This window comes from Burkholderia sp. BCC1985, from assembly GCF_905339915.1.
GTDB lineage: Bacteria > Pseudomonadota > Gammaproteobacteria > Burkholderiales > Burkholderiaceae > Burkholderia.
Genome location: NZ_CAJPGY010000004.1, coordinates 111,468 through 165,362 on the forward strand (window position 1 = coordinate 111,468; position 53,895 = coordinate 165,362).

The 53,895-nt window shown below is 67.9% G+C and carries 59 protein-coding genes, 1 tRNA gene and 1 pseudogene (2 of these 61 running past the window's edge); 31 read left to right on the forward strand and 30 right to left on the reverse strand.

The genetic code is table 11. From position 1 onward, the window contains the following. Window positions 1-840: the beginning of a thiamine pyrophosphate-requiring protein gene (locus tag U4Z31_RS05310; RefSeq protein ID WP_321809657.1), read on the reverse strand. The gene continues 987 nt to the left of window position 1, outside the view; only the first 840 of its 1,827 coding nucleotides appear in the window; the start codon lies at window positions 838-840; its stop codon lies beyond the left edge, outside the window. A gap of 188 nt (window positions 841-1,028) precedes the next feature. On the opposite strand from U4Z31_RS05310, the gene U4Z31_RS05315 reads away from it, so the two are divergent. From U4Z31_RS05315 to U4Z31_RS05325, 3 genes are all read left to right on the forward strand, one after another. Continuing rightward, complete coding sequence (locus U4Z31_RS05315) at window positions 1,029-1,424, forward strand: DUF305 domain-containing protein (RefSeq protein WP_044843440.1); 396 nt, start codon at window positions 1,029-1,031, stop codon at window positions 1,422-1,424. A 512-nt stretch (window positions 1,425-1,936) separates the two neighbouring features. After that, complete coding sequence (locus U4Z31_RS05320) at window positions 1,937-2,419, forward strand: BON domain-containing protein (RefSeq protein WP_044843441.1); 483 nt, start codon at window positions 1,937-1,939, stop codon at window positions 2,417-2,419. Between the two features lie 113 nt (window positions 2,420-2,532). Next, window positions 2,533-3,018: a DUF1641 domain-containing protein gene (locus tag U4Z31_RS05325; RefSeq protein WP_321809658.1), complete on the forward strand. Its 486-nt coding sequence runs from the start codon at window positions 2,533-2,535 to the stop codon at window positions 3,016-3,018. 93 nt (window positions 3,019-3,111) lie between these two features. On the opposite strand, the gene U4Z31_RS05330 is transcribed toward U4Z31_RS05325, so the two are convergent. From U4Z31_RS05330 to U4Z31_RS05340, 3 genes are all read right to left on the reverse strand, one after another. After that, entirely contained in the window at window positions 3,112-3,666 is a 555-nt protein-coding gene (locus tag U4Z31_RS05330) for a GNAT family N-acetyltransferase (RefSeq protein WP_321809659.1), read from the reverse strand. 211 nt (window positions 3,667-3,877) lie between these two features. After that, a complete protein-coding gene (locus U4Z31_RS05335) occupies window positions 3,878-4,099 on the reverse strand; it encodes a hypothetical protein (protein WP_321809660.1) in 222 nt (73 codons plus the stop codon). A 75-nt stretch (window positions 4,100-4,174) separates the two neighbouring features. Continuing rightward, on the reverse strand, window positions 4,175-4,567 hold the full coding sequence (locus tag U4Z31_RS05340) for an HPr family phosphocarrier protein (RefSeq protein WP_260434335.1): 393 nt from the start codon (window positions 4,565-4,567) through the stop codon (window positions 4,175-4,177). 237 nt (window positions 4,568-4,804) lie between these two features. On the opposite strand from U4Z31_RS05340, the gene U4Z31_RS05345 reads away from it, so the two are divergent. Beyond that, a complete protein-coding gene (locus tag U4Z31_RS05345; protein WP_044843445.1) occupies window positions 4,805-5,149 on the forward strand; it encodes a zinc ribbon domain-containing protein YjdM in 345 nt (114 codons plus the stop codon). A 46-nt stretch (window positions 5,150-5,195) separates the two neighbouring features. After that, complete coding sequence (locus U4Z31_RS05350; RefSeq protein ID WP_124528647.1) at window positions 5,196-6,032, forward strand: spermidine synthase; 837 nt, start codon at window positions 5,196-5,198, stop codon at window positions 6,030-6,032. Window positions 6,033-6,053: 21 nt separating this feature from the next. Here the strand turns inward: U4Z31_RS05350 and U4Z31_RS05355 are convergent, their stop codons facing one another. Next, on the reverse strand, window positions 6,054-6,239 hold the full coding sequence (locus tag U4Z31_RS05355) for a ribbon-helix-helix protein, CopG family (protein WP_044843447.1): 186 nt from the start codon (window positions 6,237-6,239) through the stop codon (window positions 6,054-6,056). A gap of 373 nt (window positions 6,240-6,612) precedes the next feature. Between U4Z31_RS05355 and U4Z31_RS05360 the strand changes: the two genes are divergently transcribed. Both U4Z31_RS05360 and U4Z31_RS05365 read left to right on the forward strand, forming a co-directional pair. After that, on the forward strand, window positions 6,613-6,963 hold the full coding sequence (locus U4Z31_RS05360; protein WP_044843448.1) for a hypothetical protein: 351 nt from the start codon (window positions 6,613-6,615) through the stop codon (window positions 6,961-6,963). Continuing rightward, window positions 6,960-7,172, forward strand: coding sequence for a DUF2909 domain-containing protein (locus tag U4Z31_RS05365; RefSeq protein WP_044843449.1), 213 nt, complete (start codon window positions 6,960-6,962; stop codon window positions 7,170-7,172). The genes U4Z31_RS05360 and U4Z31_RS05365 overlap by 4 nt, the downstream gene beginning before the upstream one ends. 210 nt (window positions 7,173-7,382) lie before the next feature. Here the strand turns inward: U4Z31_RS05365 and U4Z31_RS05370 are convergent, their stop codons facing one another. From U4Z31_RS05370 to hyfB, 7 genes are all read right to left on the reverse strand, one after another. Beyond that, window positions 7,383-7,580, reverse strand: coding sequence for a DUF2970 domain-containing protein (locus U4Z31_RS05370; RefSeq protein WP_044843450.1), 198 nt, complete (start codon window positions 7,578-7,580; stop codon window positions 7,383-7,385). Between the two features lie 201 nt (window positions 7,581-7,781). Continuing rightward, complete coding sequence (locus U4Z31_RS05375) at window positions 7,782-8,297, reverse strand: NADH-quinone oxidoreductase subunit B family protein (RefSeq protein WP_044843451.1); 516 nt, start codon at window positions 8,295-8,297, stop codon at window positions 7,782-7,784. Further along, the gene (locus U4Z31_RS05380; RefSeq protein ID WP_321809661.1) at window positions 8,297-9,859 is read right to left on the reverse strand and encodes an NADH-quinone oxidoreductase subunit C; all 1,563 of its coding nucleotides are present in this window, start codon (window positions 9,857-9,859) and stop codon (window positions 8,297-8,299) included. The genes U4Z31_RS05375 and U4Z31_RS05380 overlap by 1 nt, the downstream gene beginning before the upstream one ends. Before the next feature lie 3 nt (window positions 9,860-9,862). Then, complete coding sequence (locus U4Z31_RS05385; protein WP_044843453.1) at window positions 9,863-11,326, reverse strand: hydrogenase 4 subunit F; 1,464 nt, start codon at window positions 11,324-11,326, stop codon at window positions 9,863-9,865. Then, window positions 11,319-11,978 (reverse strand): formate hydrogenlyase, encoded by a 660-nt coding sequence (locus U4Z31_RS05390; RefSeq protein ID WP_044843454.1) that lies wholly within the window; start codon window positions 11,976-11,978, stop codon window positions 11,319-11,321. Before U4Z31_RS05390 ends, U4Z31_RS05385 begins: the two co-directional genes overlap by 8 nt. Continuing rightward, entirely contained in the window at window positions 11,979-12,929 is a 951-nt protein-coding gene (locus tag U4Z31_RS05395; protein ID WP_044843455.1) for a respiratory chain complex I subunit 1 family protein, read from the reverse strand. After that, window positions 12,923-14,929: a hydrogenase 4 subunit B gene (hyfB, locus tag U4Z31_RS05400; protein WP_321809662.1), complete on the reverse strand. Its 2,007-nt coding sequence runs from the start codon at window positions 14,927-14,929 to the stop codon at window positions 12,923-12,925. The genes U4Z31_RS05395 and hyfB overlap by 7 nt, the downstream gene beginning before the upstream one ends. A 245-nt stretch (window positions 14,930-15,174) precedes the next feature. Between hyfB and U4Z31_RS05405 the strand changes: the two genes are divergently transcribed. Together U4Z31_RS05405 and U4Z31_RS05410 are read left to right on the forward strand one after the other, a co-directional pair. Beyond that, complete coding sequence (locus tag U4Z31_RS05405; RefSeq protein ID WP_321809663.1) at window positions 15,175-15,942, forward strand: YoaK family protein; 768 nt, start codon at window positions 15,175-15,177, stop codon at window positions 15,940-15,942. Window positions 15,943-16,110: 168 nt separating this feature from the next. Further along, on the forward strand, window positions 16,111-16,308 hold the full coding sequence (locus tag U4Z31_RS05410; protein ID WP_044843458.1) for a ribbon-helix-helix protein, CopG family: 198 nt from the start codon (window positions 16,111-16,113) through the stop codon (window positions 16,306-16,308). A gap of 83 nt (window positions 16,309-16,391) precedes the next feature. Here the strand turns inward: U4Z31_RS05410 and U4Z31_RS05415 are convergent, their stop codons facing one another. Both U4Z31_RS05415 and U4Z31_RS05420 read right to left on the reverse strand, forming a co-directional pair. Beyond that, window positions 16,392-16,535, reverse strand: a complete 144-nt coding sequence (locus U4Z31_RS05415) for a hypothetical protein (protein ID WP_415750266.1) — start codon at window positions 16,533-16,535, stop codon at window positions 16,392-16,394. A 92-nt stretch (window positions 16,536-16,627) separates the two neighbouring features. Next, window positions 16,628-16,979: pseudogene (locus tag U4Z31_RS05420) on the reverse strand (zinc ribbon domain-containing protein YjdM). Between the two features lie 207 nt (window positions 16,980-17,186). Between U4Z31_RS05420 and U4Z31_RS05425 the strand changes: the two are divergent. The 6 genes from U4Z31_RS05425 to U4Z31_RS05450 all read left to right on the forward strand — a co-directional run bounded on the left by U4Z31_RS05425 (window position 17,187) and on the right by U4Z31_RS05450 (window position 20,203). Beyond that, complete coding sequence (locus U4Z31_RS05425) at window positions 17,187-17,633, forward strand: hypothetical protein (RefSeq protein WP_321809664.1); 447 nt, start codon at window positions 17,187-17,189, stop codon at window positions 17,631-17,633. 34 nt (window positions 17,634-17,667) lie between these two features. Further along, entirely contained in the window at window positions 17,668-17,931 is a 264-nt protein-coding gene (locus U4Z31_RS05430; protein WP_044843459.1) for an HPr family phosphocarrier protein, read from the forward strand. Window positions 17,932-17,936: 5 nt separating this feature from the next. Beyond that, on the forward strand, window positions 17,937-18,749 hold the full coding sequence (locus U4Z31_RS05435) for a fused MFS/spermidine synthase (protein ID WP_415750267.1): 813 nt from the start codon (window positions 17,937-17,939) through the stop codon (window positions 18,747-18,749). A 49-nt stretch (window positions 18,750-18,798) separates the two neighbouring features. Next, a complete protein-coding gene (locus U4Z31_RS05440; protein ID WP_082088431.1) occupies window positions 18,799-19,020 on the forward strand; it encodes a hypothetical protein in 222 nt (73 codons plus the stop codon). Window positions 19,021-19,204: 184 nt separating this feature from the next. Continuing rightward, on the forward strand, window positions 19,205-19,684 hold the full coding sequence (locus tag U4Z31_RS05445) for a hypothetical protein (RefSeq protein ID WP_260426156.1): 480 nt from the start codon (window positions 19,205-19,207) through the stop codon (window positions 19,682-19,684). A gap of 96 nt (window positions 19,685-19,780) precedes the next feature. Continuing rightward, window positions 19,781-20,203 (forward strand): ACT domain-containing protein, encoded by a 423-nt coding sequence (locus U4Z31_RS05450; RefSeq protein ID WP_044843461.1) that lies wholly within the window; start codon window positions 19,781-19,783, stop codon window positions 20,201-20,203. A gap of 547 nt (window positions 20,204-20,750) precedes the next feature. Here U4Z31_RS05450 and U4Z31_RS05455 read toward each other — a convergent pair. The 4 genes from U4Z31_RS05455 to U4Z31_RS05475 form a co-directional block, all read right to left on the reverse strand. Next, window positions 20,751-20,823: transfer RNA gene (locus U4Z31_RS05455), tRNA-Lys, on the reverse strand. 47 nt (window positions 20,824-20,870) lie between these two features. Continuing rightward, window positions 20,871-21,434, reverse strand: coding sequence for an Hsp20/alpha crystallin family protein (locus U4Z31_RS05460; RefSeq protein WP_321809665.1), 564 nt, complete (start codon window positions 21,432-21,434; stop codon window positions 20,871-20,873). 412 nt (window positions 21,435-21,846) lie between these two features. Beyond that, on the reverse strand, window positions 21,847-22,254 hold the full coding sequence (locus tag U4Z31_RS05470) for an Hsp20/alpha crystallin family protein (RefSeq protein WP_044843463.1): 408 nt from the start codon (window positions 22,252-22,254) through the stop codon (window positions 21,847-21,849). 15 nt (window positions 22,255-22,269) lie between these two features. After that, on the reverse strand, window positions 22,270-22,710 hold the full coding sequence (locus U4Z31_RS05475) for an Hsp20/alpha crystallin family protein (RefSeq protein WP_124570351.1): 441 nt from the start codon (window positions 22,708-22,710) through the stop codon (window positions 22,270-22,272). Between the two features lie 249 nt (window positions 22,711-22,959). On the opposite strand from U4Z31_RS05475, the gene U4Z31_RS05480 reads away from it, so the two are divergent. Beyond that, window positions 22,960-23,343, forward strand: a complete 384-nt coding sequence (locus U4Z31_RS05480; protein WP_321809667.1) for a hypothetical protein — start codon at window positions 22,960-22,962, stop codon at window positions 23,341-23,343. A 174-nt stretch (window positions 23,344-23,517) separates the two neighbouring features. Here the strand turns inward: U4Z31_RS05480 and U4Z31_RS05485 are convergent, their stop codons facing one another. Further along, the gene (locus tag U4Z31_RS05485; RefSeq protein ID WP_044843466.1) at window positions 23,518-24,822 is read right to left on the reverse strand and encodes a HipA domain-containing protein; all 1,305 of its coding nucleotides are present in this window, start codon (window positions 24,820-24,822) and stop codon (window positions 23,518-23,520) included. Further along, a complete protein-coding gene (locus U4Z31_RS05490) occupies window positions 24,812-25,096 on the reverse strand; it encodes a helix-turn-helix domain-containing protein (RefSeq protein ID WP_044843467.1) in 285 nt (94 codons plus the stop codon). The genes U4Z31_RS05485 and U4Z31_RS05490 overlap by 11 nt, the downstream gene beginning before the upstream one ends. A 381-nt stretch (window positions 25,097-25,477) precedes the next feature. Here U4Z31_RS05490 and U4Z31_RS05495 point away from each other — a divergent pair, with 381 nt between their 5' ends. Then, a complete protein-coding gene (locus U4Z31_RS05495; protein WP_124485856.1) occupies window positions 25,478-26,188 on the forward strand; it encodes an MgtC/SapB family protein in 711 nt (236 codons plus the stop codon). Window positions 26,189-26,270: 82 nt separating this feature from the next. Here U4Z31_RS05495 and U4Z31_RS05500 read toward each other — a convergent pair whose 3' ends face one another. After that, window positions 26,271-28,460: an ATP-binding protein gene (locus U4Z31_RS05500; protein WP_321809668.1), complete on the reverse strand. Its 2,190-nt coding sequence runs from the start codon at window positions 28,458-28,460 to the stop codon at window positions 26,271-26,273. 513 nt (window positions 28,461-28,973) lie between these two features. Here U4Z31_RS05500 and U4Z31_RS05505 point away from each other — a divergent pair. Continuing rightward, window positions 28,974-30,191 (forward strand): acyl-CoA dehydrogenase family protein, encoded by a 1,218-nt coding sequence (locus tag U4Z31_RS05505; RefSeq protein WP_321809669.1) that lies wholly within the window; start codon window positions 28,974-28,976, stop codon window positions 30,189-30,191. 40 nt (window positions 30,192-30,231) lie between these two features. Continuing rightward, on the forward strand, window positions 30,232-31,596 hold the full coding sequence (locus U4Z31_RS05510; protein ID WP_044843485.1) for an LLM class flavin-dependent oxidoreductase: 1,365 nt from the start codon (window positions 30,232-30,234) through the stop codon (window positions 31,594-31,596). Between the two features lie 2 nt (window positions 31,597-31,598). Here U4Z31_RS05510 and U4Z31_RS05515 read toward each other — a convergent pair whose 3' ends face one another. The 4 genes from U4Z31_RS05515 to U4Z31_RS05530 all read right to left on the reverse strand — a co-directional run bounded on the left by U4Z31_RS05515 (window position 31,599) and on the right by U4Z31_RS05530 (window position 36,031). Then, window positions 31,599-32,798 (reverse strand): LLM class flavin-dependent oxidoreductase, encoded by a 1,200-nt coding sequence (locus tag U4Z31_RS05515; RefSeq protein ID WP_321809670.1) that lies wholly within the window; start codon window positions 32,796-32,798, stop codon window positions 31,599-31,601. A 112-nt stretch (window positions 32,799-32,910) separates the two neighbouring features. Further along, window positions 32,911-33,468 (reverse strand): cytochrome c, encoded by a 558-nt coding sequence (locus U4Z31_RS05520; RefSeq protein ID WP_321809671.1) that lies wholly within the window; start codon window positions 33,466-33,468, stop codon window positions 32,911-32,913. Then, the gene (soxC, locus tag U4Z31_RS05525) at window positions 33,461-34,720 is read right to left on the reverse strand and encodes a sulfite dehydrogenase (RefSeq protein WP_321809672.1); all 1,260 of its coding nucleotides are present in this window, start codon (window positions 34,718-34,720) and stop codon (window positions 33,461-33,463) included. Before soxC ends, U4Z31_RS05520 begins: the two co-directional genes overlap by 8 nt. A gap of 126 nt (window positions 34,721-34,846) precedes the next feature. Beyond that, the gene (locus U4Z31_RS05530; protein ID WP_321809673.1) at window positions 34,847-36,031 is read right to left on the reverse strand and encodes a porin; all 1,185 of its coding nucleotides are present in this window, start codon (window positions 36,029-36,031) and stop codon (window positions 34,847-34,849) included. A 478-nt stretch (window positions 36,032-36,509) separates the two neighbouring features. Between U4Z31_RS05530 and U4Z31_RS05535 the strand changes: the two genes are divergently transcribed. Together U4Z31_RS05535 and U4Z31_RS05540 are read left to right on the forward strand one after the other, a co-directional pair. Beyond that, window positions 36,510-36,854 carry a DUF3088 domain-containing protein gene (locus U4Z31_RS05535; protein WP_321809674.1) on the forward strand — a complete coding sequence of 115 codons (345 nt, stop codon included), beginning with the start codon at window positions 36,510-36,512 and terminating at the stop codon, window positions 36,852-36,854. 67 nt (window positions 36,855-36,921) lie between these two features. Then, window positions 36,922-37,920, forward strand: a complete 999-nt coding sequence (locus tag U4Z31_RS05540) for an ABC transporter substrate-binding protein (RefSeq protein ID WP_321809675.1) — start codon at window positions 36,922-36,924, stop codon at window positions 37,918-37,920. 50 nt (window positions 37,921-37,970) lie between these two features. On the opposite strand, the gene U4Z31_RS05545 is transcribed toward U4Z31_RS05540, so the two are convergent. Further along, window positions 37,971-38,291 carry a hypothetical protein gene (locus U4Z31_RS05545; RefSeq protein WP_044846518.1) on the reverse strand — a complete coding sequence of 107 codons (321 nt, stop codon included), beginning with the start codon at window positions 38,289-38,291 and terminating at the stop codon, window positions 37,971-37,973. Between the two features lie 303 nt (window positions 38,292-38,594). Between U4Z31_RS05545 and U4Z31_RS05550 the strand changes: the two genes are divergently transcribed. Then, the gene (locus tag U4Z31_RS05550; protein ID WP_321809676.1) at window positions 38,595-39,365 is read left to right on the forward strand and encodes a class I SAM-dependent methyltransferase; all 771 of its coding nucleotides are present in this window, start codon (window positions 38,595-38,597) and stop codon (window positions 39,363-39,365) included. Window positions 39,366-39,418: 53 nt separating this feature from the next. Here the strand turns inward: U4Z31_RS05550 and U4Z31_RS05555 are convergent, their stop codons facing one another. The 3 genes from U4Z31_RS05555 to phaZ form a co-directional block, all read right to left on the reverse strand. Next, on the reverse strand, window positions 39,419-40,525 hold the full coding sequence (locus tag U4Z31_RS05555; protein WP_321809677.1) for a porin: 1,107 nt from the start codon (window positions 40,523-40,525) through the stop codon (window positions 39,419-39,421). 107 nt (window positions 40,526-40,632) lie between these two features. Further along, window positions 40,633-43,059, reverse strand: a complete 2,427-nt coding sequence (locus tag U4Z31_RS05560; RefSeq protein ID WP_321809678.1) for a membrane-bound PQQ-dependent dehydrogenase, glucose/quinate/shikimate family — start codon at window positions 43,057-43,059, stop codon at window positions 40,633-40,635. 475 nt (window positions 43,060-43,534) lie between these two features. Further along, window positions 43,535-44,749: a polyhydroxyalkanoate depolymerase gene (gene phaZ / locus U4Z31_RS05565; RefSeq protein ID WP_321809747.1), complete on the reverse strand. Its 1,215-nt coding sequence runs from the start codon at window positions 44,747-44,749 to the stop codon at window positions 43,535-43,537. A gap of 486 nt (window positions 44,750-45,235) precedes the next feature. On the opposite strand from phaZ, the gene U4Z31_RS05570 reads away from it, so the two are divergent. From U4Z31_RS05570 to U4Z31_RS05590, 5 genes are all read left to right on the forward strand, one after another. Beyond that, a complete protein-coding gene (locus U4Z31_RS05570) occupies window positions 45,236-45,649 on the forward strand; it encodes a hypothetical protein (RefSeq protein ID WP_124485871.1) in 414 nt (137 codons plus the stop codon). Window positions 45,650-45,721: 72 nt separating this feature from the next. Next, window positions 45,722-45,847, forward strand: a complete 126-nt coding sequence (locus U4Z31_RS05575) for a hypothetical protein (protein ID WP_321809679.1) — start codon at window positions 45,722-45,724, stop codon at window positions 45,845-45,847. Between the two features lie 61 nt (window positions 45,848-45,908). Continuing rightward, the gene (locus U4Z31_RS05580) at window positions 45,909-46,358 is read left to right on the forward strand and encodes a CBS domain-containing protein (protein ID WP_321809680.1); all 450 of its coding nucleotides are present in this window, start codon (window positions 45,909-45,911) and stop codon (window positions 46,356-46,358) included. Window positions 46,359-46,952: 594 nt separating this feature from the next. Next, entirely contained in the window at window positions 46,953-48,686 is a 1,734-nt protein-coding gene (locus U4Z31_RS05585; protein WP_321809681.1) for an ABC transporter permease, read from the forward strand. Between the two features lie 119 nt (window positions 48,687-48,805). Further along, window positions 48,806-50,065 (forward strand): nitrate/sulfonate/bicarbonate ABC transporter ATP-binding protein, encoded by a 1,260-nt coding sequence (locus tag U4Z31_RS05590; RefSeq protein WP_185715738.1) that lies wholly within the window; start codon window positions 48,806-48,808, stop codon window positions 50,063-50,065. Between the two features lie 225 nt (window positions 50,066-50,290). On the opposite strand, the gene U4Z31_RS05595 is transcribed toward U4Z31_RS05590, so the two are convergent. After that, window positions 50,291-51,889 (reverse strand): AAA family ATPase, encoded by a 1,599-nt coding sequence (locus U4Z31_RS05595; protein WP_415750268.1) that lies wholly within the window; start codon window positions 51,887-51,889, stop codon window positions 50,291-50,293. A gap of 331 nt (window positions 51,890-52,220) precedes the next feature. On the opposite strand from U4Z31_RS05595, the gene U4Z31_RS05600 reads away from it, so the two are divergent. The 4 genes from U4Z31_RS05600 to U4Z31_RS05615 all read left to right on the forward strand — a co-directional run. Next, entirely contained in the window at window positions 52,221-52,661 is a 441-nt protein-coding gene (locus U4Z31_RS05600) for a hypothetical protein (RefSeq protein WP_044846522.1), read from the forward strand. A gap of 240 nt (window positions 52,662-52,901) precedes the next feature. After that, window positions 52,902-53,375, forward strand: coding sequence for a universal stress protein (locus U4Z31_RS05605; protein WP_124485876.1), 474 nt, complete (start codon window positions 52,902-52,904; stop codon window positions 53,373-53,375). A 40-nt stretch (window positions 53,376-53,415) separates the two neighbouring features. After that, window positions 53,416-53,691, forward strand: coding sequence for a DUF1488 domain-containing protein (locus tag U4Z31_RS05610; RefSeq protein WP_044846571.1), 276 nt, complete (start codon window positions 53,416-53,418; stop codon window positions 53,689-53,691). 177 nt (window positions 53,692-53,868) lie between these two features. Next, window positions 53,869-53,895, forward strand: the beginning of a protein-coding gene (locus tag U4Z31_RS05615; RefSeq protein ID WP_044846524.1) for an Hsp20/alpha crystallin family protein. The gene runs 408 nt beyond the window's last position; the window shows 27 of its 435 coding nt (coding positions 1-27); its start codon is at window positions 53,869-53,871; its stop codon lies off the right edge, out of view.

The window sequence follows — 53,895 nt, forward strand, 5'->3', positions numbered from 1 at the left end:
GGAGCCCACGACGAGCAGCGTGTCGCATTCGCTCATCAGCTCGTAGCTCGGCCGGGTGCCGAGCAGCCCGATCGAGCCGGTCACCCACGGCAGGTCGTCGGGCAGCGCCGCCTTGCCGAGCAGCGCCTTCGCCGCGCCCGCGCCGAGGCGGTCGGCCACCGCGATCACCTCGTCGGTCGCACGCAGCGCGCCCGCGCCGACCAGCATCGCGACGCGCTTGCCGGCATTGAGCACGTCGGCCGCGCGCTGCAGGTCGTCGGGATAGGGCACCACCTTCGGCGGCGTGTAGCCGATCCCCGAATGCACGGTGCCGTGCGCGCGCTTCGGCGGCGCGTAGTCGAGCGACTGGAGGTCGTTCGGCAGCACCAGCGCGGTGACCGTGCGCGCACCGAGCGCGATGCGCACCGCGCGGTCGACCAGGTGGCGCACCTGGCCCGGCACGACGGCAAGCTGGACGAATGCGCCCGCAACGTCCTTGAACAGCGCCGGCAGGTCGACTTCCTGCTGGTAGTGGCCGCCGAGCGCCGCGCGCGCCTGCTGGCCGACGATCGCGAGCACCGGCATGTGGTCGAGCCGCGCGTCGTACAGGCCGGTCACGAGGTGCGTGGCGCCGGGGCCCGAGGTCGCGACGCACACGCCGAGCTCGCCTGTAAATTTTGCATGCGCGGACGCCATGAAGGCGGCCATCTCCTCGTGGCGCGCCTGCACGAACGCGATCTTGTCCTCGGCCCGGCTGAGCGCGCCGAAGAAGCCGTTGATGCCGTCGCCCGGGTAGCCGTAGATGCGGCGCACGCCCCAGTCATACAGTCGCTCGACGATGAAATCCGCCACTGTCGCCATGCCGTTTCTCCTTGGTTCGGGATGAGCCGATGCGCCGCGTGCAGGCGATCGCCGTGCGCGGCGTTGCCGGGCGTCGCGCAATGCGCGTGCCGTGCGGGCGTGCCGGCTGCGTCGGGTACGGGCGTTGCAGGCAGGCGTTGCACGCGAAGAGCAGGCAACCGACCGTTCAATTCCCGAGGAGCCGTGACATGGATGCATTCACCCGCCGCCCGGTGCGTGCGGCCCGGCACTGCGCCGCCTGCGCACTGCTGGTCGCCGCCGCGGCAGCCGTATCGCCGGCCGGGGGCCAATTGCGCCCGCCCGACACCGTGACCGTTCCCGACACCTCGACCCAGGCGTACAAGCGCGCCGACCGCAGGATGATGGATGCGATGGAGGGCGCGCGTTATTCCGGCGACGCCGATCGCGATTTCGTGTCGCAGATGGCGCCGCATCACCAGGGTGCGATCGACATGGCACGGGTCGAGCTGAAGTACGGCAAGGACCCGACGCTGCGGCAGCTCGCGAGCCGCATCGTCGCCGCGCAGCGCGACGAGATCGCGTTGATGGAGCGCTGGCAGAAGATGCACGGCGCGACGCCGTGAGCGCCGGCCATCACGCGGTTGAGCGGGCGCGGTCGGTCGTGTCGCGGCGGGCCGCATCCGAGCAGGGGGCGGGGGCATGACCGACGACGGATGCCGCATGCCCGCGGCCAGGACCCCGGTGGGTGATCCTGCAATTGCAACTAACGGTCAGTCGCATGCCCGCCCGCGACACGGATACGCACGCGCGGCGGCAACGCACGTCGCCCGACGCTCACGCATGAACCGGCTCGCAGGCCGCGGCCGGCTCGTGTACCGCGCCATTCGACGTGCGTCACCGACGCATGCCGCGGTTTTCGCGCCCGGCACCGCCCATGGCCGACGGTGCTCGCCGGTCGCGGAATTTTCAAGCGCTTGTCATTTCGATCGCCCCGTCGCAGAGTAAGCCACGCGGCCCGGATGCCGCACCGGCGTGCGCGCAACGCCGCCGCAGCGGCGGCGTTGCGGCGAGGAACGGCTCATGCTGCACGTGTCGGCGAAGCCCGGCTGTCCCGGGTATCGACCACGGTGCTCCCATGACTTCCAGAACACGCTCGAACAACCCGTTGTTGAATCTCGCGGTGGCCGTCGCGTGCGGCGCGGCGGCGATGTATTTCCTCGATCCGGCGTCGGGCCGGCGGCGGCGCGCGTACGTGCGCGACAAGGCTGCCGCCGGCCGCCACGGCGTGGTCGACTACGCGAATACGCAGGCGAAGCGCGCGGCCGACCATGCGCGCGGCGCGATCGCGGGGCTGCGCGCCGACTGGCTCGCCGGCGACGCGGACGACGCACTGGTCACCGAACGCGTGCGTGCCGCGCTGGGCCATCTGGTCGGGCGTCCGCGCGACGTCGACGTGACCGTCGAGCACGGGCACGTGCGCCTGAGCGGGCAGGTGGAAGAAGCGGAACGGCATGCCGTCGTCGACGGCGTGGCCGCGCTGCGCGGCGTGCAGACCGTCGAGGACGCGATGGGCGCACGCAGCGAATACAAGGCGCCGCCCGGCGGCCCGACGCACTGACGGCGACATCGGCTGCGCGCCGGCGGGCGCGGTGAACGAAGCACGACACGAATCCGGCGCACGCGTGGCGGCCGCAACGTCCGTCACGCCGCGCCTCATCCGGAGAACCGCTGATGACCGATCGTCCCTATCCCGCCACGACGCCCCCGGCACCGGAGCCCGACGCGCACCACGCGCTCGAAAGCCTGCTCGGCAGCCTCCACCGCCATGGCTTCCTGCGCTTCGCGAACGAGGTCGTCAGCGCGAATGCGCAGATGGCCGAGACGTTCGTCGGCGCGTTCGACAAGCCCGGCATGCAAAGCGGCATGCAGAACCTCGCGGCACTCGTGACGGCGCTGTCGCGGATTCCGCCGGAGCAGTTCGGCAAGGCCGTGTTCGCGGCAGCCGACGCGCTGCATCACATCGGCGCGTGGCAGCCGGCCGAGCACGAGCACGTCGCGCCCGGCGTGCGCGGCGCGTACCGGCTGTTGCACGACGAAGCGCTGTGGGATGCGCTGACGCCGCTGCTCGAAGGGTTGAAGGTGTTCGCGCAAGGCCTCGCGCGCGAGCCGGGGAATCCGGCGTCGTCCGCGCTCAGCGACAAGCCGGCGGACACGTGACGGCGGCGGGCGCACCGACCCGCGGCATGCAAGGGTTGTGCTGGCTCGCGATCGTTGCGCGTGCCGTCGGCGGCGGCGACAGCGGCATCGTGCCTAGCGGCACGCGCGCGAAAACAGCAGCGAATCGGCGTCGTTGAAGCGGATCCGCACCGGATCGGCATACCCGGCCTTCTGCGCGACGCGGATCGACGCGACGTTGGTCGGTGCGATCAGGCACACGCTGCGTTCGAACCGGTTCTGCGCATCGAGCCAGCCGAGCGCATGCGCCAGCGCCTCGGTCGCATAGCCCTTGCCGTGCGCCCAGCTCGCGAGCGCCCAGCCGGCTTCCGGCACGCCGCGAATCGGCGGCTCGACCGCGCGGTGGAAGTCGGCGAAGCCGAGATCGCCGACATAGCGGCCCGTTGCCTTCTCGCGGATCGCCCAGTAGCCGTAGCCGAGCAGCGGCCACAGCCCGCGATACGCGAGCAGCCGCATCCACGAGTCGCGCGGCGCCGACGGCTTGCCGTTGAAGATGTGCTCGACGACGGTCGGCTCGGTCCACATCGTGGCGAGCGCGTCGAAGTCGCCGAGCAGATGGCCTTCGAGGATCAGGCGGGGCGTGTCGAGAACCGGCGGGGACGTGACGGGCGGCAGGGCGCGGGAGGTCATCGGGCGTTCCATGAGGAAAGGACGGCGAAGGCGGCACGGTGCGCCGCGCTTGGGTCCCGTACGATACCGCGGAAACCGCGGCGCGGCCGCAAATCCCCGCCGGCAGCGGGGCATGCGAATCGCATCGCCGGGATAGCCGTCGCCCGACGGGGTCGGCACGGGATGGCGGTCGCGTGGCAGCAGCGCGCCCGTGCCGGCCGTTTCCTGTTTCCTACTTCCGGCTTTTCAGGAAGCTGCGCCCGTGCGCGGTGATCGACGCCCCGGAACGGCCATGCGCGGCATGGCTGACGAAGCCCGCGCCGACGAGTTCCTGCTCGACCGACCAGCCGAGCGCCGGCGCATCGCGGCCGTAGCGCACGTCGGCGAGGCGCTCGAGCGCCCAGAGCGCGGACGCGGACAAGTTGGGGGAATTGGACGTGACGTTGTCGTTCATCGCTTCCTCGGGGACGGGTGATTCAGGGTGAACGGCACGAGGCCGTGGGATCGGGCGACGCGGCGCGCCGCGGCGTCAGCCCGCCTGCAGCAACGGCAACAGCGCCTGGAGCGCGGCTTCCTCGTCGGGGCCGGTGGCAAGCATCTGCGCCGACGTGCCGCCATGCATCTGCAGCGCCGCGATGGCCGTTGCGTCCTTCGCGCTGCCGCTGAGCCCGTTGGCGAGCAGCAGGATCTCGCTTTGGAAGCGGTGTGCCGCCGCGACGATCGCGTCGCGGGACGCGGCCGCACGGCCGCGGTTCCATGCGGGGCCGATTTCAACGTAGACGACGGTTGCCACGTGCGGATCAGCCTCGGGGAAAATCGCCGGAACGGCGTGCAATGGCCGGCCGGCAGCACGGCGGGAACGCGCGGCGCGCGGCTTCCCGACGGGGCGCCGCGCGCCGTGCATCGGGTGCCGGTGCGGCATTCATCTCGAACATGTCGACATCCTCAGCGAAACCGCCATCAAGTCCGGCGAATGATCGAAAGCTGACGATTATAATACGACAACTGGATTATGTGTATTGCATTATAATGTCGTGTGCGCGTTGCGCTGCCCTGTCGATCCGTGGATCGCAGCGGTGCGCGCGCGGTCCGGGCCACGTGCTTGCGTGCCCGGTATTTTTTTTCGATTGACCTGAACCCCCACCGAATGGAAGCTGCAATGAACGCCGCCCCCGCCTGCCCGCAATGCGCGATGGAAAACACCTACCCGGACGGCACGCTTTACGTGTGCGCGGACTGCGGCCATGAATGGTCGGCCGGCGCCGGCGCCGAAGCGGGCGACGAACCGGCGGGCGACGTCGTCAAGGACGCGAACGGCAACGTGCTGTCGGACGGCGATTCCGTCGTGTTGATCAAGGATTTGCGCGTGAAGGGCTCGTCGATCACGCTGAAGATGGGCACCAAGGTGAAGAGCATCCGTCTCGTCGGCGGCGATCACGAAGTCGATTGCAAGACCGACATGGGCGGCTTCATGCTGAAGGCCTGCTACCTGAAGAAGGTATGACCGCACGCGGCGCGACCGACGCCCCGATCAACCGGGCCTGCCGAGCATGAGCGAGGATCGAGCGTCCTATGACGCATTCCTGCAGTTCCTGGCGATGCCGTTGAACGACGGCCGGCCGTTCGTGCTCGAGACGAAGCACGCGGTGTCGCTGCACTTCGACCACTTCGGCACGCAGAGCTTCATGTCGCTGCAGGATCCGGTCAGGCTCGAACTCGGTTATACGCGCGTGATGATGGGTTTCCTGCTGCTGCAGCCGGTGCCGGCGCGCATCTGCATGATCGGGCTCGGCGGCGGATCGCTCGCGAAATACTGCTATCGGCACCTGCCCGACACGGCGATCGACGCGGTCGAGATCAACCCGGACGTGATCGCGCTGCGCGACGTGTTCCGGATTCCGCAAGACGACGCGCGCTTCGCGGTGGTCTGCGCGGACGGCGCCGACTACGTGGCAAGGCCCGAGGTCCGGGCGGACGTGATCCTGCACGACGCGTTCGTTGCCGACGGCATGCCGGGCAGTTGCACGGGCGTGGCCTTTCTCGACGCGTGCCGTGCGCGGCTGAGCGAAACGGGCGTGCTCGCGATCAATTTCATGGACGACGATCCGGCGTTGCCGCGGCATCTCGAGCAACTGCGCGCGGTGTTCGACGATTCGTATGCGCTGGTGCCGTGCGGCGACGACAACAACTTCATCGCGTTCGCGTGGAAGAACGGCAACCCGTTGCCGTCGCTGCGGATCCTGCTCGAACGCGCGCTCGGGTTCGGTTCGGCCGGCGCGCTCAAGCTGTCGTCCACCGCCCGGCGCATGAAGGCCGGGGAGGGCATCGATCCCGCGCGGCTCGTGTGGCGCGCGCGTGAACATGCACGGTGGGAGATCTGCGCGTGACGGCGCCGGGTTCGGCCGGGCTTACTTCACCCGCTTGCCGAGCGTGCTCTTCGTCTTGTACGTGACGCCGTGTTTGTCGAGATACTCGCGGATCAACTGACGCACGACTTGCGACGGCGTGAGATCCTGCTCCGCGCAGAGCAGGTCGAACGCTTCTTTCTTCGCGGGGTCGATCAGGACGGTCAGGCGGGCGGTTTTCGTTTCCATCGTGAGGCGGGCGCGGTCGATATGTTAATCAAATTATAATCCATCCGTTTTCGCTGCTCTGTCCGAATGCGCGATTGTGGTGTGCGAGCGAACTCGCGATGCCGGCATTCGCGCGCTGAGAACGGATCGTCGATCGCGCGGCAAGCATGATAACCGGATTATCATACCCTGTTGGCCGTATGGGGCTTTAAGTACAATGTCGGACGTGGCTACCGGCAGCCGGGCTGCCCAAGCGGCGCCGGCGTTTGCGCGATGGGCGCCGGCCGCTTCCGTTTCCATGCGGCCCGTGCGGGCCGTCACCGCGGCGCTGCCTGGCCGCTGCTTCGCCATTACTACACGCCACTCCGCTACACGCCACTCCGATATCCGCCTCATGACCCCGATCAAGTTCGTTCTCCGCTATACGGCGATTCCGTTTGCAGCCATCGTGGCCGTCGTGGTGTGGGCCGTCGTGCCGTCGTCGAAAGAGATCGACGCGCGGCAATATGCCGCGCTGTCGCGCGGATACGCGAGCTTTCCGCTACCGTTTCGGCATGAGATATCGGAAGCGATGGAGCAGGGCCGGATCAGCGACCGCCATTACCAGACGCTCGTGCGCGATTCGCTGGGTAATGGCGTGGCGCTGGACTGGCCGGCGTCGGGCGTCGCCGACGTCGCTGCCGAGCGGCAAAGGCTGGCCGAACTGCTGAAGACCGATTCGGGTCTGGAGGAACACAAACAATGAAGATTGCGCTGGTTTCGGCGGCTTTCGTGATGATTATCGGAAGCCTGGTTTTCGCGTTGTATTTCATGAATCACGACCGCGGCGGAAGCAAGCGGATGGCTTGGTCGCTGGCGGCGCGCGTCGGGTTGTCGATCACGCTGTTCCTGTCGCTGCTGATTGCGTACCGGCTCGGGTGGATCGAACCGACGGGGCTGCCGATCGGGCGGTGATGCGCGGCATTCGGTCGCGCGTCGACCGGCGCGCCGGGCGCCGGTGATCTGGATCGCCGATCCGATACGGGAGAAGGGAGAACCGGCCGATCGAGTCGGGCGACCCGATCGCACCGGGCCTGCCGATCTTCACGCCGTAGCGAACGGGCATGCGCGCGACCTGGCCGGTGCGTTGCCGTGGCGAGCTCGCGCATTCGTGGCGGCGAACCGTCAACCCACGACCAGATGAACGACGATCAACAGCAGCGCAATGAATGCGCCAAGTGCAACGAACGCGGCAATGACTACCGCGAACGGGTTGAGTTGCGTGGCATCCGCTTCGAGATTCTTTCGTTTGTTGACGCCGAGAAACGCCAGGAAGACCGCGCGGAACGCACGAACGATCTGGTCTTTACCTTTTTCAGTCATACAGTTTTCCTTCGCCTCAATAAAAGTTGCTGGGATACCGATACCGCGCGTCGCGACGCGCGTGAGCATCGCGTTTCCGTTTGCACGCGGATCGTTCGGTGGCTGTGCGCCGGGGCCGGCTTGCGTTCGAACGAGACGACGTCATGGATCCGGATATCCGCGCCTCATCGGCCGCCTGAAGGATTGCCGCGGGCATCCGCTTCACGCTCCGCGTGATCGGCAGGCGGTCAGGATGCCGCGCAGCAAATCGACCGGAGGGGGCGGGCATCCGGGGATGGTCACGTCGACGGGCAGGACCGACGAAACGGGGCCGCACACCGCATAGCTGTCGGCAAAGATGCCGCCCGTGCATGCGCACTCGCCGGCCGCGACGACGAGTTTCGGCGCCGGCGTGGCGTCGTACGCGGCAAGCACGGCGGCCTTCATGTTCAGCGTGACGGGGCCGGTCACGAGCAGCAGGTCCGCATGGCGCGGGCTGGCGACGAATTTGATCCCGAGCCCTTCGATGTTGTAGTACGGGTTGTTCAGCGCGTGGATCTCCAGCTCGCAACCATTGCACGAACCCGCGTCGATCTGCCGGATGCACAAGGCGCGGCCGAGGAGGTCGAGTATGTCCTGACGAATCTGCTGCGCCTCGTGTCGCCACGCGGCTTCGGTGGCCGGCACGGGTTCGTCGGGAAAGTCGGTGCGCGCGAATTGACGGATGAGTTGCCACATCAGAGATCGTGCCCCGCGTAGTTCAGGTTGAACGACTTGTTGATCAGCGGGAAATCGGGAACGATGTTGCCGATGATCGCGTGCTCGAGCGCCGGCCAGTTCTGCCAGGACGGATCGTGGCAATGGCAGCGCGCGATGGCATCGCTCGATGCCGTCTCGAGCGCGACGAACACGTCGCCGCGCCAGCCCTCCACCCAGCCGATGCCCGCGGATGGTGCCGCCGCGGGCATGACGGCGGCGGCGATCGGCCCCTCCGGAAGATTCGCGAGCAGGTCGGTCATCAGGCGCAGCGATTCGTCGATTTCGGCAAACCGCACGGCGACCCGCGCGGCAACGTCGCCGCGCGCATCGCTGGCCGCCTGGACGGCCAGGTCGTGGTACGGGGCCGGCCGCAGGTTCGCGCGCACGTCGAAGCTCTGGCCGCTGGCGCGGGCGGCCATGCCGCGCACGCCGAAATGCGTGACGACGTCGGCATTCAGGCGGCCGGTGCCGAGAAACCGGTCCTGCAGCCCGGACTGGTCCTCGTAGATCTTGCGCATCACGTGCACGTCGCGTGCAATGCGTTCGCACTGTTCGGTGAGGATCGCCGCGTCTTCCGGATCGATGTCGATGGCCAGCCCGCCCGGCACGATCCGGTCCATCAGGTAGCGATGCCCGAAGACGCCGCCGTTGGTCCGGATCCAGTTCTCCTTGAGCCGCGAGAACTGCGCGAGACCGAACGCGAATCCGGCATCGTTGCCGAGCGCGCCGAGGTCGCCGAGGTGATTGGCGATGCGCTCGCGCTCGAGCAGGAGGGCGCGCAGCACCAGCGCACGCGCCGGCACGGCCGTGCCGCATGCCTGTTCGAGCGCCATGCAATAGGCCCACGAGAACGCGACGGTCGAGTCGCCGGCGATCCGGCCCGCAACGCGATGGCCGTTCGATGCGGCCGTCCGTTCGAACAGCCGTTCGACGCCGCGATGTACATAGCCGAGCCGTTCCTCGAGCCGCAGCACCTTCTCGCCGACGACGGAAAACCGGAAATGGCCTGGCTCGATGATGCCGGCGTGAATCGGCCCGACCGCGATTTCATGCACGCCGTCGCCGGCAACCTGCACGAACGGATAATCCGCTTCGTTCGATTCGAATCGCTCGATGCCGGTTGCCTGCTTCTGCAGCGGAAAGTAGTCGTCGGGCCAGTTGCCGTGATTGAGCCACGGGCGCGTGTCGCGCGCATCGCGTGCGCGCAGGCCGGTCAGGTCGAAAATGGCGCGCTGCATGCGCGTCGCGGCGGGAAACACGCCCGCGAGATCGGGATAGTCGCCGTCGGCCCGCGGTTCCGGCCCGGTCGCGAGACGCACCCACAGGACGCCGTCGTCGCATTCGTACGCCGCATTGACCGAAAATACGCGCGCGCGCGTTTCGCCGCCCCACATCGCGACGAGCCGGCTTCGTTCGCTCCGCGCGGCGTGCGCGATGTCGAGCCAGCGCGGTTCGTCCACGTCAACCACGGCAGCCGGAACCTGGCCTGCCGCGTGCCGCAGGCGCGTCGAGCCGTCCGCCTGAATCAAGTCGAGTCGCATCGTTCACCCCGCCAGCATCGTCGCCGCCTGGCGGTACCACATGGCCAGGTAAGGCGGCACGTACAGGCCCAGCATCAGGCCGAGTCCCAGATGCACGAACACCGGCAGCAGCGCCGGCCGGTGTTCGAGCGGCGTCGCCGTCGTCGTTTCGCCGAACACCATTCGCTGCACGCGCGCGAAGATCGCCGCGAACGCGACGGCGAGCCCGAGCAGCAGCAACGGCGCGGTCCACGGGAGCGTGTTCATGGCCGTCGTCAGGATCAGGAATTCACTCGCGAACACGCCGAACGGCGGCAGGCCGAGAATCGCAAGCGTGCCGAGCATCATGGCCCAGCCGACCGTCGGGCTGACCTGCAGCAGCCCGCGAATGCCGTCGATCGCCTGCGTGCCGGCCTTCTGCGCGGCATGGCCGACCGCGAAGAAGATCGCCGACTTGACGAGGGAATGGACCGTCATGTGCAGCAGCCCGGCGAACGTCGCGATCGGGCCGCCGAGCCCGAATGCGAACGTCATCAAGCCCATGTGCTCGATCGACGAGTACGAGAACAGGCGCTTCACGTCCTTCTGCCGGAACAGCGAGAACGACGCGATCAGGACCGACACGAGCCCGAACCCGACCAGCAGCCGCCCCGGCAGGCCATTGCCGAGCGCGCCGTCGGCCAGCACCTTGCAGCGCAGCACCGCGTACAGCGCGACGTTCAGCAGCAGGCCGGACAGCACCGCCGAAATCGGCGTCGGACCTTCGGCGTGCGCGTCCGGCAGCCAGCTGTGCATCGGCACGAGGCCGACCTTGGTCCCGTAGCCGACCAGCAGAAACACGAAGGCGATCGACACGATCGTCGGGTCGAGCTGCGTCTTGACGGCGGCCAGGCTCGTCCACAGCAGCGCGTCGCCGTCGGTCAGCTGCCGGCTCGCGGCGAGGTACAGCAGGATCGTGCCGAACAGCGCCTGGGCGATGCCCACGCCGCACAGGATGAAGTACTTCCATGCGGCTTCGAGGCTCGCGGCGGTTCGGTAGACGCTGACGAGCAACACGGTGGCAAGCGTGGCGGCTTCCATGGCGACCCACAGCACGCCGACGTTGTCGGTCAGCAGCGCGAGCAGCATCGCGAACATGAAGAGCTGATACATGCTGTGATAGAGCCGCATCCGCGCGGCCGTCATCCGGCCGCGGGCTTCCTCGATCTGCATGTAGGGCCGGGAAAACAGCGAAGTCGTCCAGCCGACGAACGCCGTGAGCGCAACGAGATAGACATTGAGCGGATCGACGAAGAACGCGCGTCCGAATGCGAACGACGGGCCGTGCTCGACGGTGCGCGCGGCCAGCACCAGCGTCGCCGCGAAGGTCAGGAAGCTGAAGCCGACGTTCAGGTGGCGCGCGACCCGGCTCGGCCGCACGCAGGCGAGGCACGCGGCGCCCGCGAGCGGCAGCCCGAGCACGGCGAGCACGACGTGGGCGTCATTCATCTTTGAGTTTCTCGAGGTGATGGATGTCCAGGCTGTCGAACTGCTCGCGAATCTGGAACATGAAGACGCCCAGAATCAGGATGCCGATCAGCACGTCGAGCCCGATGCCGAGCTCGACGATCATCGGCATGCCGTTGGTCGCGGCCGCCGCCGCGAAGAACAGCCCGTTTTCCATCGACAGGAAGCCGATCACCTGCGGAATGGCCTTGGCGCGCGTGATCATCGCCATGAACGACAGCAGCACGCACGCAAGCGCAATGCCGAGCGTGCCGCGCGCGACCGAGGTCGCGAGCTGGCTGATCGGCGCGGCGACATTGAACGCGACGATCACGAGGACGATGCCGATCAGCAGCGTGGTCGGGATGTTGATGAGCGGCTCGACGTCGGTCTTGACGTCGAGCCTGCGCACGAGCCGATACAGGAACCACGGGATCACGCCGACCTTCAGCACGAGCGTCAGCCCGGCGGATACATACAGGTGCACGTCGGCCGTGACGAAGCCGAGGATCAGGTTCGCCGACACGAGCGCGACGCCCTGCAGCGTATAGAGATGGATCAGGGACAGGATCCGGCGCTGGCTCAGCATCGCGAACGACAGCATCAGCAGCACGGCCGCGAGGAAGTTGATCAGTTGTGTCGCGTAGGCGTGCATTCATGCCCCCAGCAGCAGGTGGACGAGCATGCCGATCACGGCCAGCAGGAAGGCCGTGGCCAGGAATTCCGGTACCCGGAAGATGCGCATCTTCGCGTTGGCCGTTTCGACCACGGCGAGCGCGACACCGCCTGCCGTCAGCTTGATGAAGAGCACCGGCACCGCCAGCAGCAGCGCGACCGGGTCGCCCGCATTCGCGATGCCCCACGGCACGAACAACGCGAGACCGATGCACGAATACGCGAACAGCTTGAGGCTTGCCGCCCATTCCATCAACGCAAGGTGCCGCCCCGAATATTCGAGGATCAGCGCCTCGTGGATCATCGTGAGCTCGAGGTGGGTGGTCGGATTGTCGACCGGCAGCCGCGCATTTTCGGCCAGCGCGACCAGCGTGAACGCGATGCCGGCGAACGCCAGGCTCGGATAGATCGTGAGCTCGCCGCGGCCGAGCGTCGCGACGATGCTCGTCAGCAGCGTCGACTGCGTGATCAGCGAGGCCGACAGGAGCACCATCAGCAGTGCCGGCTCCGCGAGGAAGCCGATCAGCATTTCGCGGCGGGCGCCGAGCGTGCCGAACGCCGTGCCGACGTCCATCGCCGCGAGCGACAGCGCGACGCGCGCGAGCGCGAACAGGCCGACGAGCGCGATCGCATCGGCGGCGGGCGACAGCGGCAACTCGGTCGACAGGGTCGGCACGATTGCGCACGCGAGCGTCATGGCGGCCCAGACGACATAGGGCGCGCCGCGGAACACGGGGCTCGCGCCGTGCGCGATGACCGATTCCTTGTTGAACAGCTTGTGGAGCATCCGGTACGGCTGCCAGATGGACGGCGCGCGCCGGTTCTGAAGCCAGGCGCGGCATTGGTTGACCCACCCCGTGAGCAATGGCGCGGCCGCGATCGCTATCACGATTTCGAGAGTCTGCGAGATGACGCCGGACAGGGTTACCATCGTCTCACCAACATCAGCAGCACGATCAGCACGACGAAACTGTAGGTCAGGTAAACCGCGATCTTGCCCGTCTGCAGGCGGCCCGCCCAGTCGGCGATGCGTTGCGTGAGCGCCGCGACGCGCGCGTAGAGCGCGGACCAGGTGCGATCGGTCACCGACACCCGGTAGGCCGGCCGGGTGTCGAACGGCGACGGCAATTGCCGCTCGATGTGCAGCAGCGGTGCGAAGATTTCGCGGATCGGCTGCCCGAATCCTTCCGCCGTATCCTGCATGCGCGCGGTCGTGAACGGGAAGCCGCAGCCCCACGGGGCCGCGCGGCGCAGCCGGCCGTGATAGAAACGCCGTACCAGCACCCACGCGAGCCCGCAGCAGGCGATGAAGAACAGCATGAACGCCGCCGGCATGTAGCTCGCGCGAGCGGCCGACACGGGCGCGAACAGCAGCCAGCCATGATTGTCCGCGCCGACGCCGGCGCCGACCAGCGTGTGCGTGACGCGATCCAGCAGCTTGACGAACTGGGCGGGCATCAGCCCGAGCAGCACGCTGGCGGTCGCGAACCAGCAGAACGCGAGCCGTTCCCACGTGTTCGCGTCGCGGGCGCGGTTCAGCTTCGCTTCTCTCGGCTGCCCGAGGAACACGATGCCGAAGAACTTGACCATCGTGTAGCCGGCCAGCGCGGCCGACATCGCGATCAGCGCGGCGGCGATCGGCACCGTCATGGCGAGTACCGAATCCGGCAACCGCGGCGCGAACAGAAAGCCCTGCAGCAGCAGCCACTCGGCCACGAAACCGCTTAGCGGCGGCAGGCCCGCGCTGGCCGCGACGCCCGCGAGCACGGCCCACGCGGTCCACGGCATGAAGCGAATCAGTCCGCCGAGCCTGCCGAGGTTGCGCTCGCCGGTGGCGTGGAGCACGGCGCCCGTGCCCAGGAACAGCAGGCTCTTGAACGCCGCATGCGCAACGATCTGGTAGAGCATCGCGGTCAGCGCGAGCGCGGACAGGCTCGTCATCCCGTACGCGCGAAACAGCACCGCGAGACCGAGCGCGACGATCATCAGGCCGACGTTGTCGATCGACGAATAGGCGAGCAGGCGCTTCATGTCGACCTGGATCGTGCTGAACACCACGCCGAGCAGCGCGGTGCCGAGCCCCAGCACGAGCAGCAGCACGCCCCACCACGCAATCTGCACGTGCAACAGGTCGAACAGCACGCGCAGCAGGCCGTACAGGCCGACTTTCAGCACGAATCCGCTGAGGAGCGCCGAGACCGGCGACGGCGCCGCGGGGTGCGCCTCCGGCAGCCACACATGCAGCGGGAAGATCCCCGCCTTTGCGCCGAACCCGACGAGCGCGAACAGGAAAGCGAACGACGCGGGCAACGCATCCAGCGACTGCGCGCGCAGGTTGGCGAAGGTGTAGTCGCCGGTGCGCGCCTGCAGAATGCCGAAGCAGAGCAGCAGCGCGAGCGCGCCGACGTGCGAGATCAGGAAATACAGGTAACCGGCCCGGCGGATCTCGCCGATCCGGTGGTTGGTCATGACGAGAAACGTCGCGGACAGCGTCAGCGTCTCCCAGGCGACCATGAATACATAGGCGTCGTCGGCGATCAACACCAGCGCGATGCTTGCGACGCAGACGTGGTATTCGAAGCAGATCAGCCCGGGCGCGGATCCTTCGCCCTTGCGGAAATAGCCGGCTGAAAAGGCGCCGATCCCCGTGCTGACGAGGCCGAGCACGAACAGGAAATAGCCGGACAGGCGATCGAGACGCAGATGAAAGGGCAGGCCGGGAAGCCCGATCGGCAGCACCGCGGCAGACGGTTCGGCAAGGATGCCGGCGAGGCCCGCCGCGCCGACGAGCAGTCCGACCAGCGCACCAAGCGGAAAGAGGCCGTGGGCAACCAGTCGCGTGCGGCGCAGCGCCCCGAGCCCCAGCGTGCCGACCGCGAGCCACGCGGCCACGGCCAGCAGGACGAAATGGACGACCGGCACGGGTGCCATCCGGAATGTCTCCAGTACGCTCGGGTTGGACGAGGTGATGGAAAGGCCGCTTCTTCCGCGACCTGTTCCTGCCCGCATTATGACACCGAAAGACGAATCAGGATAACAAGGTATGATAATGCCGTTATCATGAAAGTCTCATGGCACCCTGGATGGAACGGGCGACCGTGGCGGTGTGCCGCGGCGCGCCGGGTTCCGCTCGGGGCGTCGTTGTCTCCCGATCCGGGCGAATGAGGGAAGATCCTATGCCAGCGCAGTACTTCCGAAGCCTGACGGGAAAACACCGCAGCGCGGCCGCGAACCGCCAGCTCGGGTTTTCGCTTGCCTTCGTCGCCGGCGCAACCAATGCCGGCGGTTTCCTCGCGGTCAAGCAATACACGTCGCACATGAGCGGGATCGTGTCGGCGATCGCGGATCAGACCGCGCTCGGCGACATCCGGCTCGTGCTGGCCGGGGTGGGTTCGCTCGCGTCGTTTCTGGTGGGTGCCGGCTGCTCGGCCGTGCTCGTCAACTGGGGGCGGCGCCGCGGCCTGCAGAGTCAGTATGTGCTGCCGCTGCTGGTCGAAGCGGGGCTGCTGCTACTGTTCGGGTTGCTCGGCAGCCATCTCGCGCTGTGGGAAGCGTTCTTCATGCCGGTCACGGTGATCCTGCTGTGCTTCATCATGGGGCTGCAAAACGCGATGATCACCAAGCTGTCGGGGGCCGAAATCCGCACGACGCACATGACGGGCATCGTGACGGACCTCGGCATCGAATTCGGCAAGCTCTTTTACTGGAATCGTTCAAGTGCCGACGTGCACGCGCAGACGGTGATCGCGAACCGCGCGAAGCTCAGGATTCACGCGACGATGCTGGCGTCGTTCTTCGTCGGGGGGCTGGCCGGCGCAATCGGCTTCAAGCATGTCGGCTACGTGTCGACCGTGCCGCTGGCCGCGGCACTCGTCACGCTGGCGATCGTGCCCGTCGTCGACGACGTGCTCGACTATCTCTATCGGCTTGACCGCCGGTCGTGAGCCTGCACAAGGTGAAACGAAACCCGACTGCGCGTTGCCGGCGGCGGATCCTGCTTGGGGCGCTTTCGCCGAGCGTGGGCCACACGCGCGTGCCGAATGCTCTGCGGCGTGGTACGCAAGGGCCGATGCATTATAATTAAATTAGCATATCGCCGACTCTGCCCTGCAATGGAAACGAAAACCGCACGCTTGACCATCCTGATCGATCCCGCCAAGAAAGAGGCGTTCGACATGCTCTGCGCGGAGCAGGACCTGACGCCGTCGCAAGTCGTGCGGCAGTTGATTCGCGAGTATCTCGAACAACACGGCGTGAGCTACAAGACGAAAAGCGCGCTCGGCAAACGGGTGAAGCGAAGCGCGGACTGAGTTCGCGAGCCGCCTGGACGTCGATTTCCCGGTGCGCATGCCGCGCGCATGCCAGGGTCGGTATGGGCATCCTTCCGTGTCACTTACTTCGTGCCATCCGCACGGGCCATCTTGAACCGGGCATCGTCTGCAGGAATCCTGAATACATCGCGTAGCGCGATCATGTCCGGATTGGTTTCGATCGCATCGATGATCACGCCGCGCAGATTCCGATAACCGCGCTCCATGCCCGATCGATCCCGGTAGATATGTTGTCGGTGGGGAGCGCGTGCAGCGCACTGCAACGACAAGCGGGTTCGCCGTAGGTAAGCGCGCGGCGTCACGCTTCCCGGCGAAAGCACGCCGCGAGCACGAAGCTGCCCGCGTCGGTCTTGCCGTCGATCTCGTGATCGCCGCAGACGATCCGGATGCTTTTTACCTCGGCGCCCATTCTCAGCGTGATCGATGGACCCCCCACGCGCAGATCCTTGATCCGCGCGACCACGCCGCCGTCCGACAGCATTGCCGTTCGCGTCCTTGACGACTCGCCTGGCCGATTCGTCAGCGGATTCGATGCCGGCGCCCGCCGACCATTCATGACCTCAGTCCGCGCACAGATGCAGTGTGCCGTTCGGGCGGGTGTATTCCATTGCGCATTGCGGGCAGGCGGGGGCACCGTTCGCGGCTTCCATCGGACGGATTCGAGCCGGTCGGCGGCAAAAGCGGGCTGATGCCTGCCTCGCCGGAACGGGCGCCGTGCCGTCGGCTCGCAGGCGGGCCGACCAAGGAGCGGGCGCACACAACATTATAATGAAATACACATTCGATGAATGCTGTCTTATAATTCAGCCTTGCCGCCGATCGCCGGAATTGAGGGCGGATTCGCGGAGGTAGCCGACATGTTCGATCTGGATGGGGTGCTGCTGTTGCCCGATCGACGGCCCATATCCCTGCCGGAGGTCGCGGGGAGCCGGGGGCTTGTCGTGGTGGGCGTCGGGCGCGGCGGCGAGCGCGGCTTCCAGATGGTCCACCGCTTCCATGATGTGGGCGAGCGGCTCGCGGCCGCCGGTATTCATCTGGCGTTCGTCTATCCGCGGGAATCGGCTCGGCATGTGATGGATCCCATCTCGGTGGCCAGTGCGCGGTTCCGGCACCACCCGCGCCTGCTGCTCGATGCGGATGGCTGCTGTTTCGCGCAGGGCGTGCCGCCTCGATTGCTCCGTGCCGTGTATCTGAGCGGCGCAATGCAGCGTCTCGCCGGTTTCGAAATCGACGTGCGCAACGCGGCATGGGAAACCGAGTTCCAGGCGTTCCTGATGGCCTGCCGGATCGGCCCGTCCCACTGAATACCAGCTCCATCTCACGCCACACGCGAGGAACATGGCAACCGTCGTCTATTTCGAAGCAGGTCCCGCCTGGAGCCGGAACGGTGCGACCGCCGTGCGCGATGCGCTCGTGGTCACGGCGCGCCGTTTCGACAGCGACATCCTGCTGATCGCCAATGGGCGGCGCGGGAATGCCAAGGACGGCATGGCCATGTCATCGCTGCAGGTGCGTCGCGGCGCATCCGCGCAAGTCCTTGCAAGCGGTCCGGACGAAGAGGCGGCGCTTCGTGCGCTCTTGCCCTTGCTTCAAGAGGGCTGACCCGCGTGCCGCCTGTCGATTTTCCGTTCCTGGGCCTGCGCGCGGCTTCCCCGGCCGAGATCGCCGACAAGCCGATCGTCGTGGAAAACGAGCACCTCGTCTCGCTGTGCTTCGACGGCCGTGGCATGCAAAGCACGATGCTGCGGGAGGCTCCGGACGCGCTCGCACTCGGCTACACGCGCACGATGATGGGGTTCCTGCTGTTTCAGCCGGAACCCGCGCATGTGGGCTTGATCGGGCTCGGCGGCGGTTCGCTCGTGAAGTATTGCTATCGGAACCTGCCGAACACCCGTCTCACGGCAATCGAAATCAATCCGGAAGTGATTGCGCTTCGCGACCGGTTCCACGTTCCACCTGACGACGCGCGACTGACGATCATCTGCGCGGACGCGGCGCGGCACCTGTCGACGACCGCGCACACATTCGATGCGCTGTTGCAGGATGGTTTCAATGCGGAGGGTGCGCCGTCCGAGCTCTGCAGCGCCGCCTTCTACGACACCTGTCGCGCGCGACTGAACGACGACGGCGTGCTCGTCGTCAATCTGCTCGGCGACGATCCGCGACTCGGTGATTGTCTCGCGAGGCTGCGTGAGACGTTCGGCCCTTCCGTCGCAATCGCACCGGCGGAAGACGGTGCGGGCAACGTGATCGCCTTCGCCTGGAAGAGCGACGCACCGCTGCCGTCGCTCGAGGCACTCATCGAACGTGCGGATCGGCACTGCGGCCACCACGGCATCGACCTCGTCGATGCCGCCGTACGCATCGAGGTCGGCGCCCGTTACGACTGGACGCGCCTGAGTGCGTGTCTTGCCGATTGAGTCCGATACATGCGGCACCCTTGATCATGATCAAACTCCTGGAGACGCCATGAGCGATAACGAAGCTTCGACCGTTCCGACCATCTCGGCATCCGCGATCTGGGCGCTGGAGCGCCTTGCCGATATTCGTTACGGTCGCGATACACCCGCACTTGGCTGGTCCATTACCCGCGAGCTCATCGGCGCAGGATTCGTGCGCTATCCGACGAACGGCCGCGGAAGCGTCTCGATCACGGCAGCCGGACAGACGTTCCTGAAGAACCGGAAATAGTTCTGGCCGGCGTCGCTCGCGAATCGCACGGTCGCGTCGATCCGGACATCCATGCCGGGTCGTTCATGTCATGGGCGGTTGCGTTCGACAGGGGAAGCGTCAACGCGCCAGGGTGCGGCTGCGAATTGCGGTGGCGCGCGAAGATGAGCAAGCGTGCCGCTGCGGACACGACGAAAGGCTGAACGTGCTTTCCTACCTGCGGTTACTTTTTGCGCGACGCAAATTTCGCCGGCTTCCCGTGATTCGTTTTCAATCGACGCCGATCGATCTGGGCATCGACGGCGTGCCGCATTCGGGTTGGGAAGTCGCGATCCTCGCGGCATCCGGCGGTATCGTCGGCGCGGCGACATACAGCCTGGCGCCGCGAACCGATCGGGTATATGTCCATCGGCTGGAAATTCTCCCGACGATGAGGCGCCGCGGCTACGGTCTCGCCTTCCTGTCGTATCTGCATCGAACGTACCAGTTGCCCATTACTCCCATCGACGACGGGCCCGAGGCCCGGTCGTTCTGGCGCGCCGCGAGATCCTTTCAATCCGGAGCGTGGCGGGTTACGTCCGGGCAATCATCCGACGAGTTCCGCGACGCGCTGCTTCAATGGCGACATCGGCAGGCGGTCATGCTCGGCTTGCGTCCCCCGTCGGCGAAATCATCGGATTCCTAGGCGAAACTGCATGACGCCGTTCGCACAAGCGGCCTTGCTCGCCGGTCATGCGCGACATAGATTGTCTTCATCGAGGTCCGACTTTTTGGAGGGGCCATGGAACTGCTCGTGGAACGCGTCGACGTATGGGCGGCCACCATCGAGGACAAGCCAGGCGGTCTTGCACACGTGCTGAACGCGTTGCGGGATGCCGGCGTGGATTTGCAATTCATCGTCGCCCGGCGCACCCAGGAAGCACCCGGCAAAGGGGTGGTATTCGTCGCGCCGCTGCAGGGAGATCGGGAGACTCGTGCCGCCACGCAGGCGGGATTCAGTCCTAGCTCGAGCCTGCACTCGATCCGCGTGATGGGGCTGGACCAGATGGGGATCATCGCGGAGCTGACCCAGAAACTGTCGGACGGCGGGATCAATCTCCGCGGCGTATCCGCCGCCGTGCTCGGCTCGCAGTTCATTGCCTATCTAGCGCTCGACTCGCTGGCCGACGCCGAGCAGGCGACAGACATCCTGCAAAGGCCCTGAATTGCCGCTTCAGTCGACTGCCGGGTGAGGCGGGGCGCCTTTCACGGCTGAATCTCGCGTGCGTTGCATCGGGCGTGCGGCGCTGTCTGCCTGATCTTCGACCGATGAGGCCGCCGCGGAATATCGACGGCCAATCATTGCGGCATGCGCGCGGGCGACGCGCCGCAGCGGTGCTTCGTTCGCGTGATTTGCCGCGTACGTCTGCCGTGTTCCTGTGTCTTCGCGTGCCTTCGCGTGCCTTCGCGTTTCGTCATGCCGTGTGCGGCAAACACGGGCGAGCGGGCAGGGGATTGATCGACCCGGCGTATTTGTTCGCGTTCGAGTTTTTAAGAAAAACAGATGCATTGTGATAAGAATACTTATCCTGTCTTATCCATTCAGCATCGCCGATTCCCCCGCTTGTCGCTTTCGTTCGCTGGTCACCACTGGCGGGAGTTCGCAGCCGTCCCTTCCACATTGGCTGGTTGACCGTCATCCATGGCTTCGTCGCGTTCGTCGCCCATCGCAAGCCGCGTTTGTCGGGGGGCAGCGGATTTTCGGTTCCCTGTGGGCCGTACTGGATTCGAACCAGTGACCAACGGACAAAAAGTCGGCCGCTCCACCAACTGAGCCAACGGCCCGGTTCGTCCGATATCCGCCCACCACCACGGCACTTTTCGTGTTTGCCCTAGCGGATTTCGATCGTGCGACTTGCGGTCTGTGTCGGCTCCGACTTTGGCACGGTCAACGTGAGTACACCGTTATCGAACTTTGCCAACGTGCGATCGGGGTCGGCGTAGTCCGGCATCGGGATCGTGCGGATGAAGCTTCCGTGGGCGCGCTCCAGCCGGTAACAGCCGTTTTCCTCGCTGCGTACGTCCTGCTTTTTCTCTCCGCGCAGCACGATTGCCCCGTCCTCGACGCTCACCTTCAGATCTTCGCGCGCCATTCCGGGCAGTTCGGCGGTCACGCGCAGCACCGGTCCTTCATCGACGACGTCGATGCGCGGCTGGAAGCGCGATGAACTGAAGTCGCCGAACCATCGTTCGAGCGCGCCACGGCCTGCGAGCGGGTCATGAAGGAATTCCTCCACCGCACGCCACGGCTCACGTGAGAACAGTCGCGGAATGTCGGGCCACGCGGCCCGCCACTGTTCGCTTGACGGCGGGTTTTCCGGGCCTTCCGCGTCGGACTTGCGGGCAGTTCCGCGAAGGAACTTGAAGGGGTTCCACTTTTTCGGATCGGTATTCATGGCGTCCTCCGATTCAGCTTCAATCCGTTTCGAGCGTGGCGGCCAGCCCCTCGGGCAGCAAGCGTGCCCCGAGCCTCGACTGCGCCGGGCATGCCGCGATCGATCAGTTTCACCGCGTACTCGAGCGCATCGCGCTGCGTTTCGGCCGCGCTTGTCCAGCGCTCGCCGAAACGCGGCGGATGCCGGTCGGCCGACACCTCATCGTTCCGTTCGATCCGGACGATGGCGATGTAGCCATCCGGTGCGGACGTGCGTGTCGCGATCGTCGCATGGGCACGGTGCGGACAAGGACCGCATGCCCTTTCCAGGACTCCTGAGCGACATCGGAAACCGGTGCCTCCCGCGCCTGGTTCGCGACGGGCGGCGGCGTTTTCCCCGCCGCCCATCTTCCCGACCCGCCGTTGCCGCAGGGTCAGCCGGTCCTGACTTCGATGCGCCGTGGGCGAGCCTCGTCGCGACGCGGGATCGTCAGCTTCAACACCCCGTCCTGGAGGCTTGCCTCGATCTTCGACGTATCGAAGTCCGGTGACAGCGTGAACGTCCTCGCGAAGTGCGGCTCCCGGACCTCGGCATGCTGCAGGCGCAGATTGGCCGGCGTCGGCACCACCGCCTCGGCCTCGATCGAGAGGCTGCTGTCGTGAACCTTGACGTCCAGCTTGTCCTTCGTCACGCCGGGCAGATCTGCCCACAGTGTGACGCCCTGATTGCTCTCGTAGATGTCGACGGCCGGGGTGAGGGTGATCCGGCGCGTGGCCTGTTCCGCGTCGCGGCGCGTGACTGCGGACGGGTCGCGTTCAGCCAGTTTGGTCATGTCGTTCATGATCGGCTCCTCGAGTTACTGGACGGTGATGGCACGTGGCTTGGACGACTCGCGCTTGCCGATACTGATCGACAGGCAGCCATTTTCGTAGCGCGCCTGGACCTTGTCGGGATCGGCGGTGTCGGGCAGCTCGATGACGCGCCGGAACGCGCCGACGAAGCGCTCCTGCGCGTACGTACGCGTCTCGCTTTCGGTGTCGGGTTGCGTCGATTTGCGTTCGCCGCTGAGGGTCAGCAAGCCCTTGTCGATCGACACGTCGAGTTCGGCGGCGTTGATGCCCGGGGCGAAGGCGACGATCTCGATCGACTCGTCCGTCGCGCCGATGTTGATCTGAGGAAATGCGCCGAGCCGGCTCGCGCGGATGCTGGACGGGAAGCCGCCGAAGAGTTGCGCCATCTGCTGCTGCAGGCGGTCGAACTCGCTGAAGAGATCGGTTCCGAAGTAAAGATCGCTCATGATCGTATCCTCCTGGATGGCAATCGGGAGGCGAACGGGCCTACGCGCTCCAGTTCGCCTGCCGGACTGCCGGCAAACAAATCGAAACACGCAGCGCGCGGGATGAAACGGTTCGCGCGTCTGCCTGAGCGAAACTCAAGATAGGCACTCTGCGGAAAATTTCAAGGGGCGGCGGCAGATTTTTGCACTTGAAATTCCGGTGCTGGAACCTATCATCGCAGCGGCTTGGAACTGCATGCGGAGGACGCCATGGAATTCGATACGGACTGGCTTACGCTGGGCAGGCATCGTATCCGGCTGCGCTCGACGAAGGGCTTTCCGACCGAGACGATGCGCACCGTGACCGAGGTCGTCAGGCTCGCGATCGACAACAACATGAGCGCGCGGGCGCGACTCGTCGAGATCGTCTGCCGGCAGGAAAAGACCTACGACGTGCTGGTCGGCACGACGATGGCGGAGGACAGGGCTTGTGCACCGCAACTTGAAGCCGCGGTCGCGGTCGTGCTGGGCCTGTTGCCCGAGCAGATCAACATCACGGTCACCCCGGTCACGCAAAAGGAGGTCGATCTGCACTTCGGCGTGTACGAACGGATGCTGTCGGAGAAGCTGAGTTCGACGCCGCCGATCCGCTGACCGAGCGGTTCGGCGCCCGGCCGTGCGGCGGGCGCAGGTTCGCGTCTGCCGACATGCCGGCGCGGGGCGGGCACGGCGGCAACGATCGCGGAATGGGGCACCCGACCGACGCCGGACGTCGGATTGGCGATCCACCTGGACCGGCGCACCCATGTGCATGCTTCATGCCCGTCCTCAACCGTGCGTCGGCCGAAGCGCGCGCCCCATCTCCGCGATCGGCATCGCCGCGATCGAATTCAGCAGCCGCGTCTCGCCGGCGTCCGGGCGTGCGATTGCCCGCACTTCCTCGAGCGTCTGCGCGACATGGCGATCGAGCGGTTCGAGAAAGCGCTGCAGTTCGCTTGCCGCCGCTTTCTCCCTGAGCCCGAGCGCCTGACCGAACGCGATCAGCGCGGCCGCATCGATCTCGACAAACCGCGTCGCGTTGCCGAGCGGCATCGTCAATTCGCAGTGCGGCCAGTGATCGCCGCGATGGTCGGGGCGGTGCGTCGGCGTGTGATACACGACCGTGCTGACGATGTCGTAGAACGGCGCGAGCCGGTAGCCGCGCGCGTCGACGAAGAACGAAAGGTTCTTCAGGTGCGCGTCGGCATTGCCGACCACCACGTTGAACACGGTCCAGCGGAACACCGACAGGCGCGCCAGCGCGCGCGTGCTGGTGCGCTCGATCGCGCGGGCGAGCTCCTGCGCGTTCGCGCGCTGGTACTTGAAGCCGCGGTCGTAGTTGAGCAACTGCATCGCGTCGATCGTATGCACGCGTGCGGCCGGCGCCGACGCGACGTCGCGGTCGAACCGGTCGATCACGTAGCACGCGGACGGCGCGCGCAGGAAGTGCACGTCGGGGACGTCGAGCCCCATCTTCTGCGCGAGCTTCATGCAGAAGAATTCGTTGATCGCCGAGTGCGGGTAGCCGGCCGCGCGCATGTCCGGCTTGAGCAGGTGCATCGACGGCTCGCTGCCGACCGGCTCGTACAGCGCGTAGTCGGGTGCATCGCCGCGCAGCACCAGCAGCAGCTTCTGCTGCGCACCGGCCGCCGACATGCGCTTGGGCGCGGTGGCCGTCAGCGCGCGCTCGGGCATCGCCCGGATCCGGCGTTCGAGCTCGTCGAGCGGCAGCGGCTGCAGGCTGCCGGGCGCTTCCCGTTCGCCGTCGGCCAGCAGCGTCAGCGCGCCGGCCGATTCGCGCCCGAAGTACGCGAGCAGGCCCCACGCGTCGGCGGCGTCGACCTTCGCCTCGCGCGCGAGCGAGGTGCGCATGCCTTCCTCGGGCAGCAGGTTGTCGAAGAACCACTGGACCGGGCGATCGGTCGACGTGTCGGTGTAGGGGCCGGCGCGCAGCGCGAACGCCGGGGACAGCGGATAGGCGGCCGGGGACGCGAGCCATTGCGGGTCGTACGCGAACGACCAGATGCCCTTGTCGTCGGTCAGCGTGCCCATGCGCACACCGTTGGCGGACGCGATCAGCGTTCTAGCCGCCATGGCTGCTCCTGCGGCGTTGCGCGGCCTTCAGCGCGGTGGCCTCCGAAATCTCGACCGACGACTCGGCGTACAGGCGCACGCCCAGTTCGCCGAGCAGCAGCATGACCTTGCCGATTTGCGCGGTCGGCTTTCCGCCTTCCACCTGGCTGATGAATTTCGGCGACAGCCCGGTCGCGTTCGCGAGTTCGTCGCGCGTGAACCCCTGCTGGAGCCGCGCCGCGCGGATGAGGTGGGCGAGCGCGCCGATCGTGTCGACGGACTGGGACTCCGACATGACGTTCTCCATGCTTCGTATCTGATCGGGAACAGTATTGCACAACTCGCCGGCCGGGGCATCATTTCGTATCCGTACAGGAACGGAGCGGCGAACCGGGGAGCCGGTGCGCCGTTTCGTACCCGATCGGATACCGAGAGGCGCGAAATCGTGACGCAGGCGATTTTCGTATCCGAACGGATGCGGAGAAGGACGGGACCGTGACGGCGGCCCGGTCGCATGCGCGCGCGACGACTGAGCGGTCAGGGCGCTAGCCGTGCGCGCGGCGACACGCCGACACTGCGACAGGCGCGCGAGCCGGGCCCGAACCTTGCGCGCCGCAAGCGTCGTCCGCGGCCACGCCGCGACGCATCACGCAAGAAGATTTGCAGGGAGGCGCGCATGGAGCCGATGCCGGTCGTACTTCAGTGGGATGCGGTCCTCGTCAGGATCGTCCTGGCGCTCGTCGCGGGCGGGCTGATCGGCCTCGATCGCAGCGAATCCGGCAAGACGGCAGGGCTGCGCACGACGATCTTCGTCTGTCTCGCCGCGTGCCTGGCGATGCTGCAGGTCAATGCGCTGCTGCTGCAGGCCGGCAAGCCGCAGGACGGGTTCTCGGTGCTCGACCCGATGCGCCTGCCGCTCGGCATCCTGACCGGGATGGGCTTCATCGGCGGCGGCGCGATCCTGCATCGCGACGGCCTCGTATCCGGCGTGACCACGGCCGCGACGCTGTGGTTCGTCACCGTCGTCGGACTGTGCATCGGCGGCGGCCAGCTGTCGCTCGGCGCGCTCGGGCTCGCACTCGCCCTCCTGGTCGTATGGCCGCTGCGGTTGGTCGAGCAGCGCGTGCGCAGCGTCAGGACTGCGCTGGTCACGGTCGAGTACGAACTGGGCTCGACGGCGCGCGAGCGCCTGACGACCGGGCTGCACAATGCGGGCTTCGCGTGCCGCACGCGCGGTTTTCGCGAAACGGCCGCGCGTGCGTTGCGCGAGGAAGAACTGCTCGTGAAGTGGCGCGAACCGGCCGACGCCGATGCGATGCTGCGTCAACTGATCCGGATCGTCGAATCGGCCGGCCTGACGTCGATCCGCTGTTCCGAGGAGAACTGAGGCGCACGGCGCTTGCCGGAACGTCGGCTGGTTGCGTGCCTCGTGCCGCATTCGGCATTCAGGATCCGGCAGCGTTCAGCGTTCAGCGCCCGGCTTCCGCACCGGCGCCGTCGTGCGCATCGCCGTCCGTCCCCGGCCGGCTCATCGCGAGATGGAGCGCGGCCGGGTCGACCGGTTTCACGAAATGTTGCAGAAACCCGGTCGCGAGACAGCGTTCGCGATCCGCGTTGCGGCCATAACCGGTCAGCGCGAGAAAGATGCACGGCGTGACCTCGGTGATCGCCTTCAGCCGCCGCAGCAGCTCGTAGCCGTCCATCACCGGCAGCCCGATGTCGAGGATCGCGACGTCGGGGCGATAGGCGCGGTACGCGGCCAGCGCGGTGACCGGGTCGTGCACGACGGCGACCTCGTGACCGGCCTCGCGCAGCCATTGCGCGAGCGTCGACGCGGCATCCTCGTTGTCGTCGACCAGCATCACGCGCCGGCCGGTGCGGCCCGGCGCCAGATCGCGGATGCCGGGCGGCGGCTGCGGCACGGTGACCGCCACCGTTTTCGGCCGGTATTCGGGCAGCGTGATCGTAAACGTGCTGCCGCAGCCGGGGCCGGCGCTGTCCGCGCGCACCGTGCCGCCGTGCAGCGTCACGAGGCTGCGCACGAGCGCAAGGCCGATGCCGAGGCCGCCATGCGCCTGTTTCGCTTCACCGTCGAGCCGGTAGAACGGCTCGAAGATGCTGTCGAGACGATCGCGCGGAATGCCGGCGCCGTTGTCGCACACCTCGACGATCGCGGTGTCGTCCGCGCCGCGCGCCGCGCGCAGCGTGATGACGCCGCCCGGCAGCGTGTATTTCGCCGCGTTGGTCAGCAGGTTCGCGACGGCCTGCGACAGCCGCACCGGGTCGCCGTGGCAGCGCGCGTCCGGATCGGCGTCGACCTGCAGGCGGTGGCGGCGCTGCTCGAGCAGCGGGCTCGCGATCTCGACCGCGCGGTCGGCGATGTCGGCGAGCCGCACGGCTTCCTTCTTCAGCGTGATCTTGCCGCGCGTGATGCGCGACACGTCGAGCAGGTCGTCGATCAACCGGACCATGTGATCGAGCTGGCGCTGGATGATCGCGATCTCGTTCGGCGTCGCGTGGCCGTCGCGGTTGCGGATCAGCTCCAGCGCGAGCGAGATCGGCGTCAGCGGATTGCGCAGCTCATGACCGAGCACCGCGAGAAACTGGTCCTTGGCCTGATTCGCGTCGCGCAGCTCACCCAGCAGCCGGTCGCGCTCCGCGTTCGCGGCGACGAGCTTCTCGCGCGCGGCGACGTGCTCGGTCACCTCGACCGCACTGACGATCACGCCCAGCCCGTCCGCGAGCGGCTGCGGATTGAAATGCAGCCGATACACGCGGGCGCCGTCCGGCTCGGGCCGGTCGCGGTGCTCGCCGATCGTCGTCGAGCAGCCCTGCGCGCGGGCGGCTTCCAGCGCGCGCACGATCTCGGGCGCATCGCCGCCGGGCAGCACCGCCGTCAGCGGCTGGTCGACGATGTCGGTCCGGCCGCACAAGGCCGAGAAGCGGTGATTCGCGAGCACGATCCGGTGCGCGGGGCCCGACAGCAGCGCGATCGGCAATGGCGCGTGCATCAGGACGCCGTTGCGTTGCTGTTCGGCATCCTCGCGGCGGCGGATCTCGTCGCTCAGCGCGCGCGAGCGCTGCTGCGCCAGCGCCAGCGTCGGGTACAGCCCGCCTTCGTCGTCGCGCAGCGATGCGACGGGCAGGATGCGGCGGTGCAGCGCGCATACGTGGCGGAACATCTCCGACTGCTCGGCGCTCGCAAACGCATCGTGCGGATAGCCGCAGTAGAGCGAGAAGCGGTACCGCTCGATCAGCGCGTTCCATAGCGCTTCCACCCGCAGCGCCGCGGCGTACCGGTTGCGCGCGCACAGCAGCGCGACCATTTCGCCGAACGCATGCACGGGCCGGCCGGCGCGGATCGCCGCTTCGACGATCGTGCCGATCGAGCGGCGAAAGCGCGCGGGGTCGGGCAGGTCGCCATTCATGAAGCTGTCGAGGAGCGCATGCGCGCTCGACATGAAGATGCGGCCGCGGGCCGCGCCGCCGGCCGATGCACCGAGCGTGTGCAGGCGTTCGTGCACCGCGGCGAGGCAGGCGGGCCGCGCGATCACGATCGCGCTGCCGCCGGCGCTCAGCGCCTGGGCCGCGAACACGGCGACTTCCGACATGAGCTGCGCGTCGGACTCGTAGAACTGGACGAAGTGATCGGCCCGCATTGGTGCCGATTCCAGCAGGGGAGGGACTGTTTTCATCGCTCACGACCAGGCAATGCCGTTGGCGGCCGGCGATTCCGTGCCGCGGCCATATCCGGTCCGGCGCGCGCAAGCTGCGTGCCGGACCGGCGCCGATGCCCGGCGACGCCGTGGCATCGGCCCGGCCCACGCGGGCGGTGCCGGATGGCGCTGCATTTGTAAATACTGCAGAAAGCCCGCGTCGGGTGGCGGACGCCCGCCTGCCGGCCCCGCCGTCGGAGCAGCGATCTTTAACTGCGGGTGAAGACGTGTTCGATACGCTCGAACGCGTGACGGTGCGCCGCTGGGGCATCCCGCACTGACCGTATCGATGCGCGTGCGCGCCGCATTCCCGGCGCACGCATAACCAAAGCTGAAATCGGTTTTTCACGCGCACCGGATGCGTCCCTATACTTTTCGGTGCTGCCTGCGGGCTGCGGCGACGGCCTGCGCAATCGTGCGGCGGGCCGTCGCTTTTCGACGATGAGGAACCGCTGCATGAATGCCCGTCATGGTGCCGAACCGCACGACGCGTTGCGCGCCGCGCTCGCCGCACTGCCCGAACTCGCGACGGCGATCGGGCGCGACGCCGCGCAACGCGAGGCGCGTCGCGAACTGCCGTTCGAAGGCTTCGCACTCTTTCGCCGTTCCGCGCTCGGCGTGCTGAGGATTCCGGTCGAACGCGGCGGCCTGGGCGGCACGCTGGTCGACCTGTTCGAGACAATCGCGACGCTCGCGGCCGCCGATTCGAATCTCGCGCACGCGCTGCGCATCCACTACGACCTGACCGAGACGCTGCGGCTGTCGCCGCGCACGCCGTTCAACGACGTGCAGATCGAGCGCGCGCTGGCCGGCGCGATCTTCGGCGGCGCGTCGACCGAGCGCGGCACGTCGCGGCCGGGCGAGAACACGACCGTGCTGCGCCGCGACGGCGCGCACCATCGCGTGACGGGCCGCAAATACTATTCGACCGGCACCGCGTTTGCCGATTTCGCGCGCATCAACGTGGAGAACGAGCAGGGCGACGCGCTCGCCGTGATCATCCCGGTCGCGCGCGACGGCGTGCAGGTGCTCGACGACTGGGACGGCATGGGCCAGCGCATGACCGCGAGCGGCAGCCTGTTGCTGCACGACGTGCAGGTATTCGCGGACGAAGTCGCGGCCCGCGACGGCTCGACGCTCGTCGGCCGCCATTGCGGCGCGCTGCGGCAGCTTCATCTCGTCGCGACGGGCGCGGGCATCGTGCGCAACGTGGTGGCCGACGCGCGCCGCTACGTGCTCGAGCATGGCCGGCCGGTGCTGCACAGCCCGGCGGCGAGCGCGCGCGACGATCATTTCATCCAGCAGATCGTCGGCGAGCTGTCGGCGCACAGCCATGCGATCGACGCGCTCGTGCGCGACAACGCGCGTGCGCTCGACCGCTCCGCGGACGCGATCGAGGCCGGCGCGGCGGACGCGCACGAACGCGTGCTCGACAGCGCGCTCGCGACCGCGCGCACGCAACTGATTGTCGGCAAGCTCGCGCTGTACGCGGCCGAACGACTGTTCGAAGTGGGCGGCGCGTCGGCGACCGCGCGCGTGCACAACCTCGACCGGCACTGGCGCAACCTGCGCACGATCTTCAGCCACAACCCGCTGCTGCACAAGGCGCGGGTGATCGGCGACTACGACCTGAACGGCGTGACCACGCACCTGACCGAAGGACGCGTGTTCTGATTCCGCTGCGCCCGCAGCCCACTTTCCGGGAGCTCCCCCGATGACGACCCGCACCGGCCACCTGCACCTCGGCGCGTTCCTGTATCCGACCGGCCATCACATCGCCGCGTGGCGCCATCCCGGCTCGCAGGCGGACGCCGGTGTCGACTTTCGTCATTACGTGCGGCTCGCGCAGGCGGCCGAGGCCGCGAAGTTCGACCTCGTGTTCCTCGCGGACGGCGTCGGCACGCGCGGCGACGACGTCGAATTCCTGAGCCGCACCGCGCACAGCTACGTCGCGCAGTTCGAGCCGCTGACGCTGCTGTCGGCGCTCGCGGCCGTCACCGAACGCATCGGCCTCGTCGGCACCGCGTCGACGAGCTTCAACGAGCCGTTCCACATCGCGCGCAAGTTCGCGTCGCTCGACCACATCAGCGGCGGCCGCGCCGGATGGAACCTCGTCACGTCGTCGAGCGCGCACGAAGCGCGCAACTTCAACCGCGATGCGCATTTCGATCACGGCGAACGCTATGCGCGCGCGGAGGAATTCGCCGACGTCGTGCGCGGACTGTGGGACAGCTGGGACGACGATGCGTTCGTGCGCGACCGTGCCAGCGGCCGCTTCTTCGACCCGGACAAGCGCCACGTGCTCGCTCATCGCGGCCGCTTCTTCCGGGTGGACGGGCCGCTGAACGTGCCGCGCGCGCCGCAGGGGCAACCGGTGATCGTGCAGGCCGGCTCGTCGGCGGCCGGCACGCGGCTGGCCGCGCGCACGGCCGAGGTGATCTTCACCGCGCAGCAGACGCTCGACGACGCGGTCGCGTTCTACGCGGACGTGAAGGGGCAGCTCGCCGCGTTCGGCCGCGACCCCGACACGCTGAAGATCATGCCCGGCGTCTTTCCGGTGGTCGGTCGCACCGAGAGCGAGGCGAAGGAGAAGTTCGACGCGCTGCAGGCGCTGATCGACCCGAAGGTCGGGCTCGCGCTGGTGTCGGGCCTGACCGGCGGCGTCGACCTGTCCGCCTATCCGCTCGACGGCCCGATCCCGCCGCTGCCGGAAACGAATGCGAGCAAGAGCCGGCAGACGCTGACGCTCGAGCTCGCGCGCCGCGAGAACCTGACGATCCGCGAGCTGTACCTGCGCATCGCGGGCGCGCGCGGTCACTGGCAGCTCGTCGGCACGCCGGAGCAGATCGTCGATGCGCTCGAGGAACGGTTCGTGCATTACGGCGCGGACGGCTACAACGTGATGGCGCCGACCCTGCCCGGCGGCCTCGACGATTTCATCGCGCTCGTGCTGCCCGAATTGCGTCGTCGCGGGCTGTTCCGCAGCGACTACGCCGGCAGCACGCTGCGCGATCACCTCGGGTTGCGGCGCCCCGCGGCGCGGCGCGCGTCGGCCGTGCCCGGCGCCGCGGCGGCCTGAGTTCAGCGCCGCAGGCCGGCGTCGCGCAGCAGCGGCAGCACGCGTGCGCCGAAGAAGTCGAGATCCGGCCTGAAGTCGTAGAAGCTCAACTGGATGCCGTCGATGCCCGCGCGATGCAGCCGCACGATGTAGTCGGCAACTTCCTCGGGCGAGCCCGTGATCGAGATGTTGCCGCCGATCGCACGCGCGGCCGCCTGCGCGCGTTGTTCGAAGCCGCCGCGCCACGCATGGGCGTCGCTGTCGAAGCGGTGGAAGCTGCCTTCGTCCGCATGCGCGACGATCGCGTCGCGGTACGCGCGCGCCTCGGCCGCTGTCTCGCGGCAGATCACGAGCGGATTGAGCAGCGTGCGGATCGTCCTGCCGCGCGCGGCGGCGGCCGCCTTCACGCGGGCCGTATGCGCGGGCAGCGCGTCCAGCGCGAGATCGACGTCCGGGCCGGCCGGGCTCGTGACGAACACGATGTCCGAATAGCGGGCCGCGAAATCGATGCCGGCGTCGGAGCCGGTCGCGTTGATCAGCAGCGGGCGGCCGTAGCGCGGCTTCGGCGTGACGAACGCGCCGGAGAGCCGCCAGCTCGACAGCGCGGGCGCATAGCTGAAGTTGTCCGGCTGGGCCCACAGCTGGCTGACCGCGTCGACGAACTCGGCGGCCATCTCGTAACGACGGTCGTGCTCGATCCGGTTCCAGCCGAACATCTCGTGTTCGATCGCGCGGTGGCCGGTCACGACGTTGATGCCCCAGCGTCCGCGCGAGATGTGATCGAGCGTCGCCGTGAACTTCGCGAAATGCAGCGGATGCCACGGCCCGTAGAGCACGTGGCTCGTCGCGACGAGGATGATCCGTTCGGTGCGCGCGGTGAGCGCCGCGAGCGTCATGAACGAGTCGAGCGCCTGGCCGTCGAACACGCCGCCGTAGCCGCCTTTCGGCAACCACTGCGACAGCGCGAACACGAGATCGAAGCCGAGCGCCTCGGCGCGCGCGACCAGGTCGGCGTTGTAGTCGAACGTCCAGTCGGTCGAGCGCGGCAGCGTCGAGGCGCTCCAGCCGCCGGCCTGGATCGGCAGGAACAGCCCGAGCATCAGCGGCTGCGCGAGCACGCGCGACGCGGGGCTGGCGGGGAAATCGGCCGGCGAACGGACGTCGACGAACGGCGACGCCACGAGCGGCGCGTCGGCCCGGGTCGCGGCGGATGTGTCGGTCAAGGTAGGCTCCTCCCTGCGCGGCGCGCTGGCGCCGAACGAAAAAATCCGGCACGCGATGCCGGCAGTCTTGCCGGGCCGTTCTGCGTCGTGCCGGCCGGTGGATCGCGTCGCGTCACAGTCGTCCCGGTCGCGGGTCGGGCACGAAGCCGTCGCGGTTCGGCATCCTGACGCGCGGCAGCGTGTGCGCGTCGAGCGTCGTGTCGTCCGGCACGATGCCGTTCAGGTGCAGCACGTAGGCCGTGACCGCATAGACTTCGTCCGCGCTCAGCGACTGCGGCGCGTTGTACGGCATCGCGCGGCGGATGTAGTCGAACAGCGTCGTCGCATACGGCCAGTAGCTGCCGACCGTCTTTTTCGGCTTCGCGCCGGCCAGCGAGCCGAGGCCGCCGACGAGCGGATCGCCGACGCCGCCCTGGCCGCCGGCGCCGTGGCACATCGCGCACTTGTCGGCGAACACGTGCGCGCCGCGCGCGACCGTGCCCGCGCCGGGCGGCAGGCCGCTGCCGTCGGGCGCGACGTCGATGTCCCATGCGGCGAGCGCCGCGCGGTCGACCGGCTGACCGAGGCCGAAGCCGGCACCGAACGCGGGTAGCGCAGACAACGCGAGCGCGCCGAACGTGGCCGACACGGCCGCACACGACGCGAGCCGACGCACGATCGTGTTACGCATTGCGCACCTCCCCGTCCGCGCCGACGCGCCAGTTCTGGATGCCGTTGTAGTGGTATTGGGAATTGACGCCGCGCGCGGCGACGAGCGCGTCGCGGGTCGGCTGCACGTAGCCCGTTTCGTCGGTCGCGCGGCTTTGCAGGTCGGCGGGCTCGCCGTTCCAGACCCAGTCGGCTTCGAAGCGCGTCAGCGCGCGATCGCGCACGTCGCCGGCGAGCCGTGCGGCGCGCCAGGTGCGGCCGCCGTCGGTCGAGACGTCGACCGCGCGCACCCGGCCGCGCCCCGACCACGCATAGCCGCTGATCGGGTAGTAGCCGTGCGATGCGAGCCGGTGGCCGGCCGACGGGCGCGTGATCACCGATTTCGCGTCCATCTCGAACACGAACTGGCGGGCGCAGCCGTTCGGCAGCAGGCTCGTGTACTTCGACGTTTCCTCGCGCGTCATCTCCGGCGCGCGCACGAGCTTCAGCCGCCGCAGCCACTTGATGTTCGTGTTGCCTTCGAAGCCCGGCACGATCAGCCGCACCGGGTAGCCGTTCTCGGGGCGCAGCCGTTCGCCGTTCTGCGCATAGACGACGAGCGCGCGTTCGAGAATCCGGTCGAGCGGCAGGCTGCGCGTCATCGCCGCGCCGTCCGCGCCTTCGGCGAGCAGCCACTGCGCGGCCGGATCGACGCCCGTTTCGTCGAGCAGCGTCGACAGCCGCACGCCCGTCCATTCGCAGCACGACAGCAATCCGTGCGTGAACTGGACGGGCAGGCCGCTCGGGCCGTTCCATTCGCTGCCGGTATTGCCCGAGCATTCGAGGAAGTGGATCCGCGATTCGGACGGAAAGCGCAGCAGGTCGTCGAGCGTGAAGCTGCGTGGCTCGCGCACGAGGCCGTGCACGACGACGCGGTGGCGTTGCGCATCGATATCGGGCACGCCCGCATGATGGCGCTCGTAGACGAGGCCGTTCGGCGTGATGTCGCCGAACAGGTCGGCGAGCGGCGTCATCGACGAGCCGGAGCCGGGCAACGCCGGCGTGCGCGCGCTGCGACGGATGACGTCGCGTTCGTGCGCGCCCGGCAGGCCATACGGCGGCGACAGCAGCGGTGCGCCAGGCGTGCGCGTCCACGGCGGCACGTCCAGCGGTGCGAGCGGCTGGCCCGCGAGCGCGCCGCCGGCCGGCAGCATCGCGGCGGCCCAGCCGCCGGCGAGCTGGCGCAGCGCCGCGCGTCGGCCGGTGCGGCGTGGGCGGGAAGGAGAGTCGGTCATGAGAGAAGCCGTGCCGCGCGCGGGCGCGGCAGCATCCGGAAAAACGGACATTCTCGGCAACCGGGCGCGACGCGGCAAACAACGATTCCCGCTTTGCTTATCGCGCCGCGCCGGCTGCGCGAACGCTCAGAACTTCACGCGCAGCCCGCTGACGAACGCGAGCTGCCGATTCGTCGACGATGCGCTGCCGATGTTCGAGATTGCCGCGATCCGGCGATAGCCACCGGACGTCGCGGTGCTCGCATCGCCCGCGGCCAGCTGGTAGATGCCGGACAGGTAAATGTCGGTGCGCTTCGACAACGCATAGTCGAACCCGAGCGTGAACTGGTGCCAGCGCGGCTTCAGCGTCTGGCCGCCGGTGCCCGGCAAGCCGCTCGCGCGTCCGTCGGTGAACGTGTAGACGCCGATCAGCGTCGCCGCCGGCGTGATCTGGTAGCGCCCGTTCACGTCGTAGTTGTTGAACTTGCGCGACGAGCCGTCGACATAGTCGAGCTGCGTGTGGCTCCACGCGAAGCCGAGGGTCGCGCGGCCGAGCGCGTAGTTCGCGCCCGCGACGCCGATCTGCTGCTTGCGCACGCCGCCGTTCAGCCCGTAGAAGAACGCGCCGCTGTAGTCGTTGCCGGTCGTCGTGGTCGCGCCGCCCACCGCGCCGCTCGTGTTCGACGTCGCGTTCGGGTGGCTGAGCCGCACATAGCCGGCGCCCGCCGACAGCGGGCCGTTCACGTAGTTCGCCGACACGCCCCATGCGTTGTTGTTCGAGAAGCCGGTGCCCGCGCCGCCGTTCGCCTGGTTGCTGAACGCGTACAGCGCGTCGGCGGTGAAACCGGCGATCGTCGCGCTGCGGAACTTCACCGCGTTGTTGATCCGGAAGCTCTGGTTCAGGTTGTCGTTGTCGCCGACATGGGTGGCCGGCGACCAGAAACCGGACCCCGCGTACTGCGCGACGAGATCGGTGATCGGCTCGTACTGGCGGCCGAACGTCAGCGTGCCGAGGTCGGCCTTGCTCAGGCCCACGTACGCGGAGCGGCCGAACAGGCGGCCGCCCTGGCCGAGCCCGCCGTCGCTCGGCCGGAAGCCGCTTTCGAGCGTGAACACGGCCGCCAGGCCGCCGCCGAGATCCTCGTTGCCTTTCAGGCCCCAGCGGCTGCCGCTCAGCTTGCCGCTCGTCTGCTGGATGTTGCTCGCGCCGCCCTGGCTGTTCGTATAGGCAAAGCCGGCGTCGACGACGCCGTACAGCGTGACGGAACTCTGCGCATGCGCGCCGATGGAACCGATCGAAACCAAACCCAGGACTACCGACTTCTTGATCATGAATAACCTCTTTTTTATGGGTGAATCTGCGAGGATCACGATGCTATTGACGTCGGTCCGGTCGACGAACGTTCGATCCGTGGTTTGCAATTCGCTGCGCGAGCGAATTGCAATGCGTGCCGCTGCACGCTCGACGCGTGCGCCGCGATCGCGTCCGGCGCGCGTGCTGCAGCGGACGTATCGGCATGGATGGCGAACATCGCGCGACGGCCATGCGCGGTCGTGCGCATATCGATCGATGAAATCGTTGGATATCGCGACGAGATCCGTTCGGATGACGATGTTTTTATGCAACGCGGCTCTGTGAGACGCGCGGCCGATGCGGTAGGCACACCTGCATATCGATTCCGCAAAACGTTGGTAGGGCCGCGCGATGCAAGGCAGTAGAGTCGGGCATCCGGCCGCGAGCCGGCCAGCGCCGGGCGCAGCGCACGCAGTGTGCAGCCCGGTTGAACCACGAATATGGGAGCCGTGTGAAATGAGTCGGGATGTGTTGTTTCTGCTGGAACCGGGCTTTGCCGATCCGAAGTATCCGGGCCGACACTTCGTCTGTCCTCACGGACTGGCGATCGAAGGCCTGCTTGCGAGCGCGCCCGAGCGGGCCGGCCGCCTCGACGTGCGCCGGGTCGGTTTCGAACGGCCGCGGCACGCGGTGATCGACGTGCTCGACGACGCGCATCAAGGCCTGCCGGTGCTCGTGCTCGGTAGCGCGCAACCGGCGCCGGACGACGCGCAAGCGCTCGGCCCGACGCGCTTCGTCACCGACCCGCGCCGCATCCTCGATCTGCTGGCCGAGCGCCACGGTTTTCCTTCGCTGCATTGACGCACGTCGGCCGTCGCGCACGGCGGCTTCCTTTTTCCCTTTACCGTTCAATCGACAGGAGTATCCGATGGCGTCAACTTCGGCGGCACGCCGCCGCCTGCTGCTCGCCGGCGCCGCGCTCGCGGCGGGCCCCGTGGTCGCGCGGGTCGCGCTTGCCGCGCCGACCGTCAACGCCGATCTTGCCGGCACCACGCTGCGCGTCGCGACCTACAAGGGCGGCTGGCGCGCGCTGCTGCAGGCGGCCGGCCTGAGCGACACGCCGTACCGGATCGAGTGGCGCGAGCTCAACAACGGCGTGCTGCACATCGAGGCGCTGAACGCGGATGCGCTCGACATCGGCTCGGGCAGCGAGATTTCCGCGGTGTTCGCCGCACGCCAGAAGGCCAGCGTCCGGTTCATCTCGCGCACGCGGGAAGATCTGAACAACCAGGTCACGCTCGCGCGCAAGGACACGCCGATCCTCGGCATCGCGGACCTGAAGGGCAAGCGCGTCGGCTACGTGCGCGCGACGACGTCGCACCATTTCCTGTACCGGCAGCTCGCGGAGGCCGGCCTCGGTTTCGACGACATCCATCCGATCAACCTGTCGCCGGCCGACGGGTTGTCCGCGTACGACCGCGGCGACCTCGACGCGTGGGCGATCTACGGCTACAACGGCCAGCTCGCGCGCAACCGTTACGGGGCGCGCGTGCTGAAGACGGGCAAGGGCTATCTGTCCGGCAATTTCCCGATCTATGCGAACCCGCGCACGCTGGACGACCCGCGCCGGCGCGCGGCGACCGGCGATCTGCTGCTGCGGTTCCAGCGCGCGTACGCGTGGGCGAACGGGCATTTCGGCGCCTATGCGCGCGCGCAGAACGGCGAAACGCGCGTGCCGGTTGCCGATCTCGAGGCGATGTTCGCGCAGCGCAGCGACGACTACGCACTGCTGCCCGTCACGCCCGACGTGATCGCGCAGCATCAACGAGTCGCGGACGTATTCGCGCGAATCGGCGTGCTGGATGGGCCGGCGAACGTTGCGCCGTTCTGGGATACGTCGTTCAACGCGCTGGTGGCGTCGGCGTGATGGGCGACCGGCGCTTCACACGCCGGTAGGTGACTGTCGCGCGGATCGAATCAGGCGAACGTCGTCGCGACCATGATGCCGAACACCAGGCCGAGCGCGATGCCGGTCAGCCGGCCGTAGATCGACGCGCGCACATTGTCGTCCAGCTCGAACGGCGAGCGCTTGTGCTTCCATACGGTGCTGAATGCCACCGGGCGAGTCAGCAGCACGGTGCACGCGATCAGTACCGGCGTCGCGACGAGCATCGCGATGCGCGGCCCGGTCCAGTCGACGCCATGCATCATCAGCGAAACGAGCACGGCGAGCGGCACCTCGACGCACAGGCCGAGCAGCGAGCCGCCGACGAAGGAGTCTCCTGGTGATTGGAACATGGTCGGTCCGTCCGTTCGAATGAAAGCCGCGCCCGTTTTCGCGCCGCTGAAAATGGTGACCGCGGTCCTTGCTGAAGCCCGTGGTCGATCGTGTGGCCGGATGTTAAGGCAAATTGTCGACCGGTTGTCGGCTATTCAAGCTATTTAACAAATGTTCGCCGGAAACCGGGTATCGTGCGCGGATCGGGGCGATTCGCCGCGGTAGCCGTCGGCCACGCCGTTCCGGCAGACGGCGCCGGGGCGCCGGGGCGACGTGACCGAGCGGGTGGCGCGTACGCCTGAAGCCAACCAGGGGACTGCAACATGATTGACATTCCGGCCAACCATCCGGCGACGATCGCCTGCAAGGTGTGCGGTGCCGACGCGGACATCTGCGGCGTGGTCGATTTTTCGCGCTGCGGCGCCGACATGATCGCCGGGAAAAAGGTCGATCCGTTCGTGGGCGTGCCGATCTACTACTACGCGTGCCGGCAATGCGGATTCACGTGTACGCCGGCCTTCGACCGCTGGACGCACGACGATTTTGCGCGTCACGTGTACAACGACGACTACGCGCGCCACGATCCGGAGTATCTCGAGCATCGTCCGCAGCAGCACGCCGACCTGATCTGCACAAGCTTTCCGTCGATGCGCGAGACCCGCATTCTCGATTTCGGCTCGGGGCTCGGGCTGCTGGAAAAGAAGTTGTCCGCGCGCGGCTTCGCGGACGTGACTTCGTATGATCCGTTCAGCCATCCCGTCGCGCCGCAGGGGCAGTTCGATTCGATCCTGTCGTTCGAGGTCTTCGAGCATCATCCGGATCCTCGAAGCCTGTTCGCCGACATCATCCGCTACCGGGCGCCTGCCGGCACACTGCTGTTCCAGACGTCCCTGATCACGCCGGAGATCCTGGCGCGCGGGATCGAGCAATGGTGGTACTGCGTGCCGCGCAACGGGCATATTTCGTTTTATACGAGCCAGGCGCTGACGCTGCTGGCGACGCGGCACGGGCTTGAATTCGGCTCGTTCAGCCCGGAGCTGCACGTGGTGTTCGATCGCGCGGCGGCGCCGGGGTGGCTTGCGAAATTCTTTTAGTGAAAGGGGCGCGTCGCGTCGATCGCGACATCGGCCGCGGACGTGCGCTTCTTCTAGAAGCGATCGATCACGCCGAACTGGATACCGCGCACCGACGCACCCGGCCACGAAGGCGTGAGGCCGGTCACGTTCACGCCTCTCAGCGTGTAGGTGGCCTGGCCGCGGTTGTGAAGCCACGCGGCACTCGCATAGACCAGCACCCGCTTCGACACATCGTATTCGCATGCCGCGCTGAACTGGTCGGCATCGTTGTCGCGGCCCGACCGGTCGCGCAGCCACGTATAACCCAGCGACGCGCGAAAACGCGCGTTCACCGCGTAGCGTGCGGAAGCCGACACGCCGTCGCTGTGATATCGCGGCGTTCCGCCGTCGCCATTGAAGTACGACAGGAAGGCCGTCACCGGGCCGAACGCATAGGACACGCCGCCGAGGTTGGCGCGCAGTGCGCCGCTGCCGTGGGTTTGCTGGTGTGCGTACGAAATGCGCAGCGGGCCGTCATGCCAGGCGAACGTCTCGATGTGGCCTGCCAGCCCGTTGCCGTCGCCGTCCTTAGCGTCGCGCAACGACGCCATGATCGTGGTCGAAAAGCCGTGCACCTCGGGGGACAGGTACGTGATCGCATTGCTTTCGTACGGCGTGATTTTCGACAGATTGTTCAGCCCCGACGCGATCGTGCCGGCCCCGAACGCATCGAGCTGCCCCTTGAACGGGATGTAGATCGGCGAATACTGACGGCCGACCCGCACCGTGCCGTAGCGTGAGCTCACGCCGATCCAGGCCTGGCGGTTGAACAACGTGTTGGCGGCGGCCAGGGTGCCGTCCGCCGAGCCGAAGCCGTTCTCGAGATCGAACAGGATCTTCACGCCGTTGCCGATATCCTCCGCGCCGCGCACGCCGATGCGCGAGCCGCGATACGCGCCGGAATCCATCCGGGCGACGTAACCCGCACCGGGATTCGTGATCTCGATGCTCGTGTCGATCGTGCCGTACAGCGTCACGCCGCTTTGCGCATGGGCCGCCGACGCGTGTGCGGCAATGGCCGTTGCGGCCGCACCGATGCGCAGTGCGAAACGTGTGACGGCCGCCGGCCGGCGCGATCGGCGGCGTCCCGGCGTGAGGTCGTGATTTCGGGTGCGGGAAGCGGGAAAGGAACGATTCATGGACAACGGTAGCATGCAGTCGAGACAGTGAGGTGACGCGCTGAATGCGGGACGGTGCGGCAACCCTCGCCGCACCATCCCGCACGCGATCCGGTCGATTCCGGCGCTTACTTGCTGTCGGGCAGGGCGTAAGCCACCACGTAGTCGCCCCGATCGGGCGACTGGCGCGCGCCGCCTGCCGAGATGACGATGTACTGCTTGCCGCCGATTGTATAGCTCATCGGCGTGCCCTGGCTCCCGACCGGCAACCGTGCCTTCCACAGTTCCTTGCCCGTCGAGCTGTCGAACGCGCGCAGGTAGTAGTCCTGCGTTGCGGCGAAGAACACGAGACCGCCGCCGGTCGTCAGCGAGCCGCCGATGGTGGGCATGCCGATCGGTGACGGCATGTTCATCTGCACGCCGTGAAGGCGCGTGTCCTTCACGGTGCCGAGCGGGACTTGCCATGCGATGCGGCGGGTTTTCAGGTCGACCGCGGTGAGGCTGCCGAACGGCGGTTTCTGGCACGGGATGCCGATCGGCGAGAGGAAGCGGTCCTTCAGCACCGAGTACGGCGTGCCGCCGAGCGGCACGGCACCCATGCCCGCGTTCACCGATTCGTTGCCGTCGGAGGCGCCGCCGCGGTTCTTCTCCTGCTCCAGATGGACCCAGAGGCCCAGGCGCATGTCGTTCACGTAGATCATGTCCGCGTTCGGATCGTACGACAGGCCGCCCCAGTTCATGCCGCCGAGCGAACCCGGGAAGCTGAGCGAGCGATCGGTGTCCGGCGCGGTGAAGAGGCCGTCGTAGCGCATGCCGCGGAAGATCACGCGGCACATCAGCTGGTCGATCGGCGTGACGCCCCACATGTCCGAATCCTTGAGCACGTCGGCGCCGATCTGCGGCATGCCGACGGACAGCGGCTGGGTCTTCGAATACGGCTCGTTCGGAATCGACGCGGTCTTGACCGGATGTTCGACGACCTGAGTCAGCGGCTTGCCGGTCACGCGGTCGAGCACGAACAGCTGGCCCATCTTGGTGCCGACGATCAGCGCCGGCACGCGCTTGCCGCCTTCCGCGGGGAACTCGATCAGCGTCGGCTGCATCGGCACGTCGTAGTCCCAGAGGTCGTGGTGGACCGTCTGGAAGTGCCACTTTTCCGCGCCCGTCGTGGCGTCGAGCGCGAGGAGAGAAGCGCCGTATTTCTCGTCGAGCGCGGTGCGCTTCACGCCCCACAGGTCGATCGCCGCGTTGCCCACCGGCATGTAGACCGTGTTCGACGTCGCGTCGTAGGTCATCGGCGCCCACACGTTCGGCGTCGAGCGCACGAAGGTCTTGCCTTGCGCCGGCTGCGCGTGATCGTCCGGATTGCCCGGATCGAACGCCCACTTCATCTTGCCGGTCATCACGTCGAAGCCGCGGATCACGCCGCCGGGCATGTCGAGCGACACGTTGTCGGCGACACGGCCGCCCGTGACCACCGTCGTGCCCGCGACCGTCGGCGGGGAAGTGAGCTGGTACAACGGGCTCTTCGCGTTACCGAGGCCGGCCTTCAGGTCGACGATGCCGTGATCGCCGAAGCCGTCGCACAGCTTGCCGGTGTCCGCATCGAGCGCGACGAGCTTCGCGTCGATCGTGTTCATGAAAATGCGGCGGCGGCACACGGCCGGATCCCCGGACGCGGCGACCGGCAGGACCGGCGTCGATCCGGCGACGGTCGGCTGCACGAGCGGCTTGTCCGCATCGAAGTACGCGAGGCCGCGGCAGCGGACCCAGACCGTCGTCTTGGTCGGGAACGCATGGCGCCACTTCTCCGTGCCCGTCGCGGCATCCACGGCGATCACGGTGTTGTGCGGCGAGCACAGGAACAGCGTCTTGCCGACCTGCAGCGGGGTTTGCTGATCTTCCGAGCCGCCGCCGTCCGGGCTGAGCGGCGTGTCGCCGGTGCGGAACGTCCACGCGACCTGCAGGTGCTTCACCGTGTCGCGATCGATCTGCGCGTAGCGCGTGAAGCGGTCGCCGCCGTCCGAGTGACCGTAGGCCGTCCAGTCGTCGGTGCCTGCATTGCCGGCCGCCGGCACGGGCGTCTCGGTGCCGAACGTGCCGTGCGGCACGAACATGCCGTAGACGAATGCGCCGTTGCAGGCGAGCAGGAGTGCGGCAATGCCCCATGCCATGCCGCGTGCGGGTGCCTTGCCTTCGGCACGGCGCAGCAGCGGCCAGGCCGGCGCGAGCAGCATGCCGATCATCGAGAACATGAAGATCCGCGCGTTGAGCGGCCAGAACGCGAAGCCGACTTCCCACACGGCCCACAGCGCCGTGGCGATCAGCATCACGAGGTAGATCGCGACCGCACTGGCGCGGCTCCGGGCGAGCTGGACGCCGGTCGCACACAGGGCGAGCCCGGCCAGCAGGTAGTACGCGCTCCCGCCACGGGCGACGAGCATGCCGCCGCCGATGACGAAATAAAGGCCGAGGAGCAGCGAGACCGCGCCCGCGGCGGTCAGGCCGATGCGGGCGGAAGCACGAATCGGCTCTGCAGGGGATTGCTTGGACATGAGTGTCTTCTTATCCGTTTGCGCCGGGCTGCATCGAAAGGCGGGAAGAGGGCGCCGTGGGTGGCCCTGTTCGAACACGTGGAGAAGGCGCCGCACGGCATGCATGCGCGGGCGCGGGCTTCGCAGGTCCTGATCGTGCAGCCTGGTTAGCTGTAGAAATTAACCAAGCGGTGCATTTTAATGGCGAACCGGAGATTTTGCTCGCCCATTTTTTCGTCGATTCTTGTTCGATTGGTTGAAAGTGTGTTGCAGATTAGTGCGACGGGCGATCGATCGGAAACACGGTCGATTTCTTGCAGCAAGTGAACGAACCGCACCGGGGGAAGCCGCCCCGGGCGACGTTGGGGCGATGCAGCGCTGTGCCTGGTGCCGTCACGGGAGACGCCGAGGCGCCGAGCGAGCCCGGCGCGCGTGCGTCGTCGGAATGAACGGGGCGGATGGGCACACGACCGTTCCGCGCCGGGTTGAAGGCGCATCACGCCGCGCACGAGCGCAGCCGGCCGCGTTCGGCCCGGGCGAACGCCGCTTGCAGCACCGGATGCACGTCGGCGTGCCAGTGATCGCCGGTAAAGAGTCCGTAGTGGTCGCAATCGTCGATGTCGACGCGTTGCCGGGCATCCGCCGCGAGGCCGCTGCACATGGCCAGAGCGGCATGGGTCTGGCCGGCACCGGTGACGGCATCGCACTTGCCTTCGACGGTCAGTAACACGATCGAGCGCAGCGCGGCGGGCTCGACCCGCTGGCCGTGAACGTGCCACGTCCGGTTTGCCAGGCAAGCCCGCTGGAACACGATGTCGACCGTATCGAGGAAATACTCGGCGGGCATGTCGAGGAGCGTCAGATATTCGCGCAGTGCGCGGCGTGCGGTTGCGAGTGCGTCGGCGTCGGCGCTCGACACCGCTCGTCGATAGCGATCGACCAGCGCCATGTAGCGTTGCGGGTAGGTGACCGCGATCTCGGCGCGCTGCAGATAGGCCGGAAATACCTGCCGCCCGTATCCGGCGAAGCCGTGCGGCACCGTGTCGATCAGCGTGGCGCGACACCAGTCGAGCGAATGCGACCGGGCCGCGGTGCCGAGCGCACCCGGATTGATGCGGGCATCGAGCGGGCCGCCGATCAACGTCAGGCTCGCCGGCAGCGCGGCGTCACGTTGCGCGCGCAGCGCGATGGCACCGAGCGACGGAAACGTCGCCTGACAGACGGCGACGACGTGCACCGGCCGGGCGTCCGCAAGCAGGGTATCGATGAAGCGGTCGAGCATCGACACGTATTCGTCGAGGCCGAATCGGCCCGCGCCGCACGGCACGTCGCGCGCATCGGTCCAGTCGGTGACGCAGACGTCGCCGTCGGCCAGCAGGGTCTCGACCGTCTCGCGCATCATCACGGCCGCATGGCCGGCCAGCGGCACGCACAGCAGGATCATGCGTTGCGCATCCGCGCGCGCGAAGCGGCGCAGCGTGCAAAACGGGGTGTGCGCGACGATCGACTCGTCGACGTCGACGCGCCGTCCGTCCACGTCGACCGAATCGACGGCGAACCGTGGCGCGTCGGCCGGCAGGTCGAGCAGGGGTTCGAACAGGTCGGCGTAGCACGACGATGCGGCATCGGGCCAAAGACCGCGCGTGAACCGCGCCGCCGCGTTCCATGTGCGCAACCATTGCCGTTGCTGTTCGATCAGGTCATACCACATGGCGCATGGCAGAAAATCGCGGGAAATCCGGACAAGCCTACTGTCGCCTGATCGCGCGGCGACGGGTTGACCTGCATCAGCGTCGCCCCGATCGCCGGTGCAGGCTGGTCTACGGATCGCCGACGGATGCACGGCGCGGAACATGGGCACGCCGCGACGCATGCTCATCGTGTTCTGCTTGCGTCGTCGATCGCCGCGATGCCCCGCGTGTTCCCTTGCAATCCACGCGCCGGTTGACGGGAAGTTCGACGCGAAGACCGGTCCAGCCATCCGGCCTGGTCTCGCGACGCATGCGTATCGGTGTTTCGAAGCGCATTGCGTCGGACGAATCGCGGAATATTTCGATCGTTCGCGTCTGCTGGATGACCTGCATCAAGAACGACTCCCCGGCACGCGCGAATATCGATGTTCTCGCATGTCGATCCCGACCGCGATCGACATGTTCCGTGCCGTTTGCGCCTTCACGTTCATGATACGGAAACCATCATGCACCTCTCGTTCGCGAACACGTCGAATCGCCGGATCGATTCCCGTTCCTCTGCAGCGGCTCCGAGCGTGTCGGCCGTCACGTCTCGCGTGCATCAGCCGATCGACCCCGACGGCGACCGGCTGCTGAGTCCCCACGAAATCGCGATCCTGATGGTGCTCGCCAGCGAACCGCGGCGCCAGCAGGGCGACCCCGCCGACCTGCGCTGCCTCGTCGATCGCGGTCTCGTTCGACTGGATGCCGCGTCGCTTGCGGAGTCGCCCGCCTGCCTGTCGGCCGACGGGCGCCGGATGGTGTCGCGGCTCGCCACACGCGATCGCGCCAAGCAACGGGGCAATGTCGACGTCACGACCGCGTGTCGCGCGATCGCCGCGCAGACATCGGCCGGGATCGCGCATCACGCCGTGCGCTGACCTGTATCGATGCCACGCGGTGCAGCGGGAATTACCGTTGTTTTCATCGGTTGCGGACAGGCGTCGATGGCCATGAAAGGCCCCAGCGGGCCGAAGAAGTGCGTCGAGCAGGAACCCGAGCGTGCCCCGTCGACCGATGCAGTGCGCACCGGCATGGAAATGCATCGCGACGTGGTCGATCAACTGACCGCTGCATGATGGCTCGGGCAGCCGCGGACATCGATCGATGGTCCGCTTCGCACCGGCCGGGAGAACCAACATGAATGCCGCGATGCTCTGTACCCGCGATGTCGCCGTGTGCTCGGCGCGAGCAACCGTCGTTGAGGCGGCGGCAATGATGCGCGAGGCGCACGCCGGCGATCTGATCGTCGTGCGGGAACAGGAGGGGCGCCGCGTGCCGGTCGGTGTGGTGACCGATCGCGACATCGTGCTGACGGTGGTCAGCCCCGATGCGGAGGCCGGCTCGCTGTTCGTCGCCGACATCATGTCGGCGCCCGTCGCGACCGCGAACGTCGACGACGACATCTGGCTGCTCGCGAAGCGGATGCGCCAGCACGGCGTCCGTCGATTGCCGGTCGTCGGCGCGGACGGCGATCTGGTCGGCATTGTCTCGCTCGACGATCTGCTGCGCGCGGCCGCCGCGCTGCTCGACGAGTTGCGGCTCGTGGCGGCCCGCCAGCCGTATTTCGAGGAGAAGCAGCGTGGCTGATCCGGTCGGTTTCCGCTTCCGTCGCGCCATGCGTGACGCGGCGGCGGCCCCGATGCCGGTGCGACGCGCCCTTCGGACGCGCGCGACGCCATGACACGCGACCGGCGCGGCGGCCCGCGCACCCGGGTGCGCCAGTGGCCAGGCGCAATCTGCGACCATCCGGTGCGCGCAGGGGGCGTGGCGGGCATGACAGCGCCGGAATGCCGGCGCGTGGGTGCCCGGCCGGAGCGTTGCTGACGACGCCGATTCGCGAACACGACCTCTGCCTGCCGCTGTTCGTTTATCGCGCGTCGTATCCCGATGCCGCGAGTGCGGCACGCCGCGGAGCCTGTGAAAGCCGTGTCGCTGACTGCCCGCCGGGCCGGGCCGGGGCGCTCGCGAACGCGTGGCCGGCCGCGTGAGCCGACGCGGCCGCGCTCGCCGGCGCGGTACGGCATCGCCGGAACGGGGGCGGGATGCGCGTGAACGATGGCCGTTGCGCGGGGGACGCGCCGCAATCGTCGCGCCACCCGTTGCAGGGCGGTTGACGCAGGTCAAGCCCGCCGGCCGCCCCACCCGGGAAGATGAACCGCCATCATCGGCGGGAGAGGCGTCGTGGAGCACCATGCTGAGGTATTGCGGGGCGGGCGCTGGACGTTGCCCGTGCCGGGCTGGCGGGATCTCGCCGCGATGCTGATCGTGGTCGGCTTCCTGTTGCTGGCCGGCATCGCGGCGCACCAGATGGCCGGCCCGCTGGTGGTGTCGCATCCCCCGGCCATTTCGCTGTCGCCCGCGGCGCTGCCGGGCTACACGCTGCGCACCGTCGCGCGCATGTTCGCGGCACTGCTTGCGTCGATCGTCTTCACGTTCGCCTATGCGACCGCGGCCGCGCGCAGCCGTCGCGCCGAGCGCGTGTTGATCCCGCTGCTCGACGTGCTGCAGTCGGTGCCGATCCTCGGCTACCTGTCGTTTACGGTGCTGTTCTTCCTGTCGCTGTTTCCGGGGCGGATCCTCGGCGCCGAGTGCGCAGCGATCTTCGCGATCTTCACCAGCCAGGCCTGGAACATGACGTTCAGCTTCTATCAGGCGCTGCGCACGGTGCCGCTCGATCTCGACGAGGCGAGCCGCAGCTTCCGGCTGTCCGCATGGCAGCGTTTCTGGCGCCTCGACGTGCCGTTCGCGATGCCGGGACTCGTCTGGAACGCGATGATGTCGATGTCGGGCGGCTGGTTTTTCGTGGTCGCGTCCGAGGCGATCGCGGTCGGCAACCTGCACGTCGACCTGCCGGGCGTCGGCGCCTACGTCGCGCAGGCGATCGCGAGCCGCGACCTCGCCGCCGTGGGCTGGGCGATCGTCGCGATGAGCGTCGCGATCGTCCTGTACGACCAGTTGCTGTTCAGGCCGCTGGTCGCATGGTCGGAACGGTTCCGCTATGGCGATGCCGCGCCCACGGTCGGGCCGCGCAGCTGGATGCTCGACCTGTTCCACCGATCGCGATGGATCGGCCGTGCGGTCGGCCCGGTCCGGGCGGTGCTGCGTCGGGCGGCGCGCGCGCGGCTGCGCGGGTTCATGCCGGCATGGCGCGGCCGGATCGCGCTGCCGCGACACACGGGCGACGTGCTCTGGTTCGCGGCGTGCGGCGCGGGATGCGCGTATGCGGTGTTCGAACTGTTCCGGCTCGGACGCGCGACGCTGACCTGGACGGACCTGCGCGCCGTCGCAAGCGAAGGCGGGCTCACGTTCGTCCGCGTGACCGTGCTGGTCACCCTCGCGTCGGCGATCTGGGTGCCGATCGGCATCGCGATCGGCCTCCGCCCGGGCGTGGCCGCCCGCATCCAGCCGGTCACGCAGTTCCTCGCCGCGTTTCCGGCCAACCTGCTGTTTCCGGTCGCGGTGTTCGCGATCGTGCGCCTGCGGCTCGAACCCGACATCTGGCTGTGCCCGCTGATGATATTGGGCGCGCAATGGTACGTCCTGTTCAACGTGATCGCCGGTGCGAGCGCGTTCCCGGCCGACCTGCGCGAAGCGGCCGCCTGCTTCCGGGTGCGGCCGCCGACCTGGTGGCGTCACGTCATGCTGCCGGGCGTCCTGCCGTACTTAGTGACCGGCGCGATTACCGCGTCGGGCGGCGCATGGAACGCGAGCATCGTCGCCGAAGCGGTGAGCTGGGGCGGCACACGCCTGGATGCCGGCGGACTCGGCGCCTATATCGCGCGGATGACCGACGCCGGCGACTATCCGCGCATCGCGCTCGGCGTCGCCGTGATGTCGTTGCTCGTGATCGCGACCAATCGGCTCGTGTGGCGCCCGATGTACGCGTTCGCGGAGCGCCGCACGCGGCTCGACTGAGCCCTCGACCGATCCTTTACTCACGGGAGATCCGTGTGCCGAACCTCAGCGAATACACGGAAGGGAACGTCGCCGGCGCGGCTGCGTCGCCTCCGGACCCGGCGGCGGTCGTGCTGGAGATGCGGGCCGTATGCAAATCGTTCACGAAGCCGTCCGGCGAACCGCTGCACGTGCTGGCCGATATCGATCTCGCGCTGCACGAAGGCGAGATCCTGGGGCTGCTGGGCCGCTCCGGCTCGGGCAAGTCCACGCTGCTGAGGATCGCCGGCGGGCTCGTCAAGCCCTCGTCCGGCACGGTCGCGTATCGCGGTGCGCCGCTCGCCGGTCCGACCGACGGCATCGCGGTGGTGTTCCAGACCTTTGCGCTGTACCCGTGGCTGACCGTCATCGAAAACGTCGAGCTCGGCCTCGACGCGCTGGGCCTCGCGCCGGGCGACGCGCGCGCACGCGCGGCCGCCGCGATCGAGCTGATCGGGCTCGACGGGTTCGAATCGGCGTTTCCCCGCGAACTGTCGGGCGGCATGCGCCAGCGGGTCGGTTTCGCCCGCGCGCTCGTCAGCGAGCCCGCGCTGATGTTGATGGACGAACCGTTCTCGGCGCTCGACGTGCTGACCGCGGAAACGCTGCGCACGGATTTTCTCGACCTGTGGGACGCGCACCAGCTGTCGACCCGGTCGGTGCTGATGGTGACGCACAACATCGAGGAAGCCGTGCTCATGTGCGATCGCATCCTGGTGCTCGGCGCCGGTCCGGCGCGCATCGAGGCAACGCTGAACGTGCCGCTGCCGCGTCCGCGCAGTCGGCACGATCCGGCCGTTCAGGCGATCGCCGGCAAGATCTATGCGACGCTGACGGCACGCATCACCGACGCGACGGCAGGCCGGGAAGCGGCGGGCAGCGCGCTGGCCATGAAGCTGCCCGACGTGTCGAGCCATCATCTCGCCGGATTCGTCGACACGCTCGCTGCCGCGCCGTACGAGGGGCATGCCGAGCTCGGCACGATCGCATCGGCGCTCGCGCTCCGGGTTGACGCGTTGTATTCGACGGCGGCCGCGCTCCATCTGCTCGCGTTTGCCGAATGGCACGACCGGAGCATCCGGCTGAGTGCCGCGGGTCACGTGTTCGCGCAAAGCGACGACAACGCCCGGCGGCGTCTGTTTCGCGAGCATGTCGTCCGGTTCGTGCCGCTCGCCGGGCATATCGACGAAGTGCTGGGCGAACGCGAGGGGCATCGCGCGCCGCGCGAGCGTTTCGAGCTCGAACTGGAGGATCATCTCGATCCGCGCAGCGCCGACCAGGCGCTGAGGGTCGTGATCGACTGGGGCCGCTACGCGGGACTGTTCGACTACGACGACCATACCCGCACGTTCGGCCGCTGACCGCTCGGGCCGCGGGTCGGTCGCGTGCTTGGGCGGCATCAGGCGTCGCGCGCGGGGCGTGCGACGCTGGACGAACCGTCGACGCGACCGCGTCGATCCGGCAGGCAAGCTCCGCACCTCGGCGTCGATGTCCGTTCATGGGAGGACCGACCATGAACTGGCTTTCGGAATACTCCGCCCGGCGCACGAGCCGGGCCGCGTGCCGCAGGGATTCGCGCCGCGTGCCTACGCGTGCAGCGCGGCGAGCAACGGCGCCCAGAACGCGCCGCTTTCATACGCCGCGGCATCGCAATCGGTGTCGAAACGAATCGCGATCGCTGCTTCGGCTTCGGTCAGCGGATCGGCATGCTCGATCTGCCGGGCCAGCACGGCGGCATCGGCATCGGAGGCATCGCGTCCGCGTGCCGCCCGGGCAGCGACGCGCGCGGCGAGCGTTGCCCGGCTCGCGGTGAAGTCGAGCATCGCGACGCGCACGCCGAGCCGTGCGGCGAGCGCGATGAACGCCGCCCGGTTGCGCCGGCGCAGGAACGTCGCATCGACGATCGCCGTGTAGCCGCTGTCGATGACCACGCGAGCCTCCGAAAGCAGTCGGTCGTAGATCTCGTCGACCGCCGTATCCGAATAGGCAACGGCGGGCAGGCGGGTGCCGGCCGATGCCCCGGCCAGGCGCTTGCGCTCGACGTCGCTGGACAGGCGGATGGCGCCGAGCCGCTCGGCCAGCGCACGGCTCGCCAGCGACTTGCCCGAACCGGAAACCCCGTGACACAGGAGCAACGCCGGCTGCGCATCGCGTCGTGCGTCGGCCATTGCCGACGCAATGCGCAGATAGCGGGCGCGTGCCCCTGCGTCGCCGCGCAGCCGGGCGGTCAGCGCGCGCACCAGCGCACGGTAGACGAAGTAGCACGGCAGCACGCCGAGTGCAGCATGGTCGCCCGTACGCGCCAGCCAGCCGGAAAGGAGGCGGTGGGCGCAATCCTCGCGTCCGTGAGCGGAGAAATCCATCAGCGCGAACGCGAGATCGCTCGCCACGTCGATCCAGCGCAGCGCGTCGTCGAATTCGACGCAGTCGAACATCAGGATCCGGTTCCGCCAGCGCACGATGTTCTCGAGATGCAGGTCCCCGTGACATGCGCGCACGAAACCGAGCGCATGCCGATCGGCGAGCCGCGGTGCGATGCGGGTCAGTTCGGCTTCGTACCAGGCGTGCAGCACGGCTTCGTCCGGCACCGCGACGTCGAGCGTGTCGAGCAAGGGCCGGCACTGGGCCGCGACACTCGCCGCGCTGCCGGGATGGCCGCGCGGCACACGGCGCGACGCGCGCAGATGATGGCGGGCCAGCGTATCGGCGAGGGTGTCCGCGTCCGCGAGACCGTCGTCGTGCGATGCGCTGCGAGCCGACAGCATCGCGTGCGCGTCGAACCGGCGCATGCGCACCACGTACTCGCCCGGCGCCGTCCGCTGCCGGCGCCCGCCGGTCGGCACCGGTGCACCGAACGCGCACCGCCGGCCATGCGTGACGAGCGGCCAGACACCCAGGTACAGCGGGCCGGCGAACGGGCGGTTGAGCGTGCACTCCGCGAGCGCGCAGCGGCGCCGCCGCGCCGGCTGCACGAGATCCACGAAGTCGAAGCGCACCGGCTTGATGCGCTTGTACGCGTAGCGCCCGGCCAGATAAACGACGGACAGATGGGTTTCGATCCGCTCGATCCGGCCGGCGGGATGGGGATAGGTATCTGGCCGGCGCAACGCGCGATCGAATTGTCTCGACTTTCGTCGTGCGTTTCCGCGGCTCGGCGCGAACGGGACATGCGGCGCTCGGGACATGATGAACGGATCGGTTATACGGGGCGCGCGTACGCGTTGCCGCGCCGCGCCCGGCGGGTTGGATACGGAACGAGTATGCGCGTTCTCGTTCGCCCGATGTCGCCGGATCCGGCCGGCAGGCCCGGAATTGCCGACGCGACGAACCCTATTGCAGCCGACCACGGCGTATCGCGGCTTGATGCCGGTCAAGCCGGACGCCCGACAGATGCGCGAGCAGACGCTTGACGCAGGTCAACCGCATTCCCCGGGGCGGCAATACAGTCGGTTCGAGCGCCCGCGCAAAGCGGCGCGTGACCGTATGCGGAATTCACGGCCGGACGAGGCATAGACGATGAAACGACGGGCGTTGGCGATGGCTGTGCTGCTCGCGCTGGGCGCATGTGCCGGGGCGGAGCGAACCGGGACCTTCAGGACGATGGAAACACGACTGCTCGAGATGCGTCAGGCCACCTCGCTGCAGTGTTCGACGCCGTCCGAGTGCGACCGTGCGTGGAGCCGCACGCGGCGCTACGTCCAGGATCATTCGTCGACCCGAATCACGCGATTCAGTGCGGACCGGATCGAGACGGCGCAACCGTATGTGGCCGGAGAAGTCTATCTCTGGGCGTCGCGCGCGGAATCGGGTGGCGGCGGCTCGGTGATCCGGCTCAAGGCGATGTGCAAGGGCATGTATGACAGCAACGGCGGCCCGGGATGGCAATACGACGCGTGCGCCAGGAAGATCCTTGAAATCGAGCAAGGCTTTCGGTCGGACGAGAACCCGCCGGGCTAGCGGCGGATGCCGTCGGTCTTCGGCAATGCGGCGCCTCGCCTCCCGGTCGGCCGGACGCCGGCCAACGGCCGACCGCCGACCGCTTCGGCCCGCATGCCGCGACGAGCGCGAGTCGCCACGCGTGCCGGTTTCGCGGCGGCTCCCGACCGTTGACCTTGGTCAACGCCTGCCCGCGGCGAGCGCCGATGATGGAAGCGAAGCCGAGCACCGCCGGCGCGTCCGTTCATCAGCGAGGTTCGCATGTACACGAATATCATGGTTGCCACGGACGGTAGTCCTTCGGCGCATCGCGCGCTCGACGAAGGTCTCAGGATGGCCAGGCTGTGCGGCGCCCGCCTGTTTGCCGTGTTCGTCGTCGACAAGTCCACGCTGTTCGCCTACGGCGGCCGGATGGAGCCGGAAGCCTTGCTCGACGAAATCCGGCGCCACGGCGCCGCGATCCTGCGAGACGCCGACCGGACGATCTCGCGCGCGGCAGTCAACGGCGAGACGGACCTCATCGAGACCGATTTCGGCCAGGACGTCGCGGCGCGCCTGCAGCGCTACGTCGTCGATCGTTCGATCGATCTGGCCGTGGTCGGCACGCACGGTCGGCGCGGGGTCCGGCGGCTGGTGCTCGGCAGCGTCGCCGAACGTTTCCTGCGCGCATCGAGTTGCCCGGTCCTGCTCGTGCGCGGTGAGGATGCCGCGCCCGCGACGGTCGCGGCGGCCTAGTGTCGCCGTCGGCCAGCGCGTACCTCCCCAGGTGATCATCATGCAGATATCGTTTCCTTCCGAACAGCCGACGTATTGCGGATTCGACCCGGCGTTGAGCTTTCCGGCGCTCGTGGAAGGCCGGCGCGTACGCTGTTCGATCACTGCGGCCGCGCTGGAAGATCACTTCCGCGCGGCGTCGCCTCGCGAGCAGGATCTCGTCGACGCGTTTGCGCGCCATCGTCCCGCCATCGAACGGGCGGCACGCTGCCTGCTCGAGGAAATCGGCGGCCGGCCGGTCCTGCTTCACAGCGGCTATTTCCGCTTCTGTACGTAACTGGCCGCCGCCCTTGACGCGCGTCAAGCGCGCGCCGGGGCGCGCAGGTACGCTGGACTTCCAAGGATCAATCGTCCCATGCGCGACATGGGGTGTCGCGCCCTCCGATCTTCATTGCGGCCGCTGCTGTCGGGACGAGCGCACCGGCCGCATGTCACCATATGAGGAGTACGAATCATGAGCAACATGACGCGTTACGATCCG

Coding starts and splice junctions, on each gene's coding strand:
- U4Z31_RS05315 (WP_044843440.1), top strand. CDS start 1,029: ATGGATGCATTCACCCGCCGCCCGGTGCGTGCGGCCCGGCACTGCGCC.
- U4Z31_RS05320 (WP_044843441.1), top strand. CDS start 1,937: ATGACTTCCAGAACACGCTCGAACAACCCGTTGTTGAATCTCGCGGTG.
- U4Z31_RS05325 (WP_321809658.1), top strand. CDS start 2,533: ATGACCGATCGTCCCTATCCCGCCACGACGCCCCCGGCACCGGAGCCC.
- U4Z31_RS05330 (WP_321809659.1), bottom strand. CDS start 3,666: ATGACCTCCCGCGCCCTGCCGCCCGTCACGTCCCCGCCGGTTCTCGAC.
- U4Z31_RS05335 (WP_321809660.1), bottom strand. CDS start 4,099: ATGAACGACAACGTCACGTCCAATTCCCCCAACTTGTCCGCGTCCGCG.
- U4Z31_RS05340 (WP_260434335.1), bottom strand. CDS start 4,567: ATGCCGCACCGGCACCCGATGCACGGCGCGCGGCGCCCCGTCGGGAAG.
- U4Z31_RS05345 (WP_044843445.1), top strand. CDS start 4,805: ATGAACGCCGCCCCCGCCTGCCCGCAATGCGCGATGGAAAACACCTAC.
- U4Z31_RS05350 (WP_124528647.1), top strand. CDS start 5,196: ATGAGCGAGGATCGAGCGTCCTATGACGCATTCCTGCAGTTCCTGGCG.
- U4Z31_RS05355 (WP_044843447.1), bottom strand. CDS start 6,239: ATGGAAACGAAAACCGCCCGCCTGACCGTCCTGATCGACCCCGCGAAG.
- U4Z31_RS05360 (WP_044843448.1), top strand. CDS start 6,613: ATGACCCCGATCAAGTTCGTTCTCCGCTATACGGCGATTCCGTTTGCA.
- U4Z31_RS05365 (WP_044843449.1), top strand. CDS start 6,960: ATGAAGATTGCGCTGGTTTCGGCGGCTTTCGTGATGATTATCGGAAGC.
- U4Z31_RS05370 (WP_044843450.1), bottom strand. CDS start 7,580: ATGACTGAAAAAGGTAAAGACCAGATCGTTCGTGCGTTCCGCGCGGTC.
- U4Z31_RS05375 (WP_044843451.1), bottom strand. CDS start 8,297: ATGTGGCAACTCATCCGTCAATTCGCGCGCACCGACTTTCCCGACGAA.
- U4Z31_RS05380 (WP_321809661.1), bottom strand. CDS start 9,859: ATGCGACTCGACTTGATTCAGGCGGACGGCTCGACGCGCCTGCGGCAC.
- U4Z31_RS05385 (WP_044843453.1), bottom strand. CDS start 11,326: ATGAATGACGCCCACGTCGTGCTCGCCGTGCTCGGGCTGCCGCTCGCG.
- U4Z31_RS05390 (WP_044843454.1), bottom strand. CDS start 11,978: ATGCACGCCTACGCGACACAACTGATCAACTTCCTCGCGGCCGTGCTG.
- U4Z31_RS05395 (WP_044843455.1), bottom strand. CDS start 12,929: ATGGTAACCCTGTCCGGCGTCATCTCGCAGACTCTCGAAATCGTGATA.
- hyfB (WP_321809662.1), bottom strand. CDS start 14,929: ATGGCACCCGTGCCGGTCGTCCATTTCGTCCTGCTGGCCGTGGCCGCG.
- U4Z31_RS05405 (WP_321809663.1), top strand. CDS start 15,175: ATGCCAGCGCAGTACTTCCGAAGCCTGACGGGAAAACACCGCAGCGCG.
- U4Z31_RS05410 (WP_044843458.1), top strand. CDS start 16,111: ATGGAAACGAAAACCGCACGCTTGACCATCCTGATCGATCCCGCCAAG.
- U4Z31_RS05415 (WP_415750266.1), bottom strand. CDS start 16,535: ATGGAGCGCGGTTATCGGAATCTGCGCGGCGTGATCATCGATGCGATC.
- U4Z31_RS05425 (WP_321809664.1), top strand. CDS start 17,187: ATGTTCGATCTGGATGGGGTGCTGCTGTTGCCCGATCGACGGCCCATA.
- U4Z31_RS05430 (WP_044843459.1), top strand. CDS start 17,668: ATGGCAACCGTCGTCTATTTCGAAGCAGGTCCCGCCTGGAGCCGGAAC.
- U4Z31_RS05440 (WP_082088431.1), top strand. CDS start 18,799: ATGAGCGATAACGAAGCTTCGACCGTTCCGACCATCTCGGCATCCGCG.
- U4Z31_RS05450 (WP_044843461.1), top strand. CDS start 19,781: ATGGAACTGCTCGTGGAACGCGTCGACGTATGGGCGGCCACCATCGAG.
- U4Z31_RS05460 (WP_321809665.1), bottom strand. CDS start 21,434: ATGAATACCGATCCGAAAAAGTGGAACCCCTTCAAGTTCCTTCGCGGA.
- U4Z31_RS05470 (WP_044843463.1), bottom strand. CDS start 22,254: ATGAACGACATGACCAAACTGGCTGAACGCGACCCGTCCGCAGTCACG.
- U4Z31_RS05475 (WP_124570351.1), bottom strand. CDS start 22,710: ATGAGCGATCTTTACTTCGGAACCGATCTCTTCAGCGAGTTCGACCGC.
- U4Z31_RS05480 (WP_321809667.1), top strand. CDS start 22,960: ATGGAATTCGATACGGACTGGCTTACGCTGGGCAGGCATCGTATCCGG.
- U4Z31_RS05485 (WP_044843466.1), bottom strand. CDS start 24,822: ATGGCGGCTAGAACGCTGATCGCGTCCGCCAACGGTGTGCGCATGGGC.
- U4Z31_RS05490 (WP_044843467.1), bottom strand. CDS start 25,096: ATGTCGGAGTCCCAGTCCGTCGACACGATCGGCGCGCTCGCCCACCTC.
- U4Z31_RS05495 (WP_124485856.1), top strand. CDS start 25,478: ATGGAGCCGATGCCGGTCGTACTTCAGTGGGATGCGGTCCTCGTCAGG.
- U4Z31_RS05500 (WP_321809668.1), bottom strand. CDS start 28,460: ATGCGGGCCGATCACTTCGTCCAGTTCTACGAGTCCGACGCGCAGCTC.
- U4Z31_RS05505 (WP_321809669.1), top strand. CDS start 28,974: ATGAATGCCCGTCATGGTGCCGAACCGCACGACGCGTTGCGCGCCGCG.
- U4Z31_RS05510 (WP_044843485.1), top strand. CDS start 30,232: ATGACGACCCGCACCGGCCACCTGCACCTCGGCGCGTTCCTGTATCCG.
- U4Z31_RS05520 (WP_321809671.1), bottom strand. CDS start 33,468: ATGCGTAACACGATCGTGCGTCGGCTCGCGTCGTGTGCGGCCGTGTCG.
- soxC (WP_321809672.1), bottom strand. CDS start 34,720: ATGACCGACTCTCCTTCCCGCCCACGCCGCACCGGCCGACGCGCGGCG.
- U4Z31_RS05530 (WP_321809673.1), bottom strand. CDS start 36,031: ATGATCAAGAAGTCGGTAGTCCTGGGTTTGGTTTCGATCGGTTCCATC.
- U4Z31_RS05535 (WP_321809674.1), top strand. CDS start 36,510: ATGAGTCGGGATGTGTTGTTTCTGCTGGAACCGGGCTTTGCCGATCCG.
- U4Z31_RS05540 (WP_321809675.1), top strand. CDS start 36,922: ATGGCGTCAACTTCGGCGGCACGCCGCCGCCTGCTGCTCGCCGGCGCC.
- U4Z31_RS05545 (WP_044846518.1), bottom strand. CDS start 38,291: ATGTTCCAATCACCAGGAGACTCCTTCGTCGGCGGCTCGCTGCTCGGC.
- U4Z31_RS05550 (WP_321809676.1), top strand. CDS start 38,595: ATGATTGACATTCCGGCCAACCATCCGGCGACGATCGCCTGCAAGGTG.
- U4Z31_RS05555 (WP_321809677.1), bottom strand. CDS start 40,525: ATGAATCGTTCCTTTCCCGCTTCCCGCACCCGAAATCACGACCTCACG.
- U4Z31_RS05560 (WP_321809678.1), bottom strand. CDS start 43,059: ATGTCCAAGCAATCCCCTGCAGAGCCGATTCGTGCTTCCGCCCGCATC.
- phaZ (WP_321809747.1), bottom strand. CDS start 44,749: ATGTGGTATGACCTGATCGAACAGCAACGGCAATGGTTGCGCACATGG.
- U4Z31_RS05570 (WP_124485871.1), top strand. CDS start 45,236: ATGCACCTCTCGTTCGCGAACACGTCGAATCGCCGGATCGATTCCCGT.
- U4Z31_RS05575 (WP_321809679.1), top strand. CDS start 45,722: ATGAAAGGCCCCAGCGGGCCGAAGAAGTGCGTCGAGCAGGAACCCGAG.
- U4Z31_RS05580 (WP_321809680.1), top strand. CDS start 45,909: ATGAATGCCGCGATGCTCTGTACCCGCGATGTCGCCGTGTGCTCGGCG.
- U4Z31_RS05590 (WP_185715738.1), top strand. CDS start 48,806: ATGCGGGCCGTATGCAAATCGTTCACGAAGCCGTCCGGCGAACCGCTG.
- U4Z31_RS05595 (WP_415750268.1), bottom strand. CDS start 51,889: ATGTCCCGAGCGCCGCATGTCCCGTTCGCGCCGAGCCGCGGAAACGCA.
- U4Z31_RS05600 (WP_044846522.1), top strand. CDS start 52,221: ATGAAACGACGGGCGTTGGCGATGGCTGTGCTGCTCGCGCTGGGCGCA.
- U4Z31_RS05605 (WP_124485876.1), top strand. CDS start 52,902: ATGTACACGAATATCATGGTTGCCACGGACGGTAGTCCTTCGGCGCAT.
- U4Z31_RS05610 (WP_044846571.1), top strand. CDS start 53,416: ATGCAGATATCGTTTCCTTCCGAACAGCCGACGTATTGCGGATTCGAC.